Raw genomic sequence first — 55613 nt, 5'->3', positions numbered from 1 at the left:
CCTCCAGGTGGCCACCGGCAGCGCGTCCGCCGGGCCGGACACGAGGGCCGCGACCGCACCTTCCCCCAAGGCCGCCGCGGACGTCGTCCGGGTCGCCGAGTTCCTCGCCGAGTGCCCGTACACCCACCGGGCACCCGACGACCCGATCGTCTTCCCCGGACTGCCCGGGGCCTCGCACATGCACAGCTTCTTCGGCAACGACTCGACGAACGGCAACTCCGACCTCGCCTCGCTGGAGAAGGCCAGGACCAGTTGCGCACCCGATACGGACCTGTCCTCGTACTGGGTGCCGACCCTGTACGACGGCGACAAGGAGGTCGAACCCACCGGCACGACCTTCTACTACCTGGGCGAGGGCGTCCGGGACGACATCATCCAGCGGATCCAGCCCTTCCCCCGCGGTCTGCGGATCGTCGCGGGGAACGCGAAGGCGACCGGTCCGGACGACAACACGATCTCGCGCTGGTCCTGTCTGCACCACGGCGAGGTCAACCCGTCGCACGACTTCGTGAACTGCCCGGCGGGCGCGATGCTGGAGTCCTACCTGGACTTCCCCCAGTGCTGGAACGGCCGGGACCTCGACTCCGCCGACCACAAGAGCCACATGGCCTACCCGGTCGGCGGTGCGTGCCCGTCGACCCACCCGGTGCCGGTTCCCAAGCTGCGCCAGGTGCTGCGGTATCCCGTCAACGGCGACCCCGCCCGGTTCCGGCTGGCGTCCGGTCGTGGCTACACGATGCACGGCGACTTCTTCAACGTGTGGCCCGAGGCCGAGATGGCCCAGCGGGTCCGCGACTGCATCAACGCCATCGTGAAGTGCGGTGCCGACGGCACCCCCTGACCGTCCACCACCCGTCCGATGCCCGTCCGGGGCAGTACGCCCCGGACGGGCGTTCTTCCGGAGGCCCTCGTGACGAAGGCGGCCCGCACCACCGCTGCTCTGTCCCTGCTGCTCGCGCTGACCGGCTGCTCGGCCCCGGAGAGCGCACCGCACCCGCCCGCATCCGCCTCCCCGGTCTCCGCGCCCCCGCTCTCCACCCCGGCCGATCCCACGGATGCCGCCTGGGCCCAGCTGATGACCCCGATGAACGCACAGGCCGTGGCACTGCTCTCGCTCGCGGCGCGGCGGGCGGACGATCCCCGGGTACGGAGTTGGGCGGCCACCCTGCGCACGGCCCAGAACGGCGAACTCGCCCGGCTCCGGCCGCTGCTGGCCCGGATGGGGCTGCCGGACACCAATGTGCACGAGGGGCACGACATGCCGGGGATGGTGACGGAGCACGACCTCCGGCGCGCCCGAACCGTCGAGGGCCGGGCGTTCGACCGCTTCCTCGTGGCGCAGATCGGCGACCATCTGCGTCAGTCCGCACAGGTCTCGCGCTCCGAGACGAAGGCCGGTACCCGGCCGGACGCCCGACGGCTCGCCGCCGCTCTGGTCTCGGCCCGCCGGGCCGAACTCGACCGGCTCGCAGGGCTGTCGGCACGCACCGGCTGAAGCCCCGGCCCCGGAGTCCCACGGCCTCGACGGCCGTTTCGGCCCGCCTGGTACCACCCGGTATAAAGACTGCATGACTGCCGACGCGCCGCTGCCCGCCCGTCCCGCCACGTTGGAGGACGTCGCCGGGGTGGCCGGGGTGTCCCGGGCGACGGTGTCCCGGGTGATCAACGGGGCGACCACCGTGGACCCGGCGCTGCGGCGGATGGTCCAGCAGGCGGTGGACGCGACCGGATACGTGCCCAACCGTGCGGCCCGCTCGCTGGTGACCCGGCGCACCGACTCGATCGCGCTCGTCGTCTCGGAGCGGGAACGGCGCCCCGTGTCCGAGCCCTTCGTGGGCCGGATGTTCTCCGACCCGTACTTCGGGCGGGTGGTCGGCGGCCTGCTGGAGGTGCTGCGGCCTGCGGGGATCCAGCTGGTCCTGATGCTGGCCGACGACCAGGAGTCCCGCGACCAGTTGGTGTCGTACCTGCGCCACGGGCATGTGGACGGGGTGGTGCTGATCTCGTCGCACGCGGACGATCCGCTGCCGGGGCTGCTGCACGACACCCGGCTGCCCGCCGTGCTCGCCGGTCAGCCCCGCAGGCCGACGCCGATCACCTATGTCGAGGCGGACCAGCGGGCGGGGGCCCGGCTGGCGGCCGATCACCTGGCTTCGCTGGGCCGCCACCGGATCGGCACCGTGTCGGGCCCGCAGGACATGCCGGCCGGTCAGGCGCGGCTCGCGGGCTTCCTGGACGCGCTCGCCGCGCACGGCATCGGGGACGTGGCCGCCGCCGAGGGCGACTTCACCCATGCGGGCGGGGCGGCGGCGATGCGGCGGCTGCTCGCGGACCGTCCGGACCTGGACGCGGTGTTCATCGCGTCGGACCTGATGGCCCTCGGCGCCATTCCGGTGCTGCTGCGGGCGGGCAAGGACGTTCCCGGGGATGTCGCCCTCGTCGGGTTCGACGACAGCAGTGCGGCCCTGGCCTGCGATCCGCCGCTGACGACGGTCCGGCAGCCGGTGGAGGAGATGTCCGCGGAGATGGCGCGGCTGCTGCTGAAGCAGATCGGCGCGCCCGGAGTGCCGGCGCCGTCCGTGATCTTCCATCCCACGCTGGTGCGGCGGCAGTCCGCCTGACCGGGGCCTTGCGGGGTGCGGTCAGCCCCGCGAGCCGCTGCCTGCGTCCGTCTCGCTGTCGGAGGAGGCGGGGCGGCCGAGGAGCGCCTCCCCGCCCTCCCCGGGCCCGCTCCCCCGTCCCCGTACGGTCCGCCGCCGCGTCCGGGCGGCAGGCCCGTCCTCCCGCCGCACCGGCACCTGCGGCCCCGATACCTCGTGCAGCCAGCGCTTCAGGACCCGGTGCACCGTCTCCGCGCCGACCAGTTCGGCTGGCCGCTCCCCGCTCTCGGCTGCGGCGGCGTCCAGCGGGTCCGTCATTTCGCGCGGCCAGAGCAGGAACGGCCGGGACTGCTCGCCGCCCAGACCGCCGTGCGAGCCGATCTGCTCCTCGAAGGCGTGCACGGTGCCGGTCCCGGGGTCGTACATCGAGTTGACCATCACATCCGCGACGTGCGGAAACGTGTCGGTGCGCCGGATCGCGTCCGCCGCTCCCGGGCCGAACGGCTCCAGCGGTCCCTGGCCGTCCTTCAGCTCCGTCACCGGCACCCGCGCGCCGGCGCGCCCCAGCACCACCGACCCGTCGCGCTCGCTGCGGACGAGCAGGAAGCCGATGCCGGGGTGGTTGGCGAGCGTGCCGAGCAGGGCCGGGTGGCGGCGGTCCACCTGTTCCTGCGAGGCCCGGCCCTCGATGTCGGGGAAGGAGATCAGGCCGAGGTTGCCGGAGGCGAGGACGACCGGGTCGGAGGCTGCCGCCACCTGCTTCTCCCCACCCTCGGCGACCGGCCGGTGGAGCGCGATCCGGACGGCGTCGCGTGCCTCGGAGCCGCTCCGGGTGCGCTGGGCCCTGCGGGGCACCGGCAGCCCGCTGCCCGCGCGCACGAGGTCCTTGAGCGTGAGCCCGTACGTCCCGGCGAAGGTCTCCCCGGGGCTCTGTCCGTGGTCGGACAGGAGCACGATGCGGTAGGTGCGGGGGGTGTGCTCGGCCACCTTGGCGATCAGGGCGATCGACCGGTCCAGCCGGGCGAGGACCTTCTCGGCGTCCCGGCTGTGCGGCCCCGAGTGGTGGGCCACCTCGTCGTACGCCACCAGGTCGGCATAGACGGCGGTCCGTCCCGCGAACATGTCCCCTATGACGGCGGAGACCACCACATCGCGTTCGAGGACGGTCGCGAAGGCCCGGATGAAGGGGTAGAGCCCGCCGCGCTTGATCCGGGGCGTCACCTTGCGGATCCGGGCACGGGTCGACTGCCCTATCTCGCGGCCGACCTCGGCGACGAACGAGAGGGCGGTGCGGACGGCGTTGGCCGGGTCGGAGAAGTAGGCGAAGTATCCGGCTCTGGAGCGTCGGCCCTTGCCCCGCCGGGCGGCCATCGACAGGACGAGGGCCAGCTGGTCGGCGCCTCCGCTGAAGAGGTTGCCGCGGCTGGCGCCGTCGAGGGTGAGCAGTCCGCCGTCGTGGGTGCGCACGATGGCCCGGCGCTGCAGTTCGAGGGCGCTCGCCGGTCTGCTGGAGACCATGACGTCACCGGTCTCCTTCTCGTACCAGCGGAAGGCGGGGATGTCGTGGTTGCTGCCGTGCAGGATGCCGAGCTGGCTGGCCCCGGTCTGGCTGGACCAGTCGGTGCGCCACGGGGTGAGCCGGTGGCCCTCGGCGTCGGCCAGCCAGTGCGCGACGGTCGGCATGACCCCGGCGGCTGCGGCCTGCACGAGGAGGTCGTGGCCGACCCCGTCGAGCTGGATGAAGACGGTGCCCGGCGGTCCCTCGCCGTCCTCGCCGCCCGTGCCGCTGCGGCGGCGGCGCCGTTCGGCCAGGCGCGAGAGCCTGCGCCGGTAGGCGTTGTCGTCGCGGACGGCGAGGGCCGTGGAGGTCGCGGAAGCCACCGCGGACATGACGGCCGCGACGACGACGGCCGTCTCCGGGGCCGCGGCGCCGCGCCCGTCCGGGATGAGCCGCAGCGCGATCAGGAGCAGCGAGCCGTTGAGGAAGAAGACCAGCATGCCGAGGACGAGGGCCGGCACGATGAGCAGGGCCCGTACGAGCACCGGCCAGACCAGCGCCGAGAGCAGACCGAAGGCACCCGCTCCCCAGGCCGCGGTGAACGCGGTCTTGGTCACGCTGTCGCCGTCGTCCGACTGGAGCTGGAAGTCCGGCAGAATCCCGGCGAGCGCCAGCAGGGTGAGGGTCGATACCGCCCACACCACGATCACCCGCATCAGGGCGCTGCCGGCTGTTCGCCATCGCCCGTCACCCACGCCGCTGCCACCTCACGTCCGGGCCCCGCCGTTCCGGGCCCTGCCCCAGCCTTTCACAATGGCGGCGGCGCGCCGCGGAGCGGTGGGCGGCGCTCAGCAGCCGTCGTAGCCGGCGGTCGGCATGGAGAGCCTGCGGTGCACGCCTGCTTTCGTACGGGAGCTGTACTGCGGTTCGTCGAGACCGGCGATCTCCAGGCGGACGCCGCGCCGCTCGCACTCCGCGGCGAACTGCGGAACCGAGGCGATGGCGCGGGCGAGGACCCGGTCGGTGGGGGCGACGAAGAGTTCGGCCTCGCCGCCCTCGATGTCGGCCCAGAGCGCGTGGTGGTCGGGGCGCAGGCCGTACAGGCGCAGCTGGCGGGTGACGACGTAGCCCTGGTCGGCCGCCCAGCGGGCGCACATGGCGTGCTGGCTGCGGGTGTCCACGAGGAAGGGGTCGCTGTCGAGTTCCTCGAGCGGCGTGAGACTGGCGATGGCCGCCACCCGTACGTGCCCCATGGCCGTCTCCCCGTGTAGGCGTTCCCCGACCCTACCGGCCGGATTCGCGGACAAGAAGGCGCATGTCAGGGCGGGAAGGGGCGCTCGGGGGCGCCCGGAGTGCGCCGGGGGCCGCGGTGGGTGCCGTCCGCCCCGTAGGCTCTTCGGCAGGTCCTACGAGCAGGAGGCGGCACGTGCCGGTGGAGATCACCTGGTGGGGTCATGCCACCTGCACGATCGAGGACTCCGGGGTGCGGGTCCTGACGGACCCCCTTTTCGTACGGCGCTTCGCGCATCTGCGGCGGCGCCGCGGTGAGCTGCCGGGTCCGGCGGCCGCGGTCGCCGACGTCGTGCTGATCTCGCATCTGCACTCCGACCATCTGCATCTGCCGTCGCTGGCCCGTGTCGCCCCGGGTGCCCGGCTGGTCGTTCCGCTGGGTGCGGTCCGGGCGGTTCCGGGGCTCCGCCTGCTGCGCAGGGTGCGCGGGGTGCGGATCACCGAGGTGTCCGCGGGCGACGAGGTGCGTGTCGGCGGGGTGCTCATCCGGGCCGTGCCGGCGCTGCACGACGGGCGGCGTCTGCCGGTCGGCCCGCACCGCTCCCCCGCGCTCGGATACGTCGTGGAGGGCGAGGCCCGCACGTATTTCGCCGGGGACACCGGGCTCTTCGACGACATGGCTCAGGCGGTGGGTCCGGTGGACGTGGCCCTGCTGCCGGTCGGCGGCTGGGGGCCGTATCTGGGTCACAGCCATCTCGACGCGGCGCGCGCGGCCGAGGCACTGGTCCGGATCGGGCCGCGGGCCGCCGTGCCGGTGCACTACGGCACGTACTGGCCGATCGGGATGGACGGGATCCGGCCCCACGAGTTCCACTCGCCGGGTGACGAGTTCGTCCGCCAGGCCGCGATGCGGGCGCCGCAGGTGGCGGTGCACCGGCTGGAGCACGGCGGGCACGTGCGGCCGGGAGCCGCCGGGTGATACTCGACCTTCTCGGAAGGGCCGCGCAGCTGCCACCGGAGTCGACACAGCAGGCGGTCGGCTATCCCTCCCTGTTCCTGCTGGTGGCGCTGGGTGCCCTCGTGCCGGTGGTGCCGACGGGTGCGCTGGTGAGCTCGGCGGCGGTGGTGGCGTTCCATCAGTCGTCCCCGTTCGCGCTGCTGATCGTCTTCGTGGTGGCGTCGTCCGCGGCGTTCCTCGGGGACATCTGCCTGTACTGGCTGGGGCAGCGCGGGGTGCGGTCGAAGAACGGTTCCAAGTGGCTGCGGGCGATCAGCGACCGGGCCGCGCCGGAGCGGCTCGCGCAGGCGCAGCAGAAGCTCGACGAGCACGGGGCGATGGTGCTGGTGCTGTCCCGGCTGGTGCCGGCGGGGCGCATCCCGGTGATGCTGGCGTGTCTGCTGGGCCGGATGCCGCTCAGGCGGTTCGCCCGGGGCGATGTGCCGGCGTGTCTGGCGTGGGCGGCCACGTATCAGCTGATCGGGATCCTCGGCGGCTCGCTGTTCCCGGAGCCGTGGCAGGGCGTGGTGGCGGCGGTGGGCCTGACGCTGCTGATCAGCGGGGCGCCGGCGGTGTGGCGCCGGCTGCGCTCGCGGTCCGGCCAGTGAGCACCGGGGTCCGGGTCAGGGGCCGACGGTACGCGGTTCGCTCGTGGTGTCGAGGATGCGTGAGCCGCCGATCGGCAGGTCCCAGAGCCGCTCGCGTGGATGGCCGGCCCGCCGCCAGGCGGTGCGCAGCCGGGTGAGCGGTTCGAGTACGGGCTCCGCGGAGAGCAGGAAGGTCGCCCAGTGCATCGGCGCCATGGCGTGGGCGCCGAGATCCTCGTACGCCTGCACGGCCTCCTCCGGGTCGGCGTGCACATCGGCGAGCCACCAGCGCGGCTCGTACGCGCCGATCGGCAGCAGGGCGAGATCGATGCCGGGGTGGCGGCGGCCGATCTCCGTGAACCAGTGGCCGTATCCGGTGTCCCCGGCGAAGTAGATCCGCTGCCCGCGGCCGGGCCCGGCGGTGTCCTCGATCACCCAGCCGCCCCACAGCGAGCGGCAGGTGTCGGTGAGGGTGCGCTTGGACCAGTGGTGCGAGGGCACGAAGTCGAAGCGGACGCCGTCCAGTTGCGCCGATTCCCACCAGTCGAGTTCGGTGACGCAGGCGAAGCCGCGGCGCCGGCACCAGCGGCCCAGTCCGGCCGGTACGAACAGCGGGGTGTGCCGGGGCAGCCGGCGCAGGGTGGGTGCGTCGAGGTGGTCGTAGTGGTTGTGGCTGATGACGACGGCGTCGACGGCCGGCAGGTCCTCCCAGCGGACGCCGACGGGGGTGATCCGGGCCGGGGTGCCGAGGATGCGGCGGGACCAGACGGGGTCGGCGAGCACGGTCAGTCCGCCGGTGCGGATGATCCAGCTGGCGTGCCCGGCCCAGGTGACGCAGGTGGTCCCGGCGGGGGCGGCGGGGAGCGGCTCGGGGGCGTACGGCAGCCGGTGGATGCCGCGCAGTCCCTCGGCGTTGGGCCGGATGGCGTGCTCACGGGCCAGCCGGGACACGCCGGTGACACCGGGGAGGGGCGCGGTGAGCCGGTCCGCGAAGCCGGCCGGCCAGGAACGCACCTCTCCGAGGGGCCGCGGGGTCATCACCTCGCCGCGGCACACCGGGCGCGTCTCCCGGGCGAGGGAGCGCTCTGTCCGTTCCGTCATCGGGGGGCTCCCGTCTCGGAGGGCGCCGGCGCGGTGCGTCAGCGGAGTTCGTCGAGGGCTGCTCGCAACATGCTCAGGGCTGCCGCGACATGCGGCAATTCGAGGGGCTCGGCAGCCGTGAGGGACTCCGTCTGCTGCTGCGGGGTCGCCCCGAGCAGCGATCCGGTGCCCAGCCGCACCCGCAGCGCGCCCAGTTCGTCGCCGAAGCGGTGGCCGCCGGGGACCGGTGCGCCGAGCCGGTCCGTCAGGTACTCCTCCAGCTCCAGCGAGTCCGTGACCCCGCGGGCGGCGAGCCGGGAGCGGAGCGGGCCGAGGTCCGCGTACAGGTGACGGCCCGCCTGAGGGGGGCGGGCCAGGGCGCCGGAGGCGAGTACCGTCCGGTGGGCCGCGGCGGCGATCCGCGCCTGCATCGCGGCGGCCCGGCGGACCCGCTCGGTGACGGCGTCCGGTTCGCGCAGGGCATGGGCGGCCGCCGCCGCGACCGGGCCCGCGACGAGCGCGCCGAGCGCGGTGAGGATGTCGAGCGTACGGGCGTGGCGCACCGCCGAGCGCTCGGTGTCCGGGAAGCGGGCGACGGCGACCGGCCAGGCCGACGGGGTCAGCGCGCCCGCCAGGTCGGAGACGACCGTCACGTCGTCGGGGCACATCTCGGCCGGGCTGAGCAGCACCGTGTCGTGCGGCCGGTGCAGGGTGTCGCGCCACGTCTCGTCGCTGACGATGTGCAGCCCTTCGGCGACGGCCGCCTCGCACGCCTCACGCACCAGTTCCGGTGGGGCGACCGTGGCGGTGGGGTCGTCCACCACCGAGATGAGCAGCAGCCGCGGCCTGCCTCCCTCGGCGCGCACCCTGCGCACGGTCTCCAGGAGTGCGTACGGGTCGGGCACACCGCCGCATTCGGCGGGGGTCGGGACCTGGTAGGCGGGCCTGCCCAGCAGCCGGGCCTGCGGGATCCAGGATGCGGGGCAGGGGCGGGGCATCAGTACGTCGCCGCCGTGCGCGGCGATCAGGGCGAGCACCAGCGGGGAGGTGCCCGGGGCGGCGGCGATGTGCTCGGGGCCGCCGTGCAGTCCGCGCCGGTCCCAGTAGGCGCGGGCGGCCTCGCGCAGGGCCGCCGAGCCGCCGGCCGGTTCGGGTTCGCCGTCGGCCGCGGCGGCCGCCAGCACCTCGGCCAGTTCGGGCAGGACCGGCAGTCCGGGGCCGGGCGCGGGCGGTCCGTACCGTACGGGCCCGCGGTCCTCCCGGACCCCGGGCGCGCCGCGCCCCTGACGTCCGGTCCGCTCCCGGCCCATCCGGGCCTCCTTCGCCGCCGCTCGCTCACTGGCTCTCCGGCCCCTTTATACGAGGGAATCGAGCGGGGCGCCTGCGCTGGGGACAAAGCCGTCCGGGGCGTCCTGCCACGGCCTCGGCAGGACGCCCGGCGGCACGGGAAACCGCATCGCACGGCGACAGCCCCATTGACACTCGCCCTGCCGCGTCATTACGGTCACGCCAGGATTTCGAACGAGTGACGAAATATCGAACAAGTCGAGGGGCAACTGCCGTGCGTATCACCGGAATCAGCACACATGTGGTCGGCACACCCTGGCGCAACCTCACCTATGTGCAGGTCCACACCGACGAGGGTCTCACCGGAGTGGGCGAGACCCGGATGCTCGGCCGCACCGATGCGCTCATCGGCTATCTGCGCGAGGCGGAGGCCAACCACATCGCCGGTTCGGACCCGTTCGCCGTCGAGGACCTGGTACGCCGGATGAAGTACGGCGACTACGGGCGGGCCGGCGAGATCGTGATGTCCGGCATCGCGGTCGTCGAGATGGCCTGCTGGGACATCAAGGGCAAGGCGCTCGGCGTCCCCGTCTGGCAGCTGCTGGGCGGGAAGGTGACCGACCGGGTCAAGGCGTACGCCAACGGCTGGTACACGACCGAGCGGACCCCGGAGGCGTACCACAAGGCCGCGTCGGCGGTCGTCGCGCGCGGCTACCGGGCGCTGAAGATCGACCCGTTCGGGACGGGCCACTTCGAGCTGGGCCAGGAGGAGACCCGGTACTCCGTGTCGCTCATCGAGGCGGTCCGGGACGCCATCGGCCCGGACACCGAGCTGATGCTGGAGATGCACGGCCGCTTCAGCCCCTCGACAGCGGTACGGATCGCCCACGAGATGGCCCCGTTCCGGCCGGCCTGGCTGGAGGAGCCGGTGCCGCCGGAGAACCTCAAGGCGCTCGCCAAGGTGGCGGGCAAGGTCGACGTCCCGATCGCGACGGGTGAGCGCATCCACGACCGCATCGAGTTCCGCGAACTCTTCGAGTCGCAGGCCGCCGACATCATCCAGCCGGACGTCGGTCACATCGGCGGCATCCTGGAGACCCGGAAGCTCGCCGCGACGGCCGAGACCCACTACACGCTGATCGCCCCGCACAACGTCGGCGGTTCGGTGCTGACGGCCGCCAGCCTCCAGGTCGCGGGCTGCACGCCCAACTTCAAGATCCTTGAGCACTTCAACGACTTCGCGGACGCCGACATCAAGAAGGTCGTACGCGGCGCCCCGCAGGTCGACCCGGAGACCGGCTGCTTCGAGCTGTCCGACGCCCCCGGTCTCGGCGTGGAGCTCGATGTGGACGCGGCCGCCGAGTTCCCGCAGCAGCAGGCCCGGTTCGACCTGTGGGCCGAGGGCTGGGAGAAGAGGCAGCCCAAGTGAGCGACGGACCCGCCCTCTCGCGGGCGATCACGATCGAGCGGCCCGGCGAGCACCGGCTGGCCTCCGGCCCGGTCCCGGAGCCCGGTCCCGGCGAGGTCCGGGTGCGGGTGGCGGCGGCCGGGATCTGCATGAGCGACCGGGAGGTGTACGACGGCCGTCGCGACCCGGGTTACGTGCGCTACCCGGTGGTGCCCGGTCACGAGTGGTCGGGCACCGTCGAAGCGGTGGGCCCGGGCGTCGATCCCGCCCTGACCGGCCGGCGCACGGTCGCCGAGGGCTTCCGTTCCTGCGGGAGCTGCGAGCGGTGCCGCGGCGGCGATACCTCGCTGTGCACCTCGGGGTACGACGAGACGGGCTTCACCCGGCCCGGGGCGTTCGCCGACCATGTCGTGCTGCCCGCACGGCTGTTGCACCTGCTGGCCGACGACGCGGACCTGCGCGCCGCGGCGCTGCTGGAACCCGCGGCGGTGGTCGCGGCGGCGGTGCGGGCCGGGTCGCCGGAGCCGGGCGAGCGGATCGCGGTCGTGGGCGCGGGCACGCTCGGACTGCTCGCGGTCCAGCTGCTGGCCGCGGTGTCGCCCGGGGAGCTGACGGTGATCGACCCGAGGGACGAACGGGCCCGCCAGGCGCTGCTCTTCGGGGCGAGCGAGGCCCTGGCGCCCAAGGAGGCCGCGGAGGTGCACGGCCGGTACGACCTGGTGGTGGAGACGGCCGGCGCATCGACCACCGCGGCCGACGCCTGCCTGCTCGCGCGGCGCGGCGGGCGGGCCGTCCTCACCGGGATGTTCGCGCCGGGGGCCGTCGGCATCGACCCGGTGCATCTGTCGGTGAGTCAGCTCACGGTGCGCAGCGTGTTCGGGGCGTCCTCCGCGTCCTGGTCGTACGCGGTGCGGGCGTTCACCACGGGGCTGCTCGATCCGGCGGCGCTGATCACGCACGAGTTCCCGCTGGAGCGGTTCGCGGATGCCGTGGCGCTGGTCGGGGGCGGCGACGCGGGGACGGGAAAGGTGCTGATGCGCCCCTGAGGGCTGTCCCGTCATCCCTGGCGGGCACCGGCGGTGTGTACACACCCTCGGCCCAGGCGGCACGGGCGGCACGACGCCCCCGCCGCCCCGCCCCGCCCGTCGCCCTTCTGCTCGAACCTCGTCCGACCCACCGAACACGAAAGGTCGCTCATGACCTCCGCATCCCCCGCCCCGTCCGGATCCCGTACCGGTCCCCGGCCCCCGGGTGAGCCCGCGCTCACCGCGCTCGGACTCGGCGCGCCCGCCGCAGACCCGGCCGACGCGTCCCCGCACTCCTTTCCCGACGGCGGCACCTGGCGGACCGAGATCCCGTCCGTGGAGGGCCCCGAGGCACTGTCCGTCGTACTGAAGGAGAGCGCACGGCTCGATGTCCCCGTGCACCGGATCAGCCAGGGCAGCGGCGTCTGGATGCTCAGCGACACCGAGATCACGGACATGGTCGAGGGCTGCGCAGAACGCGGCATCGAGCTCTGCCTGTTCACCGGTCCGCGCGGCAGCTGGGACACCGGGGCCTCGTTCCGCACCGATTCGGGCGGAGCCGGGCTGCGCGCCCGTGGCCACGACGCCCTGGCGGGCTGTGTCGAGGATGCCCTGCGCGCCTCCGCGCTCGGCGTGAAGTGCCTGCTGGTGGCGGACGAGGGAGTGCTCTGGACCCTGCACCGGCTGCGCGAGCAGGGCGTACTGCCGGCCGATACGACGTTCAAGGTGTCCGCCCTGGTCGGCCCCGTGAACCCCGCGTCCTTCGCGGTGTACGAACAGCTCGGGGCGGACTCGGTCAACATCCCGTCCGACCTGACGCTCGCTCACTTCACGGAGATCCGGCGCGCTTCGGCCGCTCCGATGGACCTGTACATCGAGGCCCCGGACGACCTCGGCGGGTACGTACGGATGTACGAGGCGGCCGAGCTGATCAGGCGCGGCGCCCCGCTCTACCTCAAGTTCGGCCTGTCCAAGGCGCCCGGCATCTACCCGTACGGCGCCCATCTGCGCGATACCGCCCTGGACACGGCGCGTGAGCGGGTCCGTCGCGGCCGGCTGGTCCTGGATCTGCTGGCCCGGCACGGCGCCGACGGGAACATGTCGCCGCTGGGCTCCCGGCTGCCGGGTCCCCTGCGGCGCTTCCCGGCGCGGTGAACCGCCCCTGGGCGGGTCCGTGACCCGGTCCCGCCCAGCTCCTTCCCCGTCTCAGCCCGCGAAGGCCGTACCGGGCATGCCCAGCCCGGCGTCCGGCAGGACCAGCAGCGAGCCCGAGAGCGGGTGCGGCGCCCGGAGGCCGGTGCGGGCGGTGGAGATGTAGAGGTCGCGCAGGTCCCGGCCCCCGAAGGCGCAGGCCGTGGGCCGTCGTACCGGCAGCTCGACGACGCGGTCCAGCCTGCCGTCGGCCGTGTAGCGGCGCACCGCGGCGCCGTCCCACAGGGCGACCCAGACGGCCCCCTCGGCGTCGACCGTGAGGCCGTCGGGGTAGCCCGCGCCCTCCTCGACGGTCGCGAACGGCCTTCGGCCGGCGACCTGTTCGCCGTCCACGTCGAAGACGTCGATCCGGCGGGTCGGCGTGTCGATGTAGTACATCAGCCTGCCGTCCGGGCTCCAGCCGGTGCCGTTGCTGCAGGCCACCAGCGGCAGCACCCGGGTGACCGTGCCGTCGGGGGCGATACGGCCGAGGCTGCCGCCGACCTCCGACTCGTCGTAGCGCATGGTGCCCGCCCACAGCGCACCGTCCGGCGCCACCGCGGCATCGTTGCCGCGCCGGCCCGGCTCGGCGTCGTGCACGAGCCAGCTGAAGGCACCGTCCGCGTCATAGAGGCCGATGCCGTCGCGCAGATTGACGACGAGGCCGCCACCGGCCCGCGGCTTGGCCGCGCCGACATGCTGCTCGGTGGCCATGACGGTCCGCCGGCCGTCGGCCGGATCGAAGGTGTGGACGCGGGCGGAGAGGATGTCGACCCAGATCAGCCGCCCGGCGGCCGGGTCCCAGGTCGGGCCCTCCCCGAGTGCGGCGTGCTCCCGTACGGCGACGTCGAGGCGCGGGCGGCTCACATCTCCCTCCGGTGGTGGCCGAGGCGACCGGAGAGCGCGTCGGCGCCTTCGGCCGCGAGGGCGGCCAGCTCCGCCTCGCGCTCCTCGCTCCAGCGGCTCATGGGGACGGAGACGGACAGCGCGGCGACGACCCGGCCCGACCGGTCCCGTACGGGCGCCGCGACGCAGCTCACGTCGGGGTTGGACTCCCGGTGCTCCACCGCGATGCCGCGCTCCCGCACGACGGCCAGGGCGGCTCGCAGCTCCCCTTCGTCGGTGATGCTGTCGGGGGTCATCCCGGTCAGTTCGAGGCCGTCGAGGCGGGCGTCGAGCTCCCGGCCGGGAAGGGCCGCGAGCAGCATCTTGCCGACCGACGTGCAGTGCGCGGGCAGTTTCCGGCCGGCCGCCGACACCATCCGGACCGCGTGGGTGGAGTCCACCTTGGCGATGTAGATGACGTCGGTCCCCTCCAGGATCGCCACATGCACGGTCTCCCCGCAGGTCTCCGCGACCTGCCGGGCCACCTGCTGGCCCTCGGCGGCGAGGTCGAGCTGCTCGGCGTACCGGCTGCCGAGCTGGTACGTCCGGACACCGAGGCGGTAGCGGCCGGGCTGGTCGGGGATCGTCACGAGGTACGAACGGGCGGCGAGCGTGGTCAGCAGCTCATGGACGGTGGTGCGCGGCAGCTGGAGCTTGCGGGTCACCTCGGGCGCGGAGAGCGTACCGTCGCCGTGGAGGAAGAGTTCCAGTACGTCCAGCGCCCGGGTCACCGCAGGGACGAGTCGCCCCATGGTCGTGCACCACCCTCTCGTGTTCGACATTCCGGCCAGTGACCGGCATCACGAACACAGGCTAAGCGTGGCGCACTTGCGGGGCAATGACGAGGTGATGTGCGGCACTCGACAACCGAATCGATACGTTCCTTTTCTCCCGGTATGCGAGCGAATGACATGGGGGCGATGCCACCCTGCGCCCCCTTCGCCCGGGCTTGTGGACACGGTCCGGGCGCGCCTGCCGGTTCGGCGGGGACGGGCAGGGTATTCGCTGTTCCATGTCTTCACCGAACTTCTCTTCACATCTGCCGCGACCCGACGGGCTGCGGAGCGTCCTGCACCGCAGCGATCTGGCCGTGTTCCAGAACCTGGCCCGGCGGCACTGGCCCGCGGCCGGGCCCGTGCTGCCGCGGCTCAGCCGCAGCGCTAATCACGGGCTGCTGTGGGTCGGCGCGGCAGCGGGCATCGCGGCGTTCGGCGGCAGCGCCCGGGCCCGCCGGGCCGCGCTGCGCGGGATCGCCTCGCTGGCGGTGGCCTCGGCGGCGATCAACACGGTCGGCAAGGGCGCGGTCCGCCGCGAGCGGCCGATACTGGACGCCGTGCCGGTGATACGGCAGCTCAAGCGTCAGCCGGTCACCACGTCCTTCCCTTCGGGGCACGCCGCTTCGGCTGCCGCGTTCGCCACCGGGGTGGCGCTCGAATCGAAGGGCTGGGGGGCGGTCGTCGCGCCCGTCGCCCTGTCGGTGGCCGCCTCCCGCATCTACACCGGAGTCCACTACCCGAGCGATGTGGTGGCCGGTGCCGCGCTCGGCATAGGGGCGGCATTCGCACTGCGGGGCATCGTGCCGACCCGGGGGCAGCTGCCCGCGCCGGGCAGGCCGCCCGCCGACGCGCCCGCCCTGCCGGACGGCCAGGACCTGGTCGTCGTCGTCAACCAGGAGTCGGGGACGGCGACGGCCACGGCGTCGCTGGTCCGGGACGCCCTGCCGAACGCCGAAGTGGTGGAGTGCCCCCCGGCCGAGCTCTCGGCCGAGCTGGAGAAGGCGGCGGGCCGCGGCCGGGCGCTGGGGGTGTGCGGGGGCGACGGCACGGTCAACCAGGCGGCGGCGGTGGCCGCCGTGCACGGTCTGCCGCTGGCCGTGTTCCCCGGCGGGACGCTGAACCACTTCGCGTACGACCTGGGCATCGAGACCGTGGCCGACGCCTGCGCCGCGCTCGCCTCGGGAAGTGCGGTCCGGGCCGACCTGGGCCGCTTCCGGCCCGGACCGGACGGCCCCGGGGGCGCCCACGGCTACTTCGTCAATGCCTTCAGCCTGGGCGTCTACCCGGAGCTGGTGCGGACCCGTGAGCGCTGGGCCCCGCGGATCGGCGGCTGGCCCGCCGGTGTCCTCGCGGCCTTCGAGGCGCTGCGCGGGGAACGTCCGCTGGAAGCCGAACTGCAGGGCCGCCGACGGCCCCTGTGGCTGCTGTTCGTCGGCAACGGACTGTTCCAGCGGGTCGGTCCGGCACCCGGCCGCCGGCACAACCTCGCCGACGGACTGCTGGACGTACGCGTCGTGCACGGGGGCCGGACGCCCGCCCTGAGGCTCCTGGCGGCCGCCGTCGCCGGCCCGCTGACCCGCTCCCCCATCCACGCCGCCGTCCGACGCAGGCGCATCCGCGTCTCCGGCCTGAAGCCCGGCACCCCCTATGCCTACGACGGTGAAGTGGCGCACAGTCAGGGCGACCTGATGATCGACAAACTGCCGGAGGCGCTGACGGTCTACTGCCCGAGACCGGCGTGAAACCGGCGGGACCAGGATGAGCGAAGAGGCGGCCGACACCGAGTCGGCCGCCTTTCGCGTGCGGTCGCGCCCCACGACGCCTGTCCACATAGCAAGATATCCATCTCATTATTCGGCATCAGGGCATACGGTGGCCGTACCGATCAGAGCTTTGCGGCTCGCGTTTCGCGGTTCGCGTTCGAGAGAGGATGCACGGTCATGCCGAAGGAGACCGCCGTCTACACCCACGGCCACCACGAGTCGGTGCTGCGCTCGCACCGCTGGCGCACCGCCGCCAATTCCGCGGCCTACCTCATCGGTGAACTCCGCCCCGGCATGAGCGTGCTGGACGTCGGCTGCGGGCCCGGCACCATCACCGCGGACCTGGCCGCCCTCGTCGCTCCGGGTCGTGTGACGGCCGTCGACACCACCCGGGAGATCCTCGGCCAGGCAGCCGACGCGGCGTCCGAACGAGGCCTGGAAAACGTCGAGTTCGCCGTGGCCGATGTCCACGCCCTGGACTTCCCCGACGACTCGTTCGACGTGGTCCACGCCCACCAGGTGCTCCAGCACGTCGGCGACCCGGTGCAGGCGCTGCGCGAGATGCGGCGGGTGTGCCGCCCCGGCGGCATCGTCGCGGCCCGCGACAGCGACTACGCGGCCATGAGCTGGTTCCCCGAGTCACCGGTGATGGACGCCTGGCAGCAGTTGTACGGCCGGGTGGCGCGGGCCAACGGGGGCGAGCCGGACGCGGGCCGCCGGCTCCTCTCCTGGGCGCGCGAGGCGGGCTTCGGCGACATCACGCCGACGGCCGCCTCCTGGTGTTTCGCCACGCCGGAGAGCCGGGACTGGTGGAGCGGCCTGTGGGCGGACCGAACCGTCGGCTCGGTCTACGCGAAGCTGGCGGTCGACGGCGGCCACGCGACGCCCGGCGAGCTCACCGCGATCGCCGAGGCCTGGCGCACCTGGGGCGAACAGGGCGACGGCTGGTTCATGGTCCCGCACGGCGAGATCCTCTGCCGGGCCTGATCCCCGGGGGCCGGCCCCAACCGGACGGGGCCGGCCGGGCCGCCGGGCCCGTCCGGCGGTCCCCGGCCGTTCGGTCCCCGTCACCCCGGCCTGCGGGTCGCGGGCCCCGGGCCGCCCGCCCTGTCCCCTCCGCCGAATCGATCACACGCCGCTGACCGGCCAACTACCCTGTTCGGCATGGAAATCCTGGGAACCACGCTGCGTATCTGCGTCGACGACCTGGAGGCCGCGGTGGCCTTCTACGAGGACCTGACGGCGAGTCCGGCGCAACGCTTCGAGCGCGGCGGGGTGTCCGTCGCCGCCATCAGCTGCTTTCTGCTGATGAGCGGCCCCGAGTCCGAGCTGGAGATCCTGCGCAAGGTGACGGCGACGATCGCCGTGAAGGACGTCGACGAGGCCCACGCCTCCCTGACCCGGGTCGGCGCCCGCGTCATCGCGGGCCCGGTACCCACCCCGGTCGGCCGCAATCTGATCGCGGTGCACCCGGACGGCTCGGTCTTCGAGTACGTCGACCGCAACCGGGCCGTCTGAGCGACCCGCCCCCGCGCCTCCGGCCGTCACCCCCGGGGCCGCATCCGGTAGTTGTACACGTCCGGCAGCGGTTCGTCGGTGAGTTCGGCCCACACCTCGTCCAGGATCTCCGCGCCCTCGCGCAGATCGGCGACCTCGAAGCCCGCGTCGAACAGGGCGCGGGCGGCCGCCCGGTCGCCCTCCGCGAGCAGGAGGCGCGCCTCCAGCAGGCGGAAACGGCCCCGGGGGCGGATGCCCGGCAGCAGGCCGTCCCAGACAGCGCGCGCCTCGGCGGTGCGGCCCGCCGTCAGCAGCGCCTCGATCGCCTCCCGGCCGAGGGCCGCCGTGGCCGCGGTCCAGGCCTCGCCGTCGTCGGGGCGCTGCGCGCACAGGTCGTCGAACGCCTCGGCGTAGTGGGATGCCGCCCGGTCCCGCTGGCCGCTCTCCTGGGCGGCGACGGCCAGGCAGCGGAGCAGCGGCCAGCGGGACGGGGCGAGTGCCAGTCCGCGCTCCCAGCTGCGGACCGCCTGGGCCCGGTCGTCGGCATGCCACTGGGCGACGCCGAGGTGGTACTCGGTGAGCGGCTCGGCGGAGGCCGTCTCCAGCATGTCGCGCCAGTGCGGGGAGACGAGACTGGGCCCGGGCGGGGCGACGCGGCGGGGTTCGGGAAAGGCACCCTGCTCCAGCAGTTCGATCCAGGGCTCCTGCTGTTCGCCGAGCGTCGACGCCGCGAACGGGGTGCCGGGCAGCTTGTACCCGCCGCGCCGCACCTCCAGGGCGCCCCATCCCGAGCCGGTGGCCAGGATCTCGCCCGGCTCCGTGTCGGCGCAGCCGCGCCACGCCTCGTACGCGGCGTCCACGTCGGCGCGCGGCAGCGCCTCGGCGAGCCGGCGCTCCGTCTCGGCACGGGCAGCTGCCCAGTCGCCGCCGTGCACCGTGGCGGGGTCGGCGGCCAGCGGCCCGTACGACTCCAGCCAGCTGAACTCGCCGCCGGGCTCCAGCGGCACATGCTCCAGCTGGGTGCGGGCGAGCCCCGCCTGGATCTCGGCGTAGCCGGTCGTGCCGGGCTCGGTGAGCCACTCCTGCCAGCGGCGGCCGCCGGGCCCGCTGCCCCAGAGGAAGAGCTTGCGGCCGCGCAGCAGGTCGGTGGAGGTCTGGACGAGGCCGTGGCCGTGCTCGTCGAGAGACGCGATCCAGCGGCGGGTGCCGTCGGGCACCTCGTAGAAGTAGTCCGCGGGAAAGTCGCTGCGCAGCGGGTACGTACGGTCGACGCCCCCGGTCTCGGGCATCGGGACCCGGGTCAGCGTCCGTTCGTAGCCGAAGTGCCAGGCCTCGTCGGCGGGGGCCAGTACCCGGGTCCGTTCGCCCTCGGGGACGGCGATGTTGGACCACCAGTAGACGGGTGCGGGGTGTTCGTGCGGGTTGCGTATCCGTACGCCGACATGGAGGAAGTCGGAGTCCTCCGGCAGCCACAGATCCACCTGGAACGGCAGGTCGCGCAGCCGCTCCCACTCCCAGAGCCGGACCATCTCGCCGCCGTCGGGTGCCGGGACACGGGCGGCGTGCACCGGGGCGCAGGACAGTGTGGTGTGGCCCGTGGCGCCGATGTTCCATTCGATGCCGCCGGAGAACCAGGCGCCGTTGAGCGCGAAGTCGGCGGGCTGCAGCACGGGGTTGGTGTAGACGAGGTCGCGGCCGCTCGGCTTGTGGAAGAGGGAGTGGATACGGCCGCCCAGCCCGGGGAGCACGGTGGCCCGCAGCCGGTCGTTCTCGATGACGATCGCGTCGAGGTCCATGGGCGTGCGCTCGCGTCCGTAGCCGTCGAGGATCCGTACGGGAAGCACAGTGGCCAGGGGCGCGTAGCCGAGCTGGCGGGCCATGTCGCGGGGCAGTCCCGCCCGGTCCCGGTCGTCGACGACATGCATCTCGTCGAGCGGCCGCAGCGCGGGCAGCGGGTTCTCCGGTCCCGTCGCCGCCGCGGGCAGGGTCAGTACGGTGCGTCGTACGGTGGTGGCCAAGGCAACCTCGCTCCCTCGCGCGGGCCGCCGCAGGTCCGGGCGCCCCCCGATGACCATGGAACACGCTGGACGCCGCCCGGACCAGGGGATCAGCCGTCAGACTTCGGCAAAAGCCGCGACGACCAGGTCGGTGAGCAGCGCGCCCGCGGTGCCGTCGGGGTCGAGATCGGGGTCGTAGATCGTGACGTTGAGTCCCACGCAGCGGGGCGAGCGGACCAGCGTCCGCAGCAGCGGGCCCAGTTCGCCGGGGAGCAGTCCGCCGTCGTCGGGGCTGTCGACGGCGGGCATGACGGAGGGGTCGAGCACGTCGGCGTCCAGGTGGACCCAGAAGCCGTCGAGGGCCGGGCTCTCCAGGCTCCGCACGACGCCGCCCGCCAGATCGGCCGCGCCCTGCTCACGGATCTCACCGACGGTCGCCACCGGGATCTTCAGCTCGGCGAGTTCGGCGCGGTCCTCGTCGTCGTCGCGGATGCCGAGGATCCGTACGTCCTCGTCCCTGAGATACGGCCGCAGCCCCTCCAGGCCGGCCAGGTCGTCCTGCCCCCGGCCGGTGGCGATGGCCAGCTCCTCGCCGCCCGCGGCGCCGATCCGGCCGCTGTTGCCCGCATGGCGGAAGTCGGCGGACCCGTCGACCGACACCAGTCCGTACCGGCCGATCCGGCGCAGGGCGAGTGAGGCGCCGAGCTGGATGGAGCAGTCACCGCCCAGGACGAGGGGAAAGTCGCCCGCGCGCACATGCCGCTCGACGCGGTCGGCGAGGGTGCGGGTGTACCGGGCGATCTCCGGGGCATGGAAGACGCCGTCCCCTTCCTCCCACGCGCCGCGGTCGTAGCGGGGCGGCACGACGACCCCGCCCTCGAACGCGCCGATCCGCTGCACGATCCGCTGCTCCCGCAGGGCGCCGGCGAGCTTGTAGCAGCCGGGTACGGTGCCGGGGGCCGGCGGACGAAGTCCCAGGTTGGAGGGGGCGTCCAGCACGAAGATATTTCGCATGCGCCCCATCCTCCGCGCCGTAGGCTTGCTCCTCAATCGGTTTACGGAATGCGACAGGGACGGCGGGACACGATGGGCACGCAGCACACGTACCGAGTGATCGTGCGCGGCACGTGGGAAGGGCTCAGCGACGGGGCCCGCGAGCGGCTCCTCGCCGAGGTGGAGGAACACGGCCTGGCCGCGATGCAGTTCAGCGAGGAGGGGTCGCTGACCTACGACCGCGTCCTCAAGCACTTCAGCTTCCGGTACGTGGTGGTGTCGGACGCGGCGGACGGCGAGGAGATGGCGTCCGCGATCGCCGAGGACCGCGCGGAGACGGCACTGCGGAAGGCCGGTTACGGGCACGGTGAGCTGCGCTCCACTGCGACGGACATGGACACCATGAAGATCAACTTCAAGGGGCGGCGGGGCTCAGGGGCAGCGTGACGCGACGTCGGCGGCCGCCGGCGCCTTCTCCGGGCGGGGTCCAGGACCGCGCTCCCGGCCGCCGCGCGGCCGTACGCCTGCACGCCTGCACCGGCATCGGCGGCTGCCCGGCTGCCCTTAGGGTGCGGGGCATGGCTGTCATGGATGTACGCAACGATTCCACCGGCTGGCTCACCCTGTGGCTCGAACCGCTCGGTGAGGACCGGTGGCTGAGGCCGGACGAGACGTTCCGCATCCGATCCGACTACAACGGCGACGAGCCGGCCTTCTCGGTGTCGTTCTGGGTGGATGAGGACGACCGGTCGGCAGGGATCGAGAACATCGCGGTCTGGATCGAGAGCGGTGACTGCTACGCGGAAGTCGTCGACGGATCGGGCCGTCTCATCGAGTGCGGGCACCAGCGGCCCGAGGCCGTCAACAGGCAATGGCAGGCCGCCCGGGAAGAGGCACAGAAGCGCCTGGCGGAACGGCAGCCCGGATGAGGGCGGGCCGGCCGGCAGCGGCGCGGGACGGCGCACCGGGAGCCGGCCCGGTCTGACCTCGCACGGCCGGCCTGTTCGGCGACGGTGCGGGCGGGTGGGGGTCCCGGGACGCGACGGCCTCGCCATGGGTGGTTCGCTCTCACGCAAACCGCCCGTGCCACCGGAGACTTCTCGGGCGGCGCCTATGCGGGCGCCGAGGACTCCGTGTGCGGACGCAGGACCATGAGCGGGCCTTCCACGGCCGCCACCATGGCGAAGGGGAACCGGTCGAGCTCGACGCACAGTGCCACGTCATCGGGATGGACCCCTTGACGCACCCCCTCCGCCAGCTCGGCCGCGGCGCGCGAGGTGGCGGCGCGACGGAGGAAGCCGGCAGCATCGGTCACGGTCCCGTCGGCTCTCCCGGCGATGTACTGAGCGCATGCCAGGTCCTCATCGGCCCGCCCGTCCTCGCCCGTGACGACGAACGTGGCACTGTCGCCTGCGCGTTGCCTCAGGAGCCGGGCCGTCGCCTCCGCGACCACGAAACTCGCGCACAGCACCAGGTGCGCGTCCTTGACCGCGAGGGCGCCGACGGTCCCTGCCGTGGTCTTCTGCACGACGGTCCGGCCGCCGAGGTCCATGGTCCGCAGCAGGCCCGGTGAGTTGACCGCGTCGAAACCCGGGGCGGGCGGACCGTCCTTGAGGGCCACCCAGTCCGGGTGGCGCTCCTTGAGTGCCCTGGCCTCGTCGAGCGATGCGGCGAGAACGATTCGCTCCGCGCCTCGGGCAAAGGCCCAGGCAGCCACGGTGAACGCCCTCATGACGTCCACCACGACCGCCACGGACGGGACTTCGGGCAGGTCGGCGATGCCGAGGAATCGAGTCTCCATGCGGTCATGATCACGTATGCCCGGGCCGGTGCGCCTGGCGCGTGAGGCACATCACGCACCGAGTCGCGGCGTGCGGGGCCCCCGGCTCCGGAGGGCGGGTTGTGAGGGCTGTGGAGACGGCGAAAGCGTCGCCGCTATGGTGAGCCGATGACGTCGATCAAGCAGTTTCAAGTCACCTTCGACTGCGAGGACCCTGAGCGCGTTGCCCGTTTCTGGTGCGAGGTGCTGGGGTATGTCGTGTCCCCGCCGCCGGAGGGGTTCGACACGTGGGAGGCCTACAAGACCTCTCTCTCCTCCGAGCAGCCGCTTTCAGGGTTCGCCTGCGCCGATCCCACGGGGGTGGGCCCGCGCATGTACTTCCAGCGTGTCCCCGAGGGCAAGGTCGTCAAGAACCGGGTGCACCTCGACGTGCGCGTCGGCACCGGGCTCGTGGGTGAGGAGCGCCTCGCCGCACTCGAGGCCGAGTGCGCCCGGCTGCTCCCGCTCGGCGCGGTACGCGGGCAACTGCTGCTCGCCGACGACGAGAACGAGTCCTGCCTCAACATGCAGGACATCGAGGGCAACGAGTTCTGTCTCGACTGAACGGCCGGACCGCCTGCTGCCCGTGCCGGTTCGACCGGTACGGGCAGCAGTTTCGGCGGGAGGGGGCGAGACGCGCGTCGTCCCGCACGAGGATCGCGCGCGGCAAGCGGATCACCGGGTTCACGAGTGGTTCCGTACGCCCCCGTACGGCGCTCAGGCCGACACGTGTCCCAGTACCGAGCGCATCGCACGGCGCACGGCCTGGCGTGACTCCTCCGTCGGGTCGAGTGTCTCGAAGGCGTGGCGGCCGTTCGGTACGTCGACCACCTCGACGTTCGCCCCGCACCTCTCGGACGCGGCCAGGAACTCCTCGACGGTGGCGGCGATTTCGGGCGACTCACGGCCTGCCCGGATGAGGACGAAGGGCAGGGCGCCCGCACCCGGCAGCGCTTCCACCGGGTGGAACCGGCCGTCGACGGGCCCCCAGCCGGGGACCGGAACCAGGATCGGATAGGAGGCGGCCAGGCAGCGCAGCCAGGCCGGCGGCCTCCTCAGCCAGTCCGCCGCGATGAGGCCGCCTCCCGAGAGGAACCACAGCGCGATCCGGTCCGCGTCCACCCGCGGGTCGGCCCGGACCAGCTCCACCGCGGCCGCCACGTCCGCGGCGGCGCGCGGGTAGTCGGCCATGTCGTGCAGGCGGTGATCGAGGGTCACACCGACCGCCCCCTCAGCGGCCGCGTAGCGGGCGTATCCCCTGAGGGCCGGCCAGTCCCGCGGGGTCGGCCGGGCCCCGGCGGGCACCGGTCCGCCGTGCACGAACACCACCGCCGGCCGGGGCCCCGCCGCCTCGGGCAGATACAGATCGACGTTGCCGGTCCGCTCGTGCGGCAGCTCCGGCACGTCCAGCAGGAACGGCCGCAGGTGCGCGGGCGGCTCCCCCGCACCGGGCGGGACCATGCGGTGCCCCTCGCCTGCGGCGGCCCGCAGCAGGACCTCGGCCAGCTCGTCCGGGAGGGACAGCATCGGCCAGTGTCCGGTGGGGAGTTCGAAGAAGGACACCTGGGGGTCGGCCAGGGCCAGGAAGACGGGATCGCCGAGATCCACCCGCCGCTGGACCATCTCGATGCTCGACCCGTTCGCGTTGCAGAGCACTCCGGTGACGGGCACCGAGGCCACCTCGCCGGTCAGCCGCAGCGGCTGGAGCAGCGTGCGCAGCGGCTGCGGGGAGGCCAGGGCGGTGAGCCGGTCCAGTGCCGCTCCGGGGATGCCCGCGGTGCTGCCCCAGCGCTGCCACTCGTCCCGGGCCGGGGCCTCCAGGCCCCGGCCCGCCCCCGCCGTACCGGAGTGCCCGGCCACTCTCTCGCGCGCGGACGGGTCCGCGACGGCGGCCAGCGCGGGCACTCCGTCCTGGCCGGGGCCCGCGTCGAGGCAGACGATCCGGCCGATGCGCTCCGCGCGGCGGTCGGCGGCACCGAGCACCGGGTGGACGCCGTAGTCGTGCCCGACCAGCACGATCTGCCGGTCCCGGCCGGCGCCGGCGCTCACCGAGTCGATCAGCGCGAGCACGTCCTCGATGTGCGTCTCCAGGTCGGTGTCGCCCGTCGCGGCTTCGCGGGACCCGCCGAGGCCGGTGAGCTCAGCCGTGTGCACCCCGGCACCCGACTCGGCCAAGGCCGCAGCGGTGTCGTCCCATACGTGTGCGCCGGTGAACATGCCCGGCACCAGGATGAATTCGGTCATGGTCCTCTCCTCCGCGATCTGTTGTCGGCGGGCCGTCCACGCTCGCCCGGCCCCCTCGCCGGTACCGTAGAAGCTCCCCCTGAGGGAGGTTCAAGTGTTCATGCCGCACGACGACGGCCTGTGCAGCATCGGCGAGCTCGCCGAGCGCGCGGGCGTCACGGTGAAGGCCGTCCGCTTCTACTCCGACAACGGCCTGCTGCCGGAGGCGTCCCGCAGCGCCGGTGGCCATCGCCGGTACGGCCCCGACGCACTCGGCCGGCTCCGGATGCTCCGCTCCCTGCGCGCGCTCGGCCTGCCGGTGCGCGAGGTGCGCCGCGTCCTCGACGAGGAGGAGGACGGGGCGGACAGCGTGCTGGAGGACGTCGTCGCGGGGCAGTTGCGCGAACTGGGCTCGCAACTCACGGCCCTGCGCTGGCGGGAGGCGGGGATGCGCCTGGTGCTGGAGTGCCCGCCCGGGGAGCGGGCCGACCGGCTGCGCCTGATCGGTGCGGTGACCGCCCCGCCGAACACGGCCCCGCTGGCCCGGTTCTGGCGGGCCTGGCTGCCGCCGCGGATGCCGACCCGGGCGACGGCCGCGTTCCTGGAGGTGGCGGTGCCTCAGCCGCCCGATGACCCGGATCCGGTCCAGGTACTCGCCTTCGCCCGGCTGAACGCGCTCGTGACCCGCCCCTGCCCGGGCGCCGAGCAGCCCCAGCCCGAGGCACACAAGGCCGCGGGGGCCCGCGGGCCGGCCGTACTGTACGCGGGTCTCGCCCAGGCGTACGAACTGGCCGGCGCCCACATGCTCCAGGGCCACGAACCGTTCGAGGGAGCGGAGTTGGACTGTTTCGTGGACGCGTACGCGAGCGCCTACGGCAGCCGGGACACGCCTGCCTTCCGCAGCCTGCTCGCGGGACAGCTGGCCGCCGACCCGCGCATCGACCGGTACTGGGAGCTGGTGGCCGACGTGATCACCGCACCCGGCGGCCCGCAGCAGCCGACCCCCGGGACCGCGCACGACTGGCTGTTCGCGGCGCTGGCCGCGCAGACCGCCGCGGCGGCGGGCTGAGCACCGTTCGGTCCCCGCCGACCGCTCGCCGGGCCATGGCGATCGGCCCCGTCACACCCAGGGCCGCACGCCCCCTCCCCCGGGCGGCTTCAGCGCATCTCCGCCGTGATCGCCCATCGTTCGTGGTCGCGCCAGGCCCCGTCGATGAACAGGAAGTCCGGTGAGAATCCCTCCAGCCGGAATCCTGCCCTGCGCACCAGTGCGACCGAGCCCGCGTTGCCCGGCTGGATGTTCGCTTCGAGGCGGTGCAGGCCGAGCGGACCGAAGGCGTGTCCGATGACGAGGTCGAGCCCCTCGCTCATCAGGCCGTGTCCGCTCGCGTGGGCGAAGGCTCCGTAGCCGAGCGCGCCGCAGCGGAAACCGCCGATGACGATGTTGTTGATGTTGATGAACCCGGCGATCGCCCCGTCTGCCCGGCCTCCGGCCGCCCCGTGCCGTTCGCACACGAGGAATCCCGCCTTCGACGGGTCCTCGATGAGTGTGCCCGCGTAGGCGGCGTACGCGTCGGGGTCGGCGGGCGGGAACAGCCAGGGGCGGTGCAGCTCCCGGCTCTCCCGGGCCCGGGCGGTGAACTCGTCCGCATCGGCGTACGTGAAAGGGCGGATCGCTGTGCGCGGCCCCTGGGCCAGGTAGGTGCTGTCGGACATCGGCCCAGCGTAGATCGTCGCCGCCCGGCCCATCGGGGCCGGGCGGCGACGAGGACCGCTACTTGGTCCGCCGGCGGAAGACGTACGCTCCGCAGGCCATGCCGGCCAGGAACATCACGATCAGCCACACGTACAGCGGCATGGTCACCAGCGGAACGATGAGGCGGACCTCGACGTCTTCGGTGTTCTCCGCGATGAACACGATCGACAGGACCGCGATGATGATGACAAGGATGCGGGCCGGTGTGAACGCACCCGCGCTGCCCTTGCTGCCGCTCGACACGTCCTTCGGGCTCATGAGGCGGCCCCTTCCCTGGTTCTGGTGCGCCACCGTCCCCCGGAGCACCAGGATGACTCCGTTCGGGTGCCGGGGGGCGGTGCTGTACGGCCGTTCGGGTGACGGCCGTACGCCTGGGCCGGGAGCGTGCGGCGGATCAGGGCCGGACCGGCCCTGTCGCGTCACCTCGCCGCGGCACCGACCACCGGAAGCTCCAGGATGCCGGTGTCCCCGGGCGCGCTGACGACCGTGACGGGCTTGATGCCGCGGTTGCCGAAGTACGCGCTGTCGCTGGCCGCGATCGCGAATTCCAGCCGGTGACCCGCCTCGTACCGGTGGACGATGCCGGGCAGCTGGACGGTGAAGGACCGGGTCACGTCGGGCACCCGGACCGGCGAGACGAGGCGCTTCACCAGCGTCTTGGTGCCGTCCGGTGCCACGTCGTACACCTTGGCGAACAGGACGAGCTTGTCGGCGGCGTCTCCGCTGTTCTGCACCCGCTCCGTCGTCGGCGAGACGACCTTCAGCGTGGCCTTCGGGGCCCCGACGACATCGACCGCCGAGTCGAGCGGGGCACTGGTCCAGCCGAGGTAGTTGCCCACGGTGTCGTACGGCTTCGGGTCGGGCAGTCCGATGAGACCGGCGAGTGAGCTCTCCGAGTGGCTGGTCGGCACGAGCCAGTTCGTGTACCGGCGGCTGCCGCGTGCGACGTCGGAGCGGTTGCCGACGAGCGTGCCGTCGCCGGACAGGTACATCTTCCGGGTCAGGCCCGGGACGGCGTCCGCGGTGCCGTAGCCGCTCTGCCAGTCACGGTAGTAGGCGAACTCCGGCCCGGTGTCCGTGGTCGTCTCGTGGCGGAGGTAGCGGTCGAACCAGGCGAGGATGCGCCCGCCGACGTAGCTGGTCTCCAGATTGCCCTGGCCCAGGTCGAGTTCGCCCTCCGCCTGACCGCCGCTGTGGCCCCATGCCTGCCAGATCATCTTGGCGGTGGTGCCCTGCGCCTTGAGCGTCCGGTACGTGGCGGTGGCCTCGTTGAGGTTGAACAGACTGTCGGCCTGCCCCTGGATCAGAAGGGTGGGCGCCTTGACGCGGTTCAGGTACGAGACGGGCGAGACACTGCGGGCGTAGGCGAGCATGGCGGCGGTCCTGTCCGCCGGGTAGCGGCCGGAGTTGAGCAGCCGGATGGTGTCGCAGGCCCGCGCGGCGAAGTGGAGGCAGTCCAGGCTGCCGAAGCGGGACGGGTCGAGGCTGGGGCTGAGAATCGTCTGCCCCTCCCCCATCAGGTAGAAGCCGTTGGTCCACTGCCATTTGAAGACGCCCGCGGTGTCGGAGGAGACGCCCGCCGCCGCACCGGTGTTGTTGGGAGCCAGCGCGTAGCCGAGATCGTTCCAGGTGATGAGCGGGACGAGGGCGTCGACGCGGGGGTCGACCGCCGCGGTGGCCATCTGGATGGCTCCGCCGTACGAGCCGCCGATCATGCCGACCACGGGGTCTCCGGGGCCGTCCTGGGTGACGAAGTCGGCCTCGGTGCCGTCGTCCGCGGCACGGGTTCCGCCGAGGAAGTCGACGAGGGCGGCCGCCGCCCTGCCGTCGGTCTCCGGGTCGTCGAGCGTGATGAGGCAGCCGGACTTGCCGAACCCCAGGCCGGAGTAGACGAGTCCGGCGTAGCCGCGCGAGGCGAACGCCTTGCCGATGCCGTCGGTCGAGCCGTCCGACTTGCTGCCGCCGAAGCCGTTGGTGGCGAGGACCGCGGGCACCGGGTGCCGGGCGTCGGCCCCGGCGGGGCGGTAGAGGTCGGCGTCCACGGTGCAGGACCGGCCCCCCGCGGACACGGTGAACTTCAGTGCGGTGACGGTGTACGCGGACGCCTCGGCCTCCGTTCCCGCCTGTGCGGTGCCGGCGAACGCGAGGGGCGCGGCGAGCGCGGCACCCGCGAGGAGGGCGAGCGGTCTGCGGGACAGCGCCTTCGACGCCTTCGACCGGGAGCGGGAACCGGAGACAGCACGCGACACGAGGACCTCCACACCGAGGACACCTTACCGACCGGTAAGTACTGGGCCGCGCTCATGCTGTGACACAGGTCATGGTGGTGTCAACGCCCAGGACGGTGATTCCTGAAGGTTGTTCAGCTTCTCCGCGTCACCGCCCCGTTCGGGCCTGCGCCCCGGGCCGGCACCCCGCTCTCGCGCCCTGTCCGCGCGCTCACACCAGGGCCGGCACCTCGACGGTGAGCGTGGCGGGACCGCCGTCGGCCGGCGCGTCCAGCACCGCCGGCACCCCGAGCGGAATCGTCAGCCCGGTGGGGCCGTGCCCGAAGCCGAGCTCCTCGACGACGGGGACGCCCAGCGGGCCGAGCCGGTCGGCGAGAACGGCGCGCACCCGCTCGTACGGCCCGCAGCCCGCCCAGGAACCACAGGCCACCCCGGCGACGCCGTCGAGCGCCCCGGCCCGCAGCAGCTGGGTGAGGATCCGGTCGATGCCGTACGGGTCCTCCGTGGTGTCCTCGATGACGAGCAGGCCGCCACGGGCCGACGCGCGGGCGTGCGGGGTGGCGAGGTCGGCGGCGAGCAGGCTCACACAGCCGCCGTACGTGACGCCCCGGGCCCGCCCCGGCACCAGCGCCCTCGCGTCGTCGAGCCCCAGCGTCATCACCGTCTCGGGCTCGAAGAGGGTGGCACGCAGGGACTCCTGGGTCCTCGGGTCCTTCAGGAACGTCTCCGTACCCACCATGGGGCCGTGCAGCGTGGCAAGCCCCGTCCGCAGGGCGAACGCTTCGTGGAGCACGGTGATGTCGCTGTAGCCGACGAACACCTTGGGCCCGGCGGCCCGCATCGCCGCCCAGTCCACCAGGTCGACCATGCGGTGTGCCCCGTATCCGCCCCGGGCGCAGATCACCGCGTCGACGGAGGGATCGCACCAGGCGTCCTGGAGGTCCCGGGCCCGCGCCTCGTCCGCACCCGCCAGGAAGTCCAGCTCCCGGTGCACGTCCAGCACATGCGGCATCACCACCGGAACGAGGCCCCAGCCGCGCAGGAGGTCGAGGCCGGGCTCCAGCCGGTCGGCGGGCACCGGTCCGCTCGGGGAGACGACGGCGACCCTGGCACCCGCGCGCAGCCGGGCGGGACGGGTCAGTGGCGCGAGGGCCGCTCCGGTCGCCGCCCCGCCGGTCCTCGGTGCGTCCGTTGTCACTTCTTCAGCTCCAGCCGCGGCACGTCGGTCCGCTCGATCCCGAAGGTCTGGGCGTACAGGGAAAGTTCGGATTCCAGTGCGCTGATCATGGTCTCGGCGCGCCGGAATCCGTGGCCCTCGCCCGGGTAGGTGAGATAGGCGTGCGGGATGCCGCGCCCCTCGACCGCGGCCAGGAAGCGTTCGCACTGCACCGGTGGGCAGATCGGGTCGTCCTCCCCCTGGAGCAGCAGGAAGGGGGTGGTGAGTCCGGCGGTGCCGTTGATCGGTGACCTGGCGCGGTAGCGCTCGGGGACCTCGGCGAGGGGGCCGACCAGCGATTCCAGGTACTGCGACTCGAAGTCGTGGGTCTCGTCGGTGCCCCAGCCCGTGAGGTCGAGGATGGGGTAGATGATCGTGCCGCAGGCGTAGACGTCGGTCCCGGTCAGCGAGGCGGCGGCGGTCCATCCCCCGGCGCTGCCGCCGCGGACCGCGAGCCTGCCGGGGTCGGCGGTGCCCTCGGCGGCCAGGGCCCCGGCGACTGCGGCGCAGTCCTCCACGTCGACGACGCCCCACTGTTCACGCAGCCGGTTGCGGTAGGAGCGGCCGTAGCCGGTGGAGCCGCCGTAGTTGACCTCGGCGACGCCGATGCCGCGCGAGGTGAAGTAGGCGATCTCCAGGTCCAGGACGAGTGCGGCATGGCCGGTCGGACCGCCGTGTGCCCACACCACATAGGGCGGCAGCTCGCCGTCCGGGCCGGTGTGGTCGGGGCTGTGCGGCGGGTAGACCTGGGCGTGGATCCCGCGGCCGCCGGGTCCGGTGAAGGTGCGGACGACGGGCTCGGGGTAGTACGCCGGGTCGACCGCGTCCGCGTGCGGTGCGCCGATGATGCGGGTGCGCCCGGTCGAGGTGTCCAGCTCCACGATCTCGTACGCGCTGTGCGGACTCGCCGCGATACCGATGACGCGGCTGCCCTGCACGGCGAGGGTCTCGGCCCATTCGGTCCAGGGCCCGGCGATGTCGACGAGGTCGCCCGTCTCCGGATCGAGGATGCCGAGGGTGGTGGACCCCTTGCCGTGAATCGCGGCGATCAGCCCGTTGTCCAGCGGGCGGAACCAGTTGAGCCCGATCTTCCACAGCGGTCCGGCGAACTCCTCGTCACGGGGGCAGAGTTCGACCGCCTCCCCGTGCGGGTCGGCGCGGTAGAGGTTCCACCACCCGCTGCGGTCACTGGCGAACACCAGCCGCCCGTCCGCGGCCCACCGGATCTGCGGTACGGATTCCTCCGGGCCGCCGGCGAAGCTCCGGGCCTCGTGGAACGTGCCGTCCTCGGCGATGTCCGCGAGCATCACCTCGGTGCCGTCCCACGGCATCCGCGGGTGGTCCCAGGCGATCCAGGCCGCGCTGCGGCCGTCGGGCGAGACCTCGGGGCCGGTGACGAACCGGTGCCGGTCGTCGGAGAGTTCGCGTACCGCGGTCCGGTCACCGGCCGCCGATCCGTCGAGCGGCACGGCGGCGATGACGCGGCGCAGGTCGGTCGGGCCCTCGCCGGTGAACTCCTCCAGGACGCACCAGACCTCGCCTCGGGCACCCCGGTCCGGGTGCAGCCGCGGATCGGCCCAGCGCAGTCCGCCGCCGACTGCGGAGACGGGGGTGAGCGGCCACGGTTCACGGGGTCCGTCGGGCTCGTAGGCGTACAGCCGCTGGTCGTCGAAGTGCACGAAGACGATCAGCGGGCCGCCCTGGGCACGCTCGGTGCCCGCCCAGGGCCGTCCGCCGTACTCGATGACGCGACTGCGGGCGTTCCACGGTGCGGGCAGCTCCGCCGTGGTGCCGTCCGGCAGTCGCCGGACCAGGGCGCGCCGGCCGGCCTGGGCCGGCCGGGGCTCCGTCCACCACAGCTCTTCGCCGACCGCTCCGACGTACTCGGGGCGGCCGTCGCGGGAGGCGGCCAGTGCGGCGTCGATCGGCGACGGCCAGGTTCCGTAGGCCCCTGTGGATACCATGTTCCCATTCCCCCCAGCGGTTCAGGCGGTGCGCAGATAGTGGTCCAGTACCCGGACCCCGAAGTGCAGGGCGTCGACGGGGACACGTTCGTCCACGCCGTGGAAGAGGGCCTGGTAGTCGAAGCCGAAGGGCAGCTTCAGCGGCGAGAAGCCGTAGCCGGTGATGCCGAGCCGCGAGAACTGCTTGGCGTCGGTGCCGCCGGACATGCTGTACGGGACGACGTGCCCCTCCGGGTCGAACCGCTCGACGGCGGCGCGCAGTCTGGCGAAGGTGGGTGAGTCGACGGGCGCCTGGAGCGGCACCTCGCGGTGGTGGAACTCCCAGTCGACCGAGGGTCCGGTGAGCCGGTCGAGGGTGGCGCGGAACTCGTCCTCGCCGCCGGGGACCATCCGGCCGTCGATGTAGGCGGTGGCGTGACCGGGGATCACGTTGACCTTGTAACCGGCTTCCAGCATCGTCGGGTTGGAGCTGTTGCGGACGGTCGGGGCGACGAGGTCGGCGGCCGGTCCGATCTTGCCGAGGAGTTCGTCCACGTCGAAGCCGGGGGCGTCGAGGTCGGGGTGGATGCCGTGCAGCGCGGCGATCTCGGTGAGTGCGGCGCGGACGGTCGGGGTGAGGCGCACCGGCCATTCGTGGTCGCCGATCCGGGCGACGGCCGCGGCCAGCGCGCTGACCGCGTTCGCGTGGTTGACCTTGGAGCCGTGGCCCGCCTTGCCGTGGGCGGTGAGCTTGAGCCATCCGGTGCCCCGTTCACCCGCCGCGATGGGGTAGAGCGGCATGTTGGGCCCGGCGTGGAAGGTGAAGGCGCCCGACTCGCTGATGCCTTCCGTACACCCTTCGAAGAGGGCGGCGTGCTGGTCGGCGAGGAAGCCGGAGCCGTCGTCGGCGCTGGCCTCCTCGTCGGCGGTGTACGCGATGACGATGTCGCGGCGGGGGCGGATGCCGGCCCTGGCCCAGAACCGGACGACGGCGAGGACCATCGCGTCCATGTTCTTCATGTCGATGGCGCCGCGGCCCCAGACGACTCCGTCGCGCACATCGCCGGAGAAGGGGTGCACGGTCCAGTCGTCGGCCTCGGCGGGCACCACGTCCAGGTGACCGTGGACCAGGAGCGCGTCCGCCGTGGGGTCGGTGCCCGGGATCCGGGCGACCACGTTGGTACGGCCGACGGTGCGCTCCAGCATCGCCGGTTCGAGCCCGGCGGCGGCCAGCCGCTCGGCGACGTACTCGGCGGCGGGGCGTTCACGGCAGTCGCCGCCGCCCCGGTTGGTGGTGTCGATACGGATCAGTTCGGAGGTGAACGTCACCGATTCGTCGAGCGCGAGCTCGTCGACGCTGTCGTTGGGGGTGCTCGCCTCAGCCATACTGTTCCTCCACGGCGGACGACACGATGGTCGTCACCGCCTTGAACGTGCGGATACCTTCGTACATCGTCGCGCTCGTGTAGGCGACACGCCTCTCCCCGGAAGGGGCCACACCGGGAACGACCGTGGCCGCCGCGGCCAGGTGTTCGGCATCGAACTCCAGCTCAACGGTGAACGGGCCGCCGTCGACCGGTGTGTACCGCCCGGCCAGGGCGGCCGCCTCCTTGGCCGCCGCACGGATGTCGGCGGCGGTACGGGCAGGGGTGCGGCAGACCGCGGCATAGCGCGACACGTAGTCCTTGACGGCGACCGTCCGCGCCTCGGGGGCGTATCCCTGGGCGTCCACGCAGGTCAGGTCGTCGCCGGTGACGAGGACGACGGGGACACCGTACTCGGCGGCCACATGGGCGTTGAGCAGCCCCTCGCTGGCCCTGACCCCGTTCAGCCACACCCCGGTGATGGAGTTCGCCAGATAGGTGTGGGCCAGGACGCCCTCCGTACCGGCACCGGTGTGGTAACCGACGAAGGCGACGGCGTCGACGTCGCCGTGCTGGATGCCCTCCACCATGCTGAGCGACTTGTGCTTGCCGGTGAGCATCTGGACCCGGTCGTCGAGCTGCTCCAGCAGCAGGTTGCGCATGGTCCAGTGGGCCTCGTTGACGAGCACCTCGTCGGCGCCCCCGTCGTAGAAGCCGAGGGCGGCCGCGTTGACGTCGGAGGTGAACAGGGAGCGGCACCGCTCCCACTGGGGTGTGCCGGGCAGCACATCGGCCGGCCAGGTCACGCCGGTGGCGCCTTCCATGTCGGCGCTGACGAGGATCTTCATGCGGCCACACGGTACGCGCCACAGAACGCGCAGGCCAGAGCTGCCGGGACCTCCAGAGGTCCATTCCACTGAAGGCCGCGGGTCCTGCCGTGCGGGTGCGGGACATATTCAGACGGCAAGGGCCGTGCGGTGTTCGTGGACGCGCAGGTTCAGCGTGACGAGGTCGAGCAGCGGCGTGTCGACGGACAGCTGCCGGGCCCGGTCCGTCAGGTCCCCGAAGACGTGCTCGGCCTCGGTCGGCGCGCCCTGCGCCACATCGCGGTACAGCGAGGCGGTGAGGGAGGAGCCCTCCGCGGTGAGCATCCCGGCCACGGCGTCGAGTTCCTTCTCGCGCACGGGGTGTCCGGCGGCGGCCGCGACGGCCGCGCACTCGGCCAGCAGGGCGGTGACGAAGCCCGGTCCCCCCGGTACGGCGCTGACGTCACCGACGGTGCCGCGCATCAGGCAGGTGAGCCCCGCCAGGGTGCTGATGAACACCCACTTGCTCCACATCGCCGCGAGGACGGCCTTGGACGGGTACGTGTCGATGCCGGCGTCGGCGAGGACGGCGGCGATCGCCTCCACCCGCTGGGACGTGCCGCCCTGCTGCTCGCCGATCGTCAGGGACGCGACCGGGGCGAGGCGCACGATGTCGCCTTCGCCGTTCAGCGTGGTGATGACCCGGGCGACGCCGCCGAGCACCGCCTTCTCACCGAACCGGTCGTTGAGCCGTGCCAGGTGCGCCATGCCGTTGAGCAGGGGCACGATCGCGGTGCCCGGTCCGACGGCCGGTGCGATGTCGTCGAGGGCCCCGTCCAGGGCGGTGGACTTCACCGAGAGGAGCACCAGGTCGTAGGAGCCGGTGAGGCGGTCCGCGGTGACGAGCCGGGGCGTGAGCGTCTCCTCCTCCCCCAGGCCGGTGATGCGCAGGCCCCGCTCGCGGAGGGCGGCTGCGCGGCGCGGACGGACCAGGAAGGTGACGTCCTTGCCCGCCTGCGCGAGCCGCGCGCCGAAGTAGCCGCCGGTGGCTCCTGCTCCTACGACCAGAATCTTCATGTACGTGCACCTTCCGGGTTCCGTGACCAGGGGTTCGGGGTGAGGGGCGTAACCGCTCAGCCGCCGATACGCAGAACGAGCTTGCCGGTCGACGTGCGCCCCTCCATCAGCAGGTGCGCGTCGGCCGCGTCCGCCAGCGCGAATTCGGCCGTCACCGGAAGGTCGACGTGTCCGTCGGTCACGGTACGGAAGGCGCGCTCCGCGACGGCACGCAGGGTGGCGGGATCATTGGCGGCCAGTTCCAGGATCGAGAAGCCGGCCACCGACCTGCTGCCCGGGTAGAGCTCGCTCTGCCCGGCGCTCCAGGGCTGTGCGCCGCTCGCGTTGCCGAAGGAGACCAGGCGCCCGAACACGGCGAGCGCGTCGATGCCGCGGCGCAGGGTGTCCCCGCCGACGGAGTCGAGCACCAGGTCGACGCCCCGGCCGCCGGTGGCGCGGCGGACCTCGTCCGGGAAGGTGTCGCCGACGAACACCTCGTCGTAGCCGTGGGCCAGGGCGTAGTCGGCCTTCGCGGCGGAGGACACCACGCCGTACACGGCTCCGGCGCCCGCGGCCCGGGCCAGTTGTCCGGCCACGGTACCGACTCCCCCGGCCGCGCCCTGCACCAGCACGCTCTCGCCCGCCCGCAGCCGTCCGACCTCGTGCAGCAGGGCGTGCGCGGTCGGCAGCACGGTGGGCAGGGTGGCACCCGTGCGCAGATCCACTCCGGCCGGGAGCGGGAAGACCGTGTCGGCCGGCGCCGTCACCACGTCCGCGTATCCGCCGCCGTCGAGGAAGGCGGCTGCCTCCTGACCCGGACTCAGCCCCTCGACCCCGTCGCCGACGGCCCGCACCCGGCCCGAGACCTCCAGACCGGGCACGAAGGGCAGTCCGGACACCCGGTATCCCACGGACCTGGCCTTGAGGTCGGCGAAGTTGACGCCCGCGTAGGCCACGTCGATCGTGACCTGGCCGGGGCCGGGCTCCGGGGCGGCCGTCTCGACGACCTTCAGCACCTCGGGCCCGCCGTACTCCTTGAACTCGACCGTACGCATGACAGACCGCCCCCAGAGAGTTGTGTTCAACGAAAAGCGAACACTTGGAGTGTAAGATTTTCATCGAACACTCCGCAAGGGGTCACGGACACGAGGAGCGCACCATGCCCAACCAGACTGCGGGCAGCGGACATCGCGCCGCCCCCGTACACACCGACCCGGCCGAGGTCCCCGTACTGACGGCCCTCTCCGCGCTGGCCGACCCGGTGCGCCTCCAACTGGTCCGCGACCTGGCGGGCTCCGAGGACTGGACGCGCACCTGCGGCAGCTTCGACGTACCCGTCGGCAAGGCCGCCCTCAGCCATCACTTCTCGGTGCTGCGCGGGGCGGGCCTGGTGGAACAGCGCGACCTGGGCCCCAAACGGGTCAACCGCCTGCGCCGCGAGGAGTTCGAGGCCCGCTTCCCGGGTCTGCTGCACCTGCTGCTGCGCGCCGACGACGTCTGAGGCGGGACTTCCGGCAGAACCGCCGCTGAACGGCGGAAAGGCCGGCGCCCCGCGATCGCGGGGCGCCGGCCTTTCCGTCGTTCAGCGGCGCTTGGCGCCCTTCAGCAGCTTCTCGATCCTGTCGAGTTCCTTGTCGCCGAAGTCCAGGTTGCGGATCGCCTCGACGCTGTTCTCCAGCTGAGCGACGCTGCTCGCACCGACCACCGCGGAGGTGACCCGGCCACCGCGCAGCACCCAGGCCAGCGCCATCTGGGCCAGCGACTGACCACGCTCGGAGGCCAGTTGGTCGAGCTCGCGGAGCCGCCCGACCAGGTCGGGGGTGACCGAGTCGGCCGACAGGAACGGGCTGCTGCCGGCCGCCCGCGAGCCCTCCGGGATGCCGCGGAGATAGCGGTCGGAGAGGATGCCCTGCTCCAGCGGCGAGTACGCGATGGAGCCGATGCCCAGCTCGTCCAGGGCCGTGAGCAGCCCGTCCTCGACCCACCGGTCCAGCATCGAGTACCGGGGCTGGTGGATGAGCAGCGGAGTGCCGAGGTCCTTCAGGATCCGGGCGGCCTCCCTCGTCTGCTCGGCCGAGTAGTTGGAGATACCCACGTAGAGCGCCTTGCCCTGCTGCACCGCCGAGTGGAGAGCGCCCATCGTCTCTTCGAGCGGGGTCTCGGGGTCGGGCCGGTGGGAGTAGAAGATGTCCACGTAGTCGAGGCCGAGGCGGCCGAGGCTCTGGTCCAGCGAGGACAGCAGGTTCTTGCGCGAGCCCCACTCCCCGTACGGACCGTCCCACATCAGGTAGCCGGCCTTGGTGGAGACGATGATCTCGTCCCGGTGCCGGGCGAAGTCCGTCCCCAGCGCGCGGCCCATCGCCTCCTCGGCGGAGCCGGGCGGCGGCCCGTAGTTGTTCGCCAGGTCGAAGTGGGTGATCCCGAGGTCGAACGCCCGGCGCAGGATCTGCCCCTGGGACTCCGGTGTCCTGTCACCGCCGAAGTTGTGCCACAGACCGAGCGAGAGGGCGGGCAGCTTGAGACCGCTGCGCCCGGTGCGCCGGTACGGCATGTCCTGGTAGCGGTCGGCGGACGGGATGTACATACGGGGCTCCACGGGAGAGATCGTTCCGGTTCATGACGGGGTTCGGCGTGCGGGGTCCAGGCTCGCGCACAACGATCCAGCAGTCCAACAGGAGATTCCGCTGGGATTCAGCGCCTATATTTCTCAATCATGGAGTTGCGTCAGCTGGAACATTTCGTCGCCGTCGCCCAGGAGCAGCATTTCACCCGGGCCGCCGAACGCGTGGCCGTGTCGCAGTCGGGCCTCTCCGCCTCCGTGCGGGCCCTGGAGCAGGAACTGCGGACCCCGCTGTTCAGCCGGACGACCCGCAGTGTGCGGCTGACCGAGGCCGGCCGCGCCCTGCTGGTGGAGGCCGAACGCACCCTGGCGGGCGCGCGGGCGGCGAAGGACGCCGTCGACGCGGTACGGGGACTGCTGCGCGGCACCCTGTCGGTGGGCGTGGAGCAGTGCGTGGCCGGGGTGAGCCTGCCGCGGCTGCTCGCCGCCTTCCACCGCGAGCACCCGCACATGGAGATCCGGCTCCGCCAGGAGGGGACGACGAACCTGGTGGACGGGGTGGCGGGCGGGCGTCTCGACATCGCCTTCGCCGCCACGGTCTCCCCCGTGGAGTGGCGTGGCGAGCTGGTCCCGCTGGCCCGTGAGCCCATGGTCCTGCTGTGCGCGCCCGGGCACCGGCTGGCCCCGGCGGACCGGGTCGGCTGGGACGAGCTGCCGGGTGAGGCGTTCATCGACTTCCATCCGGACTTCGGCCCGCGCCGTGCGGCCGACGAGGCCTTCGCCGCCGCGGGGGTGCGCCGCACGGTGGCGCTGGAGGTGAACGACGTGCACAGCCTGCTGGAGCTGGTGCACGAGGGGCTCGGGATCGCGGTGGTGCCGCACCACTTCTCCCGCAAGCCCGAGGCCCGGGGCCTGGTGGCGGTCCCACTCGACGGGAAGGACCAGCCGTACTACGAGAGCGTCGTGGTGCTTCCCGCCGCGCAGGCGATGAGCCCCGGCGCGCGGGCGCTGATGGCGCTCGTCCGGGAGGGGACCGGGCACTGACCCGCAGCGGTCAGCCGCCCAGCGCCTCGGCGAACGCTCCGTCCTCCTGCTCGACGCCGCTGCACGTGTCGCCGGCCTTCGTGGTGTCCTCGCCGGTGCACTGCCGGTCGCGGAAAGCGGCCCACAGGGAGAGGGCGCCGACGCCCTCACGCCGGGCGAAGGAGCGCAGGGACGCCGCGTCGGCCCGTGTGAAGGTCTCCCCCGCCACGTCGTTGACCCCGATCATCACGGTGATGTGCAGGGCCCGCCAGGCCTCGTCGTCCGGCAGTCCGAAGACGTCCGCGACCTGGTCGTGCGCCGCCGAGGCAGCCTGTTCCGCGTAGTCGCTCATGTCGCCGTCGTGGGACGAGCTGTAGTTCATCGCCATGATGTTCACCGCCGAGACCTCGACGTCCCGGGTGACCGCGTCGTCGAGGACGGCCCTCCCGCTCGCCTCCAGCCCGTCGGGCATGACCGGCAGGGTGTACGTGACGTCCAGGTCCCGCTCCTGCTGGAGCAGGTGCAGGGCCTCGTTGCGGCGGGCGACGGACGCGGTGTCGGTGAGCGCGTCGCCCTCGATGTCGAAGTCCGCCTTGGTCGCGCCGACCGCGTCGAGCACGTCGCCGTACGCGTCGGCGAGTTCCCGCGCGCTGTCACAGGCGAGCGCCGCCTCGGTGCCCGCAGCGCCGCCGAAGGAGACCCGGACGTCCGCTCCGGAGGCGGTGAGCGCCGCGACGCGCGCGACGACCGCAGAGTCGTCGGCCGCCGCGGTCCCGCCCCAGAGCGGGGTGCACGCGTCGCCGTCGGCGACCACGAAGGCGAGGTTGTACGTGTCGGGGGAACCCGCCGCGTCCGTGTCGGCGGCGGTCGTGGCACTGACGTACGGGGTGTACGCGGTGGCCGCAGGGGCCGCCCCGGTGGCGGTCGGACGAGGGGCCGACGCGGCTCCCTGGTCGGCGGCCGTGCCGGTCGCGCAGGCGGAGCAGGTGAGAAGAAGTGCGGCGAGGCCGACGCCGGCCGCGGCCCCCCGGAACACTGACACACGCATGGTGTTTGCACCTGCTTTCGGCAAAGAGTGCCCCGAAAACGCGACACAGAGGGACTGGAACACCCAAAACCTCTCACACCTGCCAGCCGCCACCCTCACAGCGCATTCATGGCCGGACAGCGCCCCACGCCGCACCCCTTACGTCAAACCCCCGCGTTGGAGGCCTGGTTGGCCATCCATCGAGCACTACGGGCCGCCTCACACCGCCCTCGTTCTCTCAGCCCATCGACAGGTGACGCCCGGATCCACAGCGTCCGGCCAGTAAAGCCCCAGATTTCGCACATGGCCGTTGGTCAACATACGCAAATGCATTCCGATACCCCTGTCGAGACAGATCCGGCCGCACGTGGCCGTCGCCGCAAACACGCGCGCACCTCCCTGCCCGCGGTGCAGGACGGACCGGTCTTCGTGGACACGTCCGGCCGCCGCGCCCGGCTGCTGCGCCGGGCCGGTGCCGCGCTGGGTGTCGCCTGCGTCGGGTACGTCGCCGTGCTGGCCCTCGCCTTCATGGGCGGGATCTCCCTGTCGCCCTCGACCCTGCTCCCCTTCGACGGCACGTCCGACGCCCGGGGCGGCCCCGGAGGCGCGCCGCCCGGCGGCGGCGCCGCGTATGCCCCGCCGAGCGCCGGGACGGCCCGATGAGCCGCACCGGACGCGACCGCCGCCAGGCGATACCGGGGCCCCGGGTGGTCATCGCCCTTCTGCTGCTCCTGGGCCTCGCCTCCGTGATGCTGCTCGACGGCTATCTGCGGGCCGAGGTCGGCAACGACCAGCGGGTCCGCTCCGGCGCGAGTGCGGACAAGGTGCCGGAGAGCGTCCTGGACGGCGGTCCCCTGCTCAGCTTCCGGGGCGGCACGGCCCGCACGCAGTCGGTGCCCGACAAGACGATCGTGCTGACCTTCGACGACGGGCCCGATCCCGAGTGGACCGGCAAGGTCCTCGACATCCTGGACGACAACGACGTGCCGGGCACGTTCTTCCTGGTGGGCTCCATGGTCTCGCGCTATCCGGGCATCGTGCGCAAGGTGGTCGACCACGGCAACGAGGTGGGCGTCCACACCTTCACCCACGTCGACCTCTCCTACCAGAGCGCCTCCCGCATCACGCGTGAGATCGCCCAGACACAACTGGCCCTGGCCGGGGCCGCCGGCATCACCACGACACTGTTCCGCGCCCCGTACTCGTCGACGAACGACGCCATCGACGACTACAGCTGGCCCGTCTACCAGAAGCTCGGCGCGCTGGGGTACACCAGCGTGTTCATCGACACCGACAGCGAGGACTGGCAGCAGCCCGGAGCCGACAGGATCATCGACCTGGCGACGCCGAAGGGCGGCAAGGGCGCCTCGGTGCTCTTCCACGACGCGGGCGGCAACCGTGCGCAGACCCTTGCGGCCCTGCCCCGGTACATCAAGCAGATGAAGGCGAAGGGCTACACCTTCACCACGGTCAGCGGCGCCCAGCAGCAGGCCGACCAGGCACAGTCCGCTCAGTCCACTCAGAACGGCCAGGCGCAGACGGGTGAGGCCGCCGGTCCGCCGGCCGCCGCCTCGGCGGCCGGCTCCGACCCCGGGCAGGCAGCGCACCGCAAGGCCGGCACCACCACCCTGTGGGAGGGCCGGGCGCTCCTCGCCGCCGTCGCGGTCGCCGAATGGACGGTGCCCGGACTCGCCGCGGCACTGACCGTCGTCGGAGTCGCCGTGCTGGGACGGTTCGGGCTGATGCTCCTCCTGGCCCGCCGCCACCACCGGCAGCGCAACAGACGCCGGTTCGTCTGGGGGCCCGAGGTCACCGGCCCGGTGAGCGTGATCGTGCCCGCGTACAACGAGAAGGAGTGCATCGCCCACACGCTCAACTCGCTGGCGTCCAGCACCCATCCGATCGAGATCGTCGTCGTCGACGACGGGTCCACCGACGGGACGGCGGAGATCGCCGAGTCCTTGGGCCTGCCCAACGTCCGGGTCGTCCGCCAGGCGAACGCGGGCAAGTCGGCCGCCCTCAACAACGGTGTACGGCAGGCGCGTCACGACATCGTCGTGATGATGGACGGCGACACCGTCTTCGAACCCGACACCGTGCACCGGCTCGTACAGCCCTTCGGCGACCCCGAGGTCGGCGCGGTCGCGGGCAACGCCAAGGTCGGCAACCGCAACACGGTCATCGGGGCCTGGCAGCACATCGAGTACGTGATGGGCTTCAACCTCGACCGCCGGATGTACGACCTGCTGCGCTGCATGCCGACGATCCCCGGGGCGATCGGCGCGTTCCGCCGCACAGCGGTGCTGGACGTCGGCGGCATGAGCGAGGACACGCTCGCCGAGGACACCGACATCACGATCGCCCTGCACCGGGCCGGCTGGCGCGTCGTCTACGCCGAGCACGCCCGCGCGTGGACGGAGGCCCCGGCCTCCCTGGGGCAGTTGTGGCGACAGCGCTACCGCTGGAGCTACGGCACCATGCAGGCGCTGTGGAAGCACCGGAGGTCCGTCACCGACCGCGGCCCCTCGGGCCGCTTCGGCCGGGTGGGCATGCCCCTGGTGGTCCTCTTCCAGATCGTCACGCCGCTGTTCGCCCCGCTGATCGACGTGTTCACGCTCTACGCGATGCTGTTCGTGGACCTCAGGGCGTCCCTGCTGGCCTGGCTGGCGATCCTGCTGGTGCAACTGGCCTGCGCGGCCTACGCGTTCCGCCTCGACCGGGAGAAGTACCGGTATCTGCTCATGATGCCGCTCCAGCAGCTCGCGTACCGCCAGCTGATGTACCTGGTGCTCATCCACTCCTGCGTCACCGCGGCGACCGGCGGCCGGCTCCGCTGGCAGAAGCTGAAGCGGACGGGCGCGGTCGGGGCTCCCGTGTCCGGTACGGAGAGCCGCTGATGGGGGGTGCGCACCGGCGCGGTGCACCCCTGGCGGCCGCCCCGGCAAGGCCTGCGCCCGACGGCGGACGCGACCGCTGGTTCGACGTACTGCGGGCCTTCGCCCTGGTCCGCGTCGTCACCTACCACACCTTCGCATGGCCCTGGCTGGGGCTCGTGTTCCCGTCCATGGGGGTGATGTTCGCCCTCGCCGGTTCACTCATGTCGCGCTCCCTGGAGCGGCCGGCCGGGCAGGTGATCCGGGGGCGTCTGCGGAGGCTGCTGATCCCGCTGTGGGCGTTCGGCCTGCTCCTCGGCACGGCGATGCTGCTGCACGGCTGGGTGCCCGGCGCCGATGTCCTGTACTGGGTGCTGCCGGTCGGTGACCCGCCGGGCGACGCGTGGGGCGAGCAGGCCTGGGCGGTGCTGTGGTACCTGCGGACGTACCTCTGGTTCGTCCTCCTGTCACCCGTCCTGCTGCGGCTCTTCCGGCTCGCGCCACTCCCGGCACTGGCCCTGTCTCTCGTCCCCGTCGTGGTGCTGACCGGGCTGGGCGGGGGGCCGGACGGGCGGCTGGGGAGTGCGCTGAGCGACGGGTCGGTCTTCCTGTTCTGCTGGCTGCTCGGTTTCGCCCACCGCGACGGGGTGCTCGACCGGATGCGCCCCGGCCGGGCCGTCGCCGTGGCTCCGGTCCTGCTGGCGGCCGGATGCTGGTGGGCGCTGCACCACCGGGTCGACGGGTCGTACGACCTCGACGACATCCCCCTCGCCCAGGCCCTGTGGTCCGCGGGATTCGTCCTGCTGCTCCTGCGGTTCCGGCCCGGCTGCGCATGGCTCGGCCGCCGCCCCGTGGCGGCGCGGGTGGTGAAGGTGTTCAACGCCCGCGCGGTGACCGTCTACCTGTGGCACGAGGTCGCGCTGATGGCGAGCGTGCCCCTGATCGACCTGATGTGGAACGTGCCCGCGTTCGAACGGCATCTGCCGCTCGGCAGCACCTGGCTCCAGTTCGGGGCCGCCTGGGTCCTCATCGCCGCGGCCGTGCTGCTCTTCGGCTGGGTCGAGGACGTGGCGGCGAAACGGAGACCGCGGCTGCTGCCCTGAACGACGCGTCCGGCCCCGGACCAACTCCTCGCCCGGGGCCGGTGCGCGCCCGGATCAGCGGGCGGCCAGGACGAACCACCGCGCCGGCAGGTCGATCCGGGTCCCATCGGGCAGGTGCTCGGTCTGCGGCAGCGCCGTGTCACCGCTGTCCAGGGTGGTCAGCCCGGCCGCCCGCAGCACCCGGGGCAGCTCCTCCTCGCTGGCGCTCGCCGGTTTCAGCCCGTGCTCGAACACCCGCCGCAGCTTCTCGGGCGGCCCGTCCGGCCCCTGGGCCGCCTGCTCCAGCACCGCCTTGGAGGCCGGGGTCAGCTCGGCGACGAACGCCCGGCCGTGTTTCCCCAGCAGCGTCGCCACGGCCGCCGCGACCGCCGGCCTGGCCTCGGGGTCGCTCTGGTGGATGACCGCCCGCATGTAGACGTTCGCGTCGCCGATCCGCTCGTGCAGGGCGCGCACCGCGTCTGCGTCGACCAGGTCCAGCTGGACGAACTCGGCGACGCCTTCGGAGTCCGCCCGGCGGGCGTGGCCGATCGCGGCGTGCGAGAGGTCCACGCCGACCGCGCGGGAGAACCGGGTGGCGAGATACCGGGTCTGGGTGCCGTTGCCGCAGCCGAGGTCCGCGACGGGCAGCGAGATATCGGCGTACGGCAGGAACAGTTCACTGTGCGGTACGGCGCTCAGCGAGGGGTCGGCGTCCCAGATCGCCTCGCCGGGTGTGTCCGAGGTGGCCGACCAGAAGCCTTCCCACGCCTCGCGGTATCGCTGCGACACATCCATGCGCACTCCCCAGTCCGGCCGTTCCGCGGCTTTCCGCTCAGAACCGGACTATCGCCTTCCCCTGTTCCGGGCAAGGGTGCGCACAGAGTTGAGGGCAACCTTTCACCAGGCGATCGGCCGGGGGCGCGGGACACGGGACAGCGCCAGCTCGAACCAGACGGTCTTGCCGCGCGCCGTGGCACTGGTGCCCCATTCGCTCGCGAGTCTGCTCACCAGGACCAGTCCGCGGCCGAACTCGTCGTGTGCGGTGGCGCCCAACAGCGTGGCGGGGGCAGGCTCGTCGTCGCTGACTTCGCACAGCAGGGCGCCGGTGCGGACGAGCCGGAGCCCGATGTGGTGGGTGCGGCCGTGCTTCACGGCATTGGTGACAAGCTCGCTGACCATCAGCTCGGCGGCCTCCACCGCGTCCGGCAGATCCCAGTCGAGGAGCCTGCCGCGCACCAGCCGACGGGCCCGGGCCACCTCGCGCGGGTCCAGCGCCAGTTGCCATTCGGCGACGTCGCCGTCCGGGATGCCGTTGAGCCGGGCCATCAGCAGGGCCACATCGTCCTTGCGGCCGCCGCTGGGGTTCAGGGCCCGGATGATCGTGTCGCAGGCGGCGTCCATCGACGCGGCGGGATGGGCGGCCGACGCACACAGCGCGGCCAGGCCTGCCCCGATGTCCTGCCCCCTCACCTCGACCAGGCCGTCGGTGCAGAGCACCAGCCGGTCGCCCGGCCGCACCCGGACGGTGACGGCCTCGAAGGCGACTCCGCCGACGCCGACCGGCGCACCGGTCGGCAGGTCGAGCAGCTCGGCCCGGCCGTCCTCGGCCCGGACCAGCACGGGCGGGATGTGACCGGCGTTGGCGATCTGGAGCTCGGAGCGGATGGGGTCGTAGACCGCGTAGAGGCATGTCGCGAGGTACTGCTCACCGAGTCGCCGGGCCAGATCGTCGAGATTGCGCAGCAATTGGGCGGGCGGCATCTCCATCGTGGCCATGGTCAGGACGGCCGTGCGCAACTGTCCCATCATCGCGGCTGAGTTGAGCCCGTGCCCCATCACGTCGCCGACGACGAGAGCGGTCCGGGAGCCGGGGAGTTTCACCGAGTCGAACCAGTCGCCGCCGACCCGGCCGAGCCGGGCGCCGGGCAGATAGCGGGTGGCGATGTCACAGCCCGCCATGCGCGGTTCGATCTGCGGCAGCATGCTGTCCTGGAGCGTCTCGGCGACGTTCTCCTGGTAGGTGTACATACGGGCGTTGTCGAGGACGAGCCCGGCCCTGGCGGCCAGTTCGGCGCCCGTGGTGCGGTCGATGTCGTCGAAGGGTTCGCGGCCGGGGCGGCGCATCAGCACCATGAAGCCGAGCACCACGTCGCGAGCCTTGAGGGGCACGATGAGCAGGGAGCGGTGCGTGATCAGGGGGCGCAGGTCACGCTTCTCGAACTCGCCCGAGATCCGGTTGCTCAACTCCTCGCTGACATAGGGGACGATGACGGGTTCGCCGGTGACCATGCACTGGAAGAACGGGGTGTGCTCGGGGAAGGCGATGGATTCGCCGACGGGCACGGTGTCGTCCCACCGGCCCGGTTCGTCGTTGTGCTCGACCCACACGCGGTGCCAGATCGTCGTGACGTCGGGCGGCCCGTCCGGGAAGCCCTCGCCGGCCAGGACCGCGGCGCGCAGATGCGTACCGGCGAAGTCGGTGAAGCGGGGCACGGCGGCGCTGGTGACCTCGCGGATGGTGCGTTCCAGGTCGAGGGAGGTGCCGATGCGGCCGCTGACCTCGTTGAGGAATTCCAGCCGTTCACGGACGGCCGCGTATTCGAGGTCCAGCTCGGGGCGGGGCACGGCGAGCGGCACGGGGGAACCCACGGCGGTGTGGAGCGGGCCGTCGGCGGCGAGGTGTCCCGGGCGCCGCGGCACACCCCAGTCCGGAGTCACCGGGATCCGGTCGTGATGGCTGAACTCAAGCACGGGGTAGCCGAGTTCGAGGATCTGGGCGACGATCCTGGTGGCTTCCTGGACGCTCATGCTGGGCAGGATCTCGGGCAGCCGCGAGGAGAGATCCCGGTAGCCGGGGAAGTCCGTGTGCAGGGCGAATCCGGGGGAGATCGTCTCGGTGTCCGCGCCGGCCCGGTCCCCCCGCAGGGGTTCGGAGTCCGCGGCGAGCATGAGCAGCCGTTCGGGGCCGGGACCGACGAGCGGATAGGCCCACCACAGCACGTCGACGCGGCCGCGGCGGGCGTCGTCCACGCGGGCCCGGCCCGCCGCCGGGTAGGCGACGGCACCGCTCAGGGAGCTGTCGAGTTCGGGGCCCAACTCCTCGTACACCCCGTCCGGCAGGGGATCGCCGTGCCGGCGTAACGCCCCTGATACCGGCAGGAGTTCACCTGCCTGGCAGCCGACGGCGTCCTCCCGGGAGACCCCGAAGAGCCTCCTCGCACCGGTTGACCAGTGGGAGACGAGTCCGTCCGCGTCGACGACGACCACGGCGAGCCGCACGCGGCCCGCCGCGGCGTCGCGCGGCTGTGGTGTCCTCTGCGGCGGCACACCGGGGTCCATGGGCGGAAGGCTCCTTCCTCACCGCAAGGTTCTGCGATGCGTGTGTCCACGGTACGGCCCCGCGTCCGGTGTCGCGGGTCATCGGAACAATCGCCCCCGAAGGGGGTGGGGTGCCGCGCCCGGCCGGGCGCGGCGGGCCCGCGCCGCCGGGCCGGGCGGCGAACCGGAGGACCGGTCGGCCCGGCAGCCGGGCCGAACCCTCAGTCCTCGTGGCCCAGTTGAAGGTCCCGTTCGGTGCGCCCGCCGCCCGCGACCTGGAGCACCGTGGCGACCGGCGGATAGCCGGCGGCGATCACGGTGTACTCCCCCGTGGACAGGTCGACGAACCGGAAGGAGCCGTCGGGCCCGGTGGTGAGCGTGTCGACCACGTTGCCCGCCGCGTCGAGGAGCGTCACCCGGGCGTCCTCGACGGGCCGCCCGCCACTCGCCCGGACGATCCCGCGCAGTACGGCGCCGCCGGCCAGTTCGATGTCCTGCCGCGTCTCCCTGGCCGCCTGCACGCTGACCGGCAGCGCGGCGGGCCGGAAGGCGGGGGCGGAGGCGGCGAGGGTGTACTCGCCCGCGACCAGCTCCGCGATCACGTACCCGCCCTCGCGCCCGCTGCGCGTGGAGGCGACGACTTCGCCGCGCACGTCGGTCAGGGTGACGGCCGCGTCCCGTACCGGGACCCCGTCCGCCGTCACGACGGTCCCGGCCAGCCGTCCGGCACCGCCGAGCACCACGTCCAGCTCCACCGGCCGTTCGCCCACGGTGACGCTGACGGCCTGCGGCTGGTGGCCCCCCGCGGCGGCGATGAGGACGTACGAACCGGCCCCGGGCACGCTCAGCGCGTACCGCCCCTCGTCCCCGCTGGCGCCCCTGCCTACCTGCTGTCCCTGGACGTCGATGAGGGTGAGGGCGGCGCGGGGCACCTTCGTACCGTCGGAGTGCTGGACAATGCCGCAGACCGGCACCCCGGAGAGGTATCCGCCGGAAGGGGGACCGGGGTCGATGCGGGCGGAGGGGATCGACGCGGGCTCGGCTGCGGTTTCGGGGCTGTGGTGGGACACCAGCGGTTTCTCCTTGAGGAAGAAGGCGAAGAACAGGCCGAGCACGAGGACCGGCACGAGGTAGAGGAAGATCCGGGGCATCGCGTCGGCGTAGGCCTGGATGTAGGCGTCGCGCAGCGCGGGCTCCATCGCGTGGACCAGTTGCGGCGTGATCGACTCGGGATCGGGCAGACCGGCTCCGGCGGGCAGCCGCACGGCGAGCGCGTCGGCCAGCCGTCCGGCGAAGAGGGTGCCGAAGACGGCGGCGCCCACGCTGCCGCCGATCTGCCGGAAGTAGTTGTTGGCACTGGTCGCGGTGCCGAGGTCGGCGGGGCGTACGGAGTTCTGCACGGCCAGGACGAGCACCGGCATGATCAGCCCGATCCCGAGGCCGAGGACCGCCTGCGCGATGCTGTACTCCCACCGCGGTGTGTCCGTTTCGAGCCGGGACAGCAGCCACATGCCCACCGCCGAGATCGCGCTGCCCGCGATCGGGTAGACGCGGTAGCGCCCGGTACGGGAGATGAGCTGGCCCGAGACGACGGAGGCACCCACGATGCCGCCCATCATCGGGAGCATGAGCAGCCCGGACTCGGTGGCGGTGGCCCCGTCGACCATCTGCAGGAAGGTCGGCAGATAGCTGGCGGCGCCGAACAGCGCGACCCCGACGACCGCGCCGACCAGGGCGGTGACGTTGAAGATCGAGTCACGGAACAGCCGCAGCGGGATGATCGGTTCGGGCGCGCGGTGCTCGACGGCGAGGAACAGCAGGGTCGTTCCGGCAGCTCCGGCGGCCAGCCCCAGAATGGTGCCCGACCCCCAGGCGTACTCCGTACCGCCCCAACTGGTCAGCAGCACCAGGCAGGTGGAGGCCGTAGCCAGCAGGGCGGCGCCGAGGACGTCGAGCCGGGGCCGGACCGTGGGCTTGGGAAGTTTCAGTACGACGGTGATGACGGCGAGCGTCACCAGGCCGAACGGCACGTTGATGTAGAAGCACCAGCGCCAGGAGGCGTGGTCGGTGAAGAAGCCGCCGAGCAACGGGCCCGCGACGGAGGCGAGTCCGAAGGCCGCGCCGATGAGCCCCATGAACCGGCCGCGCTCGCGTGGCGGGACGACGTCGGCGATGATCGCCTGGACGCCGATCATCAGCCCGCCGCCGCCGACGCCCTGGAGGGCGCGGAAGGCGATCAGTTCGTCCATGGTGCGCGACCAGCCGGCCAGGGCGGAGCCGACGACGAAGACGACGATCGCGAACTGGAAGACGCTCTTGCGGCCGAAGAGGTCGCCGAGCTTGCCGTAGATCGGGAGACCGATGGTCGAGGCGAGAAGGTAGGCGGTGACCGCCCAGGACATCTTCTCCAGCCCGTGCAGCTCGCCGACGATCTTCGGGAGCGCGGTGGCGACGATCATCTGGTCGAGCGCCGCGAGCAGGAGCGTGAGCATCAGCCCGACGAAGACGAGCCGGATACGGCGGGGATCCGTGACCCCGTCACCGGCCGGGACGACGGATTGCGTCGTGGCGGGCGGCGATGGGGGCGGGACGACCACGGGCACCGTCTCGGTGTCGCCCGTACCGTCCGGCTCGTCCTTCACCAGAGTGATGCCACCCACCACGTGCCGCTCCCCTCGTCGCACTGCCGCCGCCCATTTCTCGCATTGCGCGATAAGTGAGGGCAAACGCGACGAGGGGGCGCTGACGGCGCACTCAGGGGGCGTATCCCCCGGTGGGAGCCACTACGGCGCACAACCGACCGGCCGGAAAGACCACCCGAACCGGTGAGGCCGATCCGGCCGCAGGCTACTTCTCCACCTCGGCGGCGAGGTTCTGCAGCAGCTCGTCATAGATACGCCCAAGTCCCTTGGGCGCAAAGGTCTTCTCGAAGAATCCGCCGATGCCGCCGGCCCCCTTCCACACCGTGGAGACGACCGCCTTGGACTTGCCCTCACCGGCCGGGGTGACGGTCCAGGTCGTGACCATCGAGGAGTTGCGGTCCTTCTCCACGAGCTGTCCGTCGGTGGGCTCGGTGACCTCCAGCAGGCAGTCGCGCACCCGCTTGCTGGTGGCCTGGAGCTTCCAGTGGACGAGGGTGCCCTCGCCGTCACCGCCCTCGCGGATCTCGTACTCGCTGAAGTGACCGGGCAGCACCTTGCCGCGGACGTCCTTGTAATCGGCCAGCGCGTCGAACACCGTCTCCGCGTCCGCCGCGATGATCCGCTCTGTCGTGGCCTCGACCTGCGCCATGGCTGTTCCTCCAGCACTCGGTTGTTCGGGGGTGTGCTGAGCCAACCACCTCGGCAGTCCGGCTCAAAATCCGGCCCGGGACGAAGGGGAGAAAACGATCAAGGGAACAAATGTTCTATTCTCGGGCCAGTGCTACCGAGGAGGCGTCCATGCGCTGGGACAATCTTGCCGATAACCCCACAGAACCCACCAAGACCGGTACCGGCGCGCTCTTCGCCGCGGACGCGGTGACGACGCGCACGTTCGACACCCCGGAATTCCGAGGCATCACCTTCCACGAGATCCGGGCCCGCTCCATCGTGAACCGGGTGCCCGGCGCGTCCCGGATGCCGTTCGAGTGGACCGTCAATCCGTACCGGGGGTGTTCACATGCCTGCGTCTACTGCTTCGCGCGCAAGACCCACAGCTATCTGGACCTCGACACCGGTCTCGGCTTCGACTCGCAGATCGTGGTCAAGACCAACGCCCCCGAGCTGGTGCGCCGCGAGCTCGCCGCGCCGCGCTGGCACGGCGAGCACATCGCCATGGGCACCAACGTCGACTGCTACCAGCGGGCGGAGGGCCGCTACCGGCTGATGCCCGGCATTCTCACAGCCCTGCGCGACCACGCGAACCCCTTCTCCATCCTCACCAAGGGCACGCTGATCCTGCGCGACCTGGAACTGCTGCGGCAGGCCGCCGAGGTCACCGAGGTCGGGGTCTCGGTGTCCGTGGGCTTCACCGATCCCGAACTGTGGCGGACCGTGGAGCCCGGCACCCCCTCCCCCGAGCGGCGCCTCGACGTCGTCCGCGCCCTCAGCGAGCACGGCATCGGCTGCGGAGTGCTGATGGCACCCGTCATCCCGTACCTCGGCGACCGCCGGGACCAGCTGCGGGCGACGGTCCGCGCGATCGCCGCCGCCGGCGCGACCTCGGTGACCCCGCTCGTCCTCCATCTGCGCCCCGGCGCCCGGGAGTGGTTCATGGAGTGGCTCGGCCGGCACCATCCGCATCTGGTGCGGCGGTACGAGCGGCTGTACGCGGACGGCGCCTACGCTCCCACCTGGTACCAGCGCCGCATCACCCGGTACGTGCACGAGCTGGCGACGGAGTACGGCATCGGCCCCTCCCACCGCGGGACGCCCCGCGGCTTCCCCGGGCGCGCCGAGCCGCGGTCCCCGCCGCCCGGTCCCGAGCCCACCCAGCTGACCCTGCTCTGACCGGGCGGAGTGACCCGGGGGGCAAACGGGTCATCTCTCACCGGAACAGGTCCTCCCGGCTCCGAATACGGGGAGCATGCGGCGGGGGCTGCGCCACGCGCAGCCGTGTTCCCCCACCACGGGAGGCCATATGACGAACCGTTCAGGAATGCTGTTCGCCGTCGGAGCGACGGTCGCCGGTCTGGTGACCGCCGCACCGTCCCCGGCGAGCGCCGACGGCGGCGCGATGCGTGCCGCGCCGGTCAAGTGGACCGGCTGCTCCACCCCGTCGTACCCGACGCTCCAGTGCGCATCGGTGCGCGCCCCACTCGACCATGACGACCCGTCGGGCCGGCAGGTCACGCTCGCCCTGTCGCGGATCCCGCACACGGCGAAGACGTTCCAGGGCCCGCTGCTGGTCAATCCGGGCGGTCCCGGCGGCAGCGGTCTGTCGATGGCCGGCTTCGTCGCCGGCTCACTGCCGAAGTCGGTGGCCGCCCAGTACGACGTGATCGGGTTCGACCCGCGCGGCGTGGGCAGGAGCCGGCCGGCCCTGGACTGCGTCCCGAAGTACTTCGATCCGGTACGGCCCGACCCGGTGCCGCACTCCGTCCAGGACGAGCGGACCAACCGGAACCGCGCCCGCGACTTCGCGGCCGCCTGCGGCGAGAAGTACCCGGACCTGCTCCCGTACATGGACACGGTGAGCGCGGCCAAGGACCTCGACGTGATCCGGGCCGCCACCGGATCGCGGCAGCTCAACTACCTGGGCTACTCCTACGGCACCTACCTGGGCTCGGTGTACGCGAAGCTGTTCCCGGACCGCGTCCGGCGCCTGGTCCTCGACTCGAACGTGGACCCGGACGGGGTCTGGTACGACGACAACATCGCCCAGGACTACGCGTTCGACACCCGCCACAAGGCGTTCGCGGCCTGGGTGGCGAAGTACGACAGCACGTACCGGCTGGGCACCGACCCGGCTAAGGTCGAGGCGGCCTGGAACCGGATGCGGGACGCGGTCAAGAAGCGTCCCGCGGGCGGGAAGGTGGGCGCGGGCGAGCTGGACGACACGTTCCTGCCGGGCGGGTACTACAACGGCTACTGGCCGACGCTGGCCGGGGCGTTCGCGTCCTATGTGAACGAAAAGGACGACAAGGCCCTGGTCAAGGCGTACGAGCGCTTCGGCGCGGTCGACGCCGAGGGCGACAACGGGTACTCGGTGTACTCGGCCGTGCAGTGCCGCGACGCGCAGTGGCCGGGCGACTGGAACGTCTGGCGCAGCGACAGCCAGCGGGTCCACGCCAAGGCGCCGTTCATGACCTGGAGCAACACCTGGTACAACGCCCCGTGCGCCGACTGGCCGGTGGAGCCGCTGAATCCGGTACGGGTCTCCAACCGCGCGCTGCCTCCGGTGCTGCTCTTCCAGGCGACGGACGACGCGGCCACTCCGTACGAGGGCGGCGTCACCCTGCACCGCAAGCTCAAGGGTTCGAGCCTGGTCGTCGAGGAGGGCGGCGGCAACCACGGCGTCACACTGAGCGGCAACGCCTGTCTGGACCGGTACCTGGCGGACTATCTCGCCAAGGGCACCGTGCCGCGGGGGAAGGGCGGCGACGTGGACGCGGTCTGCGCGAAGACGCCCGACCCGAAGCCGGCGGCGGCCAAGACCGCGCGACCGGCGTCGCGCACGGAGGCGGACGGCCGGGGCAGCACGCTCCACGGGCTGCTCGGGTTCCGGGGCTGACGGAAAGACATGGCCGCGGTCCGGGGGCGTACGCGAGGATGGCCGGATGACTTCTCGGCCGACCGCGCACGCCCCCCGACCGCTGATCCGGGACATGACCATCGACGACTGCGAGGCCGTCGCGCGGGTCCGGGTCCGTGGCTGGCAGAGCGCCTACGCCGGCTTGATGCCGCAGGCGCACCTGGACGCGATGGACATCGCCGCGGACGCTGAGCGCCGCCGCGGGTTCTTCACGGAGGCCGGTGCCGTCGTCGACGTGGTGGCCGAGCGGGCGGGCCTCGGCGTCGTCGGCTGGGCCGCGTACGGGCCCTACCGCGAGGGCGGCGGGCGGCTCGCGCGCGGCGAGCTGTACGCGATCTACGTCCTGCCGGAGCAGACCGGGACCGGGGTGGGCCGGGCCCTGATGGCACAGGTGCTCACGGGCGCCGCCGAGGCCGGTCACCGCGACCTGGCGCTCTGGGTACTGAAGGACAACACACCGGCCCGACGCTTCTACGAACGCGCGGGCTTCCGAGCCGACGGCGCCGAGGAGCCCTTCGACGTCGACGGGGTCGCGGTGCCCGAGGTGCGTTACGTACGCGCCCTCAGCGGCCCCCTCGGCCCGCCGGCAGCCGGCTGAGCGCCTCCTCGGCCGCCCGGCCGAGCCGGGGGTGCGGCAGGGCCGCCTCCAGGACCGGGCGGGCCTGCGCGTCGCCGAGCTGCCCCAGGCCCTCGACGCAGGCCAGCGCCACCCGCCAGTGCGGCTCGTCCGGCCCCAGCAGCCGGGACAGGGTGCTCATCAGCGCGGGTACGGACTCGGGGGCCCGCAGTTCGGTGAGCAGGCGGACCGGATGGAGGGCGTAGGCGGTGCGCAGGCCGTTGGTGGCGAGCGCCGCGGCGGCGCGGGGCGTGCGGGGGTCACCGAGGCGGGCCAGGGCGTGGGCGGCCGCGACGCAGCGCTCCGGGTCCCGGTGGTTGAGCAGCAGCACCAAGGGCTCGAAGGCGCGGCGGTCACCGCCGCAGCCGAGCCGGTACGCGGCGATCTCGCGTGCCCAGAGCGGGCGTTCGCGCTCGACGAGCACCCGGGCCAGTTCCTCGTCGTCCTCGGTGGCGAGCAGCTCGCGGTAGGCCGCCGACTCCCCCGCCTCGTCCGCCAGCCGGTGCGTCAGCGACCGGTACTCCTCATCCATGACGTTCAGCGTATCGGTGGACACACAGCGTGGCGGCGGGGGTGAGGGATGTGAGGGGGGCCACAACAATCGGGGGCTGGCGCGCTCATTACCCGTCGGTTAACCTCATGTGAGCGGGACACTCCCCCGCAGGCTCCGGTGGCCTGGTGACGCAGCCACCTGGAGTGTTTGTCGGTTCGGCGGCTTCGCGAGACGTGACTCCGGGACAGAGTCCGTCACCCCTTCCCGGTCCCGGCGTGCCCTTCGCGCCCGGGACCCGAGCACCACGACAGGCAATTCCCGCACGCCGTACGCCGGTCGGGCCCTTCGGCCTCTCTCATCGGCCGCGCGCTCCGTGCGTCCCTCAGTCGTCACTCATCCCTGGAGTCCCGTGATGGACACCCATTTCAGCAGCATCGCCGTCGTCGGCCTCGGCACCATGGGCACCGGTATCGCCGAGGTCCTGGCCCGTGCCGGGCGCGAGGTCATCGGTATCGACATCAGTGACGCGGCCGCCCGCCAGGCCGTCGCCTCGCTGGAGGCCTCCACCGCCCGCGCCGTGCGGCGCGAGCGGATCACCGAGGAGGAGCGGCGCGACATCCTCGCCCGGTTCCGCACCTTCTCCGATCTCCAGGCCGCCGCGGACGCCGAGCTCGTCATCGAGGTCGTGCCGGAGACGTACGAGATCAAGCAGCAGGTCTTCCGGGAGCTCGACGCCGTCGTCTCGCCCACCGCGGTCCTGGCCACGGGCACCAACGCCCTGTCGGTGACCCGGCTCGCCGCCGAGTCGCAGCACCCCGAGCGCGTGCTCGGCCTGCACTTCTTCAACCCGGCGCCGGCCATGAAACTGGTCGAGGTGGTCTCCTCCGTGCTGACCGCGCCGCCGGCCGTCGAGGCGGTCACCGCGCTCGCCCGGCAGCTGGGCAAGGAGCCGGTCGCGGTCGGCGACCGGCCGGGGTTCGTCGCCGACGGCCTGTTGTTCGGCTACCTCAACCAGGCCGCAGCCATGTACGAGGCGAACTACGCCTCCCGCGAGGACATCGACGCGGCCATGAAGCTGGGCTGCGGTCTGCCGATGGGGCCGCTCGCGCTGCTGGACCTGATCGGGATCGACACCGCCCGCACCGTCCTGGAGGCGATGTAC

50 protein-coding genes (2 of these 50 only partly in view) are annotated in these 55613 nt (G+C 72.7%); 24 read left to right on the top strand and 26 right to left on the bottom strand.

The features are described from left to right. From ACGFZA_RS11105 to ACGFZA_RS11095, 3 genes are all read left to right on the top strand, one after another. On the top strand, nucleotides 1–841 hold the 3' portion of the coding sequence (locus ACGFZA_RS11105; protein ID WP_393678696.1) for a DUF1996 domain-containing protein. It extends 110 nt beyond the left edge of the window; only the last 841 of its 951 coding nucleotides appear in the window; its start codon lies beyond the left edge, outside the window; its stop codon occupies nucleotides 839–841. 18 nt (nucleotides 842–859) lie between these two features. Next, entirely contained in the window at nucleotides 860–1495 is a 636-nt protein-coding gene (locus ACGFZA_RS11100) for a DUF305 domain-containing protein (RefSeq protein ID WP_393678695.1), read from the top strand. 73 nt (nucleotides 1496–1568) lie between these two features. Continuing rightward, the gene (locus ACGFZA_RS11095) at nucleotides 1569–2621 is read left to right on the top strand and encodes a LacI family DNA-binding transcriptional regulator (RefSeq protein WP_385283310.1); all 1053 of its coding nucleotides are present in this window, start codon (nucleotides 1569–1571) and stop codon (nucleotides 2619–2621) included. Nucleotides 2622–2642: 21 nt separating this feature from the next. Here the strand turns inward: ACGFZA_RS11095 and ACGFZA_RS11090 are convergent, their stop codons facing one another. Both ACGFZA_RS11090 and ACGFZA_RS11085 read right to left on the bottom strand, forming a co-directional pair. Next, on the bottom strand, nucleotides 2643–4814 hold the full coding sequence (locus ACGFZA_RS11090) for an alkaline phosphatase family protein (RefSeq protein ID WP_393678898.1): 2172 nt from the start codon (nucleotides 4812–4814) through the stop codon (nucleotides 2643–2645). A gap of 132 nt (nucleotides 4815–4946) precedes the next feature. Continuing rightward, a complete protein-coding gene (locus tag ACGFZA_RS11085; RefSeq protein WP_385283307.1) occupies nucleotides 4947–5351 on the bottom strand; it encodes a hypothetical protein in 405 nt (134 codons plus the stop codon). A gap of 173 nt (nucleotides 5352–5524) precedes the next feature. Here ACGFZA_RS11085 and ACGFZA_RS11080 point away from each other — a divergent pair, with 173 nt between their 5' ends. Beyond that, entirely contained in the window at nucleotides 5525–6307 is a 783-nt protein-coding gene (locus tag ACGFZA_RS11080; protein ID WP_385283304.1) for an MBL fold metallo-hydrolase, read from the top strand. Continuing rightward, nucleotides 6307–6933, top strand: a complete 627-nt coding sequence (locus ACGFZA_RS11075; RefSeq protein ID WP_385283412.1) for a DedA family protein — start codon at nucleotides 6307–6309, stop codon at nucleotides 6931–6933. Before ACGFZA_RS11080 ends, ACGFZA_RS11075 begins: the two co-directional genes overlap by 1 nt. Before the next feature lie 15 nt (nucleotides 6934–6948). Here ACGFZA_RS11075 and ACGFZA_RS11070 read toward each other — a convergent pair whose 3' ends face one another. Together ACGFZA_RS11070 and ACGFZA_RS11065 are read right to left on the bottom strand one after the other, a co-directional pair. Then, complete coding sequence (locus ACGFZA_RS11070) at nucleotides 6949–8013, bottom strand: MBL fold metallo-hydrolase (RefSeq protein ID WP_385283301.1); 1065 nt, start codon at nucleotides 8011–8013, stop codon at nucleotides 6949–6951. 38 nt (nucleotides 8014–8051) lie between these two features. After that, nucleotides 8052–9302: an aminotransferase class I/II-fold pyridoxal phosphate-dependent enzyme gene (locus ACGFZA_RS11065; protein ID WP_393678694.1), complete on the bottom strand. Its 1251-nt coding sequence runs from the start codon at nucleotides 9300–9302 to the stop codon at nucleotides 8052–8054. A 251-nt stretch (nucleotides 9303–9553) separates the two neighbouring features. Between ACGFZA_RS11065 and ACGFZA_RS11060 the strand changes: the two genes are divergently transcribed. From ACGFZA_RS11060 to ACGFZA_RS11050, 3 genes are all read left to right on the top strand, one after another. Then, a complete protein-coding gene (locus tag ACGFZA_RS11060; protein WP_385283297.1) occupies nucleotides 9554–10708 on the top strand; it encodes a mandelate racemase/muconate lactonizing enzyme family protein in 1155 nt (384 codons plus the stop codon). Continuing rightward, complete coding sequence (locus tag ACGFZA_RS11055) at nucleotides 10705–11733, top strand: zinc-binding dehydrogenase (protein WP_385283295.1); 1029 nt, start codon at nucleotides 10705–10707, stop codon at nucleotides 11731–11733. Before ACGFZA_RS11060 ends, ACGFZA_RS11055 begins: the two co-directional genes overlap by 4 nt. Before the next feature lie 150 nt (nucleotides 11734–11883). Then, nucleotides 11884–12867: a hypothetical protein gene (locus ACGFZA_RS11050; protein WP_393678693.1), complete on the top strand. Its 984-nt coding sequence runs from the start codon at nucleotides 11884–11886 to the stop codon at nucleotides 12865–12867. Between the two features lie 51 nt (nucleotides 12868–12918). On the opposite strand, the gene ACGFZA_RS11045 is transcribed toward ACGFZA_RS11050, so the two are convergent. Both ACGFZA_RS11045 and ACGFZA_RS11040 read right to left on the bottom strand, forming a co-directional pair. Continuing rightward, nucleotides 12919–13770, bottom strand: coding sequence for an SMP-30/gluconolactonase/LRE family protein (locus ACGFZA_RS11045; protein ID WP_393678692.1), 852 nt, complete (start codon nucleotides 13768–13770; stop codon nucleotides 12919–12921). Beyond that, a complete protein-coding gene (locus tag ACGFZA_RS11040; protein WP_393678691.1) occupies nucleotides 13767–14540 on the bottom strand; it encodes an IclR family transcriptional regulator in 774 nt (257 codons plus the stop codon). The genes ACGFZA_RS11045 and ACGFZA_RS11040 overlap by 4 nt, the downstream gene beginning before the upstream one ends. Nucleotides 14541–14800: 260 nt before the next feature. On the opposite strand from ACGFZA_RS11040, the gene ACGFZA_RS11035 reads away from it, so the two are divergent. From ACGFZA_RS11035 to ACGFZA_RS11025, 3 genes are all read left to right on the top strand, one after another. Then, complete coding sequence (locus ACGFZA_RS11035) at nucleotides 14801–16306, top strand: bifunctional phosphatase PAP2/diacylglycerol kinase family protein (RefSeq protein WP_385283284.1); 1506 nt, start codon at nucleotides 14801–14803, stop codon at nucleotides 16304–16306. 198 nt (nucleotides 16307–16504) lie between these two features. Next, complete coding sequence (locus ACGFZA_RS11030; protein ID WP_385283282.1) at nucleotides 16505–17314, top strand: class I SAM-dependent methyltransferase; 810 nt, start codon at nucleotides 16505–16507, stop codon at nucleotides 17312–17314. 177 nt (nucleotides 17315–17491) lie between these two features. Next, complete coding sequence (locus tag ACGFZA_RS11025) at nucleotides 17492–17845, top strand: VOC family protein (protein WP_385283280.1); 354 nt, start codon at nucleotides 17492–17494, stop codon at nucleotides 17843–17845. Nucleotides 17846–17871: 26 nt separating this feature from the next. On the opposite strand, the gene ACGFZA_RS11020 is transcribed toward ACGFZA_RS11025, so the two are convergent. Beyond that, nucleotides 17872–19842: a DUF5107 domain-containing protein gene (locus ACGFZA_RS11020; RefSeq protein WP_393678690.1), complete on the bottom strand. Its 1971-nt coding sequence runs from the start codon at nucleotides 19840–19842 to the stop codon at nucleotides 17872–17874. Nucleotides 19843–19938: 96 nt separating this feature from the next. Next, nucleotides 19939–20835, bottom strand: coding sequence for an arginase family protein (locus ACGFZA_RS11015; protein WP_393678689.1), 897 nt, complete (start codon nucleotides 20833–20835; stop codon nucleotides 19939–19941). 72 nt (nucleotides 20836–20907) lie between these two features. On the opposite strand from ACGFZA_RS11015, the gene ACGFZA_RS11010 reads away from it, so the two are divergent. Next, the gene (locus tag ACGFZA_RS11010) at nucleotides 20908–21261 is read left to right on the top strand and encodes a DUF6204 family protein (protein ID WP_385283272.1); all 354 of its coding nucleotides are present in this window, start codon (nucleotides 20908–20910) and stop codon (nucleotides 21259–21261) included. A gap of 131 nt (nucleotides 21262–21392) precedes the next feature. Further along, nucleotides 21393–21743: a hypothetical protein gene (locus ACGFZA_RS11005; protein ID WP_385283269.1), complete on the top strand. Its 351-nt coding sequence runs from the start codon at nucleotides 21393–21395 to the stop codon at nucleotides 21741–21743. A gap of 182 nt (nucleotides 21744–21925) precedes the next feature. On the opposite strand, the gene ACGFZA_RS11000 is transcribed toward ACGFZA_RS11005, so the two are convergent. Next, on the bottom strand, nucleotides 21926–22615 hold the full coding sequence (locus ACGFZA_RS11000; protein ID WP_393678688.1) for a 2-phosphosulfolactate phosphatase: 690 nt from the start codon (nucleotides 22613–22615) through the stop codon (nucleotides 21926–21928). A 147-nt stretch (nucleotides 22616–22762) separates the two neighbouring features. On the opposite strand from ACGFZA_RS11000, the gene ACGFZA_RS10995 reads away from it, so the two are divergent. Then, nucleotides 22763–23197 (top strand): VOC family protein, encoded by a 435-nt coding sequence (locus tag ACGFZA_RS10995; RefSeq protein WP_385283264.1) that lies wholly within the window; start codon nucleotides 22763–22765, stop codon nucleotides 23195–23197. A 153-nt stretch (nucleotides 23198–23350) separates the two neighbouring features. On the opposite strand, the gene ACGFZA_RS10990 is transcribed toward ACGFZA_RS10995, so the two are convergent. After that, entirely contained in the window at nucleotides 23351–24877 is a 1527-nt protein-coding gene (locus ACGFZA_RS10990) for an alpha/beta fold hydrolase (RefSeq protein ID WP_385283262.1), read from the bottom strand. A gap of 100 nt (nucleotides 24878–24977) precedes the next feature. On the opposite strand from ACGFZA_RS10990, the gene ACGFZA_RS10985 reads away from it, so the two are divergent. Beyond that, complete coding sequence (locus ACGFZA_RS10985; protein WP_393678897.1) at nucleotides 24978–25925, top strand: MerR family transcriptional regulator; 948 nt, start codon at nucleotides 24978–24980, stop codon at nucleotides 25923–25925. Nucleotides 25926–26014: 89 nt separating this feature from the next. On the opposite strand, the gene ACGFZA_RS10980 is transcribed toward ACGFZA_RS10985, so the two are convergent. From ACGFZA_RS10980 to ACGFZA_RS10940, 9 genes are all read right to left on the bottom strand, one after another. Continuing rightward, the gene (locus tag ACGFZA_RS10980; protein WP_385283259.1) at nucleotides 26015–26572 is read right to left on the bottom strand and encodes a GNAT family N-acetyltransferase; all 558 of its coding nucleotides are present in this window, start codon (nucleotides 26570–26572) and stop codon (nucleotides 26015–26017) included. 58 nt (nucleotides 26573–26630) lie between these two features. Continuing rightward, nucleotides 26631–26870 (bottom strand): DUF1049 domain-containing protein, encoded by a 240-nt coding sequence (locus tag ACGFZA_RS10975; RefSeq protein WP_385283256.1) that lies wholly within the window; start codon nucleotides 26868–26870, stop codon nucleotides 26631–26633. A gap of 161 nt (nucleotides 26871–27031) precedes the next feature. After that, nucleotides 27032–28861 carry a CocE/NonD family hydrolase gene (locus tag ACGFZA_RS10970; RefSeq protein WP_393678687.1) on the bottom strand — a complete coding sequence of 610 codons (1830 nt, stop codon included), beginning with the start codon at nucleotides 28859–28861 and terminating at the stop codon, nucleotides 27032–27034. Between the two features lie 190 nt (nucleotides 28862–29051). Further along, the gene (locus ACGFZA_RS10965; protein ID WP_385283253.1) at nucleotides 29052–30038 is read right to left on the bottom strand and encodes an LD-carboxypeptidase; all 987 of its coding nucleotides are present in this window, start codon (nucleotides 30036–30038) and stop codon (nucleotides 29052–29054) included. Continuing rightward, nucleotides 30035–32020, bottom strand: a complete 1986-nt coding sequence (locus ACGFZA_RS10960) for a prolyl oligopeptidase family serine peptidase (RefSeq protein WP_393678686.1) — start codon at nucleotides 32018–32020, stop codon at nucleotides 30035–30037. Before ACGFZA_RS10960 ends, ACGFZA_RS10965 begins: the two co-directional genes overlap by 4 nt. A 21-nt stretch (nucleotides 32021–32041) precedes the next feature. Beyond that, nucleotides 32042–33385, bottom strand: a complete 1344-nt coding sequence (locus ACGFZA_RS10955) for a M20/M25/M40 family metallo-hydrolase (protein WP_393678685.1) — start codon at nucleotides 33383–33385, stop codon at nucleotides 32042–32044. Then, nucleotides 33378–34211: a M55 family metallopeptidase gene (locus ACGFZA_RS10950; RefSeq protein WP_385283244.1), complete on the bottom strand. Its 834-nt coding sequence runs from the start codon at nucleotides 34209–34211 to the stop codon at nucleotides 33378–33380. The genes ACGFZA_RS10955 and ACGFZA_RS10950 overlap by 8 nt, the downstream gene beginning before the upstream one ends. Nucleotides 34212–34319: 108 nt before the next feature. After that, nucleotides 34320–35246: a ketopantoate reductase family protein gene (locus tag ACGFZA_RS10945; RefSeq protein WP_385283241.1), complete on the bottom strand. Its 927-nt coding sequence runs from the start codon at nucleotides 35244–35246 to the stop codon at nucleotides 34320–34322. A gap of 56 nt (nucleotides 35247–35302) precedes the next feature. Further along, nucleotides 35303–36280, bottom strand: coding sequence for a zinc-binding alcohol dehydrogenase family protein (locus ACGFZA_RS10940; RefSeq protein WP_393678684.1), 978 nt, complete (start codon nucleotides 36278–36280; stop codon nucleotides 35303–35305). Nucleotides 36281–36384: 104 nt separating this feature from the next. On the opposite strand from ACGFZA_RS10940, the gene ACGFZA_RS10935 reads away from it, so the two are divergent. Then, nucleotides 36385–36726: an ArsR/SmtB family transcription factor gene (locus ACGFZA_RS10935; protein WP_393678683.1), complete on the top strand. Its 342-nt coding sequence runs from the start codon at nucleotides 36385–36387 to the stop codon at nucleotides 36724–36726. An 81-nt stretch (nucleotides 36727–36807) separates the two neighbouring features. Here the strand turns inward: ACGFZA_RS10935 and ACGFZA_RS10930 are convergent, their stop codons facing one another. Continuing rightward, the gene (locus tag ACGFZA_RS10930; protein WP_393678896.1) at nucleotides 36808–37809 is read right to left on the bottom strand and encodes an aldo/keto reductase; all 1002 of its coding nucleotides are present in this window, start codon (nucleotides 37807–37809) and stop codon (nucleotides 36808–36810) included. A gap of 129 nt (nucleotides 37810–37938) precedes the next feature. Between ACGFZA_RS10930 and ACGFZA_RS10925 the strand changes: the two genes are divergently transcribed. Then, nucleotides 37939–38829: a LysR family transcriptional regulator gene (locus tag ACGFZA_RS10925; protein ID WP_385278034.1), complete on the top strand. Its 891-nt coding sequence runs from the start codon at nucleotides 37939–37941 to the stop codon at nucleotides 38827–38829. A gap of 10 nt (nucleotides 38830–38839) precedes the next feature. Here the strand turns inward: ACGFZA_RS10925 and ACGFZA_RS10920 are convergent, their stop codons facing one another. After that, nucleotides 38840–39856, bottom strand: a complete 1017-nt coding sequence (locus ACGFZA_RS10920) for a chitinase (RefSeq protein WP_385278036.1) — start codon at nucleotides 39854–39856, stop codon at nucleotides 38840–38842. A gap of 306 nt (nucleotides 39857–40162) precedes the next feature. Here ACGFZA_RS10920 and ACGFZA_RS10915 point away from each other — a divergent pair, with 306 nt between their 5' ends. From ACGFZA_RS10915 to ACGFZA_RS10905, 3 genes are read left to right on the top strand one after another with little or no spacing between them, the layout of a single operon-like run. Further along, nucleotides 40163–40498, top strand: a complete 336-nt coding sequence (locus ACGFZA_RS10915; RefSeq protein WP_393678682.1) for a hypothetical protein — start codon at nucleotides 40163–40165, stop codon at nucleotides 40496–40498. Then, nucleotides 40495–42732 carry a bifunctional polysaccharide deacetylase/glycosyltransferase family 2 protein gene (locus tag ACGFZA_RS10910; protein WP_393678681.1) on the top strand — a complete coding sequence of 746 codons (2238 nt, stop codon included), beginning with the start codon at nucleotides 40495–40497 and terminating at the stop codon, nucleotides 42730–42732. Before ACGFZA_RS10915 ends, ACGFZA_RS10910 begins: the two co-directional genes overlap by 4 nt. Beyond that, complete coding sequence (locus ACGFZA_RS10905; protein WP_393678680.1) at nucleotides 42732–43811, top strand: acyltransferase; 1080 nt, start codon at nucleotides 42732–42734, stop codon at nucleotides 43809–43811. Before ACGFZA_RS10910 ends, ACGFZA_RS10905 begins: the two co-directional genes overlap by 1 nt. Before the next feature lie 54 nt (nucleotides 43812–43865). On the opposite strand, the gene ACGFZA_RS10900 is transcribed toward ACGFZA_RS10905, so the two are convergent. The 4 genes from ACGFZA_RS10900 to ACGFZA_RS10885 form a co-directional block, all read right to left on the bottom strand. Further along, nucleotides 43866–44585, bottom strand: a complete 720-nt coding sequence (locus ACGFZA_RS10900; RefSeq protein WP_393678679.1) for a class I SAM-dependent methyltransferase — start codon at nucleotides 44583–44585, stop codon at nucleotides 43866–43868. Between the two features lie 102 nt (nucleotides 44586–44687). Beyond that, nucleotides 44688–47129: a SpoIIE family protein phosphatase gene (locus ACGFZA_RS10895; RefSeq protein WP_393678678.1), complete on the bottom strand. Its 2442-nt coding sequence runs from the start codon at nucleotides 47127–47129 to the stop codon at nucleotides 44688–44690. A 200-nt stretch (nucleotides 47130–47329) separates the two neighbouring features. Then, nucleotides 47330–49771: an MFS transporter gene (locus ACGFZA_RS10890; protein ID WP_393678677.1), complete on the bottom strand. Its 2442-nt coding sequence runs from the start codon at nucleotides 49769–49771 to the stop codon at nucleotides 47330–47332. A gap of 184 nt (nucleotides 49772–49955) precedes the next feature. Further along, nucleotides 49956–50399 carry an SRPBCC family protein gene (locus ACGFZA_RS10885; protein ID WP_385278049.1) on the bottom strand — a complete coding sequence of 148 codons (444 nt, stop codon included), beginning with the start codon at nucleotides 50397–50399 and terminating at the stop codon, nucleotides 49956–49958. A 149-nt stretch (nucleotides 50400–50548) separates the two neighbouring features. On the opposite strand from ACGFZA_RS10885, the gene ACGFZA_RS10880 reads away from it, so the two are divergent. The 3 genes from ACGFZA_RS10880 to ACGFZA_RS10870 all read left to right on the top strand — a co-directional run bounded on the left by ACGFZA_RS10880 (nucleotide 50549) and on the right by ACGFZA_RS10870 (nucleotide 53940). Continuing rightward, nucleotides 50549–51598, top strand: a complete 1050-nt coding sequence (locus ACGFZA_RS10880) for an Rv2578c family radical SAM protein (RefSeq protein ID WP_393678676.1) — start codon at nucleotides 50549–50551, stop codon at nucleotides 51596–51598. Between the two features lie 130 nt (nucleotides 51599–51728). Continuing rightward, nucleotides 51729–53321: an alpha/beta hydrolase gene (locus ACGFZA_RS10875; RefSeq protein WP_393678675.1), complete on the top strand. Its 1593-nt coding sequence runs from the start codon at nucleotides 51729–51731 to the stop codon at nucleotides 53319–53321. Between the two features lie 46 nt (nucleotides 53322–53367). Continuing rightward, nucleotides 53368–53940, top strand: a complete 573-nt coding sequence (locus tag ACGFZA_RS10870) for a GNAT family N-acetyltransferase (RefSeq protein ID WP_393678674.1) — start codon at nucleotides 53368–53370, stop codon at nucleotides 53938–53940. Here the strand turns inward: ACGFZA_RS10870 and ACGFZA_RS10865 are convergent. Then, nucleotides 53906–54490, bottom strand: a complete 585-nt coding sequence (locus ACGFZA_RS10865; RefSeq protein ID WP_385278056.1) for an adenylosuccinate lyase — start codon at nucleotides 54488–54490, stop codon at nucleotides 53906–53908. The genes ACGFZA_RS10870 and ACGFZA_RS10865 overlap by 35 nt on opposite strands. A gap of 373 nt (nucleotides 54491–54863) precedes the next feature. Here ACGFZA_RS10865 and ACGFZA_RS10860 point away from each other — a divergent pair, with 373 nt between their 5' ends. Continuing rightward, nucleotides 54864–55613: the start of a 3-hydroxyacyl-CoA dehydrogenase family protein gene (locus ACGFZA_RS10860; RefSeq protein WP_393678673.1), read on the top strand. The gene runs 1032 nt beyond the window's last position; 750 of the gene's 1782 nt are visible here — the first part of the coding sequence; its start codon is at nucleotides 54864–54866; its stop codon lies off the right edge, out of view.

The organism is Streptomyces sp. NPDC048211 (assembly GCF_043202315.1).
In the GTDB taxonomy this organism is placed as follows: domain Bacteria; phylum Actinomycetota; class Actinomycetes; order Streptomycetales; family Streptomycetaceae; genus Streptomyces.
Note: the sequence above shows the minus strand (reverse complement) of the source record. Positions and strands in the feature narration are given on the sequence as shown.

What these genes read in the sequence shown, in the direction of transcription:
- ACGFZA_RS10985 (WP_393678897.1), top strand. Translation starts at nt 24,978, where the DNA reads ATGCCGCACGACGACGGCCTGTGCAGCATCGGCGAGCTCGCCGAGCGC.
- ACGFZA_RS11095 (WP_385283310.1), top strand. Translation starts at nt 1,569, where the DNA reads ATGACTGCCGACGCGCCGCTGCCCGCCCGTCCCGCCACGTTGGAGGAC.
- ACGFZA_RS10915 (WP_393678682.1), top strand. Translation starts at nt 40,163, where the DNA reads ATGCATTCCGATACCCCTGTCGAGACAGATCCGGCCGCACGTGGCCGT.
- ACGFZA_RS11000 (WP_393678688.1), bottom strand. Translation starts at nt 22,615, where the DNA reads ATGGAGACTCGATTCCTCGGCATCGCCGACCTGCCCGAAGTCCCGTCC.
- ACGFZA_RS10955 (WP_393678685.1), bottom strand. Translation starts at nt 33,385, where the DNA reads ATGGCTGAGGCGAGCACCCCCAACGACAGCGTCGACGAGCTCGCGCTC.
- ACGFZA_RS10995 (WP_385283264.1), top strand. Translation starts at nt 22,763, where the DNA reads ATGACGTCGATCAAGCAGTTTCAAGTCACCTTCGACTGCGAGGACCCT.
- ACGFZA_RS10875 (WP_393678675.1), top strand. Translation starts at nt 51,729, where the DNA reads ATGACGAACCGTTCAGGAATGCTGTTCGCCGTCGGAGCGACGGTCGCC.
- ACGFZA_RS11025 (WP_385283280.1), top strand. Translation starts at nt 17,492, where the DNA reads ATGGAAATCCTGGGAACCACGCTGCGTATCTGCGTCGACGACCTGGAG.
- ACGFZA_RS10895 (WP_393678678.1), bottom strand. Translation starts at nt 47,129, where the DNA reads ATGGACCCCGGTGTGCCGCCGCAGAGGACACCACAGCCGCGCGACGCC.
- ACGFZA_RS11005 (WP_385283269.1), top strand. Translation starts at nt 21,393, where the DNA reads ATGGCTGTCATGGATGTACGCAACGATTCCACCGGCTGGCTCACCCTG.
- ACGFZA_RS10900 (WP_393678679.1), bottom strand. Translation starts at nt 44,585, where the DNA reads ATGGATGTGTCGCAGCGATACCGCGAGGCGTGGGAAGGCTTCTGGTCG.
- ACGFZA_RS10935 (WP_393678683.1), top strand. Translation starts at nt 36,385, where the DNA reads ATGCCCAACCAGACTGCGGGCAGCGGACATCGCGCCGCCCCCGTACAC.
- ACGFZA_RS11050 (WP_393678693.1), top strand. Translation starts at nt 11,884, where the DNA reads ATGACCTCCGCATCCCCCGCCCCGTCCGGATCCCGTACCGGTCCCCGG.
- ACGFZA_RS10885 (WP_385278049.1), bottom strand. Translation starts at nt 50,399, where the DNA reads ATGGCGCAGGTCGAGGCCACGACAGAGCGGATCATCGCGGCGGACGCG.
- ACGFZA_RS10920 (WP_385278036.1), bottom strand. Translation starts at nt 39,856, where the DNA reads ATGCGTGTGTCAGTGTTCCGGGGGGCCGCGGCCGGCGTCGGCCTCGCC.
- ACGFZA_RS11015 (WP_393678689.1), bottom strand. Translation starts at nt 20,835, where the DNA reads ATGCGAAATATCTTCGTGCTGGACGCCCCCTCCAACCTGGGACTTCGT.
- ACGFZA_RS10905 (WP_393678680.1), top strand. Translation starts at nt 42,732, where the DNA reads ATGGGGGGTGCGCACCGGCGCGGTGCACCCCTGGCGGCCGCCCCGGCA.
- ACGFZA_RS10880 (WP_393678676.1), top strand. Translation starts at nt 50,549, where the DNA reads ATGCGCTGGGACAATCTTGCCGATAACCCCACAGAACCCACCAAGACC.
- ACGFZA_RS11030 (WP_385283282.1), top strand. Translation starts at nt 16,505, where the DNA reads ATGCCGAAGGAGACCGCCGTCTACACCCACGGCCACCACGAGTCGGTG.
- ACGFZA_RS11100 (WP_393678695.1), top strand. Translation starts at nt 860, where the DNA reads ATGCCCGTCCGGGGCAGTACGCCCCGGACGGGCGTTCTTCCGGAGGCC.
- ACGFZA_RS11090 (WP_393678898.1), bottom strand. Translation starts at nt 4,814, where the DNA reads ATGCGGGTGATCGTGGTGTGGGCGGTATCGACCCTCACCCTGCTGGCG.
- ACGFZA_RS11040 (WP_393678691.1), bottom strand. Translation starts at nt 14,540, where the DNA reads ATGGGGCGACTCGTCCCTGCGGTGACCCGGGCGCTGGACGTACTGGAA.
- ACGFZA_RS10980 (WP_385283259.1), bottom strand. Translation starts at nt 26,572, where the DNA reads ATGTCCGACAGCACCTACCTGGCCCAGGGGCCGCGCACAGCGATCCGC.
- ACGFZA_RS10940 (WP_393678684.1), bottom strand. Translation starts at nt 36,280, where the DNA reads ATGCGTACGGTCGAGTTCAAGGAGTACGGCGGGCCCGAGGTGCTGAAG.
- ACGFZA_RS10950 (WP_385283244.1), bottom strand. Translation starts at nt 34,211, where the DNA reads ATGAAGATCCTCGTCAGCGCCGACATGGAAGGCGCCACCGGCGTGACC.
- ACGFZA_RS11085 (WP_385283307.1), bottom strand. Translation starts at nt 5,351, where the DNA reads ATGGGGCACGTACGGGTGGCGGCCATCGCCAGTCTCACGCCGCTCGAG.
- ACGFZA_RS10990 (WP_385283262.1), bottom strand. Translation starts at nt 24,877, where the DNA reads ATGACCGAATTCATCCTGGTGCCGGGCATGTTCACCGGCGCACACGTA.
- ACGFZA_RS10960 (WP_393678686.1), bottom strand. Translation starts at nt 32,020, where the DNA reads ATGGTATCCACAGGGGCCTACGGAACCTGGCCGTCGCCGATCGACGCC.
- ACGFZA_RS10975 (WP_385283256.1), bottom strand. Translation starts at nt 26,870, where the DNA reads ATGAGCCCGAAGGACGTGTCGAGCGGCAGCAAGGGCAGCGCGGGTGCG.
- ACGFZA_RS10945 (WP_385283241.1), bottom strand. Translation starts at nt 35,246, where the DNA reads ATGAAGATTCTGGTCGTAGGAGCAGGAGCCACCGGCGGCTACTTCGGC.
- ACGFZA_RS10865 (WP_385278056.1), bottom strand. Translation starts at nt 54,490, where the DNA reads ATGGATGAGGAGTACCGGTCGCTGACGCACCGGCTGGCGGACGAGGCG.
- ACGFZA_RS10870 (WP_393678674.1), top strand. Translation starts at nt 53,368, where the DNA reads ATGACTTCTCGGCCGACCGCGCACGCCCCCCGACCGCTGATCCGGGAC.
- ACGFZA_RS11035 (WP_385283284.1), top strand. Translation starts at nt 14,801, where the DNA reads ATGTCTTCACCGAACTTCTCTTCACATCTGCCGCGACCCGACGGGCTG.
- ACGFZA_RS11065 (WP_393678694.1), bottom strand. Translation starts at nt 9,302, where the DNA reads ATGGGCCGGGAGCGGACCGGACGTCAGGGGCGCGGCGCGCCCGGGGTC.
- ACGFZA_RS10910 (WP_393678681.1), top strand. Translation starts at nt 40,495, where the DNA reads ATGAGCCGCACCGGACGCGACCGCCGCCAGGCGATACCGGGGCCCCGG.
- ACGFZA_RS11070 (WP_385283301.1), bottom strand. Translation starts at nt 8,013, where the DNA reads ATGACGGAACGGACAGAGCGCTCCCTCGCCCGGGAGACGCGCCCGGTG.
- ACGFZA_RS10925 (WP_385278034.1), top strand. Translation starts at nt 37,939, where the DNA reads ATGGAGTTGCGTCAGCTGGAACATTTCGTCGCCGTCGCCCAGGAGCAG.
- ACGFZA_RS11010 (WP_385283272.1), top strand. Translation starts at nt 20,908, where the DNA reads ATGGGCACGCAGCACACGTACCGAGTGATCGTGCGCGGCACGTGGGAA.
- ACGFZA_RS10930 (WP_393678896.1), bottom strand. Translation starts at nt 37,809, where the DNA reads ATGTACATCCCGTCCGCCGACCGCTACCAGGACATGCCGTACCGGCGC.